The organism is Thermus brockianus, assembly GCF_001880325.1.
GTDB classification, from domain to species: Bacteria; Deinococcota; Deinococci; order Deinococcales; family Thermaceae; genus Thermus; species Thermus brockianus.
Genome location: NZ_CP016312.1, coordinates 921,697 through 977,760, shown reverse-complemented (window position 1 = coordinate 977,760; position 56,064 = coordinate 921,697). Strand labels below are relative to the sequence as shown.

Genomic DNA, 56,064 nt, shown 5'->3' with positions numbered 1-56,064 from the left:
CGAACTCGTCCAGGCCGGCCCTAAGGTGGGCCGAGAGGACCTCGAGGTCCAAGGATAGCCTCTCCAACAGGCCGGAAGCCATGCCCTCATGGTATCCTAAGCCCCGTGCGCTACCTGGTCCTCTCGGACATCCACGGGAACTGGCCCGCCCTGGAGGCCGTTTTGCAGGCGGCCCCCCCCTTTGACCGGGTGCTCTTCCTGGGGGATGCGGTGGGCTACTACCCCGATGGGGACCGGGTTTTGGACTGGCTTAGGGAGGTGGAGGCCCTCTGCATCCTGGGCAACCACGACGCCTGGCTCCTCGCCCTGGACCAACTCCCCCTAGAAGGGGTGGTGTTGGAGATTCTGGCCTGGCAGCGGGCGCGGCTTTCGGAGGCAAACCTGCGCTTCCTCGCTTCCTGGCCTTGGCAGCGGGAGGTGGAGGGGACGCTGCTCGTCCACGGTAGCCCCTGCGACCCCCTGGAATACCTGGACGAGCTGGAGCTCGCCCGGGAGGGCTTCCGCTGCACCGAGGCCCGCCTCGCCTTCCACGGCCACACCCACCTGGCGGGGGCCTTTTTGGAGCTTTCGGGGCCGCGCCCCTGGGTGCGTTACCAGGGTTTTGCCCAAGGGGGGGAGCTCCTCCTGCCCCCCACGGTGCGGGCCTTGGTCAACCCCGGCTCCGTGGGCCAGCCCCGCGACCGGGTACCGGGAGCGGCCTTCGCCCTTTGGGAGGGCAATCGGGTGGAGTTCTTCCGCGTGGCCTACCCCGTGGAGCGGGTGGCCGAGCGCCTTAGGGAGGAGGGGTTTCCTGAGTGGCTCTACACGCGCCTTACCCGGGGGAATAATCGGCCACGAGGCCATCCTGGACCTCCTGCCCCGCCTGAAGGCCCACACCCTCCTCTTTTCCGGGCCAGAAGGGGTGGGAAGGCGCACCGTGGCCCGCTGGTACGCTCTGGGCCTCAACCGGGGCTTTCCCCCGCCCCCCTTGGCGGAGCACCCCGATCTCTTGGAAATCGGCCCCAAGGAGCGGGGCCTGAGGGGGGAGAGGGAGGTGCGGCTGGAGGAGGTGGAGCCCCTTTTCGCCTGGTTCGCCACCCACCCCCGGGAGCGGGTGAAGGTGGCCATCCTGGACGCCGCCCACCTCCTCACGGAGGCGGCGGCCAACGCCCTCTTGAAGCTCCTGGAGGAGCCCCCTTCCTACGGGCGCCTCGTCCTCGTCGCCCCCAGCCGGGACACCCTCCTCCCCACCCTGGCGAGCCGGGCCCTGGAGGTGCCCTTTGGCCCCGTGCCCGAGGAGAAGCTCCGCCTCCTCACGGAAGACCCCGGGCTCTTGGCCTACGCCGCCGGCGCCCCGGGCCGGCTCTTAAGGGCCCTGGCCGAGCCCGAGGCCCACAGGGCCCGGATGCAAAGGGCCTGGGAGGCCCTTAGGGCGCCACCTTTGGCCCGGCTTGGGCTTTTGAAGGAGCTCCTTTCGGAAGAGGAGGGGTTTTTCGCCCTCTATGCCCTCCTAAGGGAGAACCCTAGGGCCCTTTTGGCCCTGGAGTCCGCCCGCGAGGCCTTAGAGGGCTACGTGAACCCGGACCTGGTCCTGGCCCGCTTGGCCTTAGACTTAGAAGCATGACCGTGGGCGTCCGCTTCCGCACCCCTCCCCTTCGCTACTTCTCTTTTCAGGGGGAGCCCCCGCCCCTGGAGGCCTACGTGGTGGTGCGCACGAACAGGGGCCTCGAGGTGGGCAAGGTGCGCACCCCCCCAAGGAAGGCCCGGGGAGAGGGGGAGGTGGTGCGCCTCGCCACCAAGGAGGACCTGGACAAGGCGGCGCGCCTTCGGGCCAGGGCGGAGGAGGTGGCCTTTTACCTCCGGGCCCGCCTCAAGGAGGAGGGGGTGGCGGCCAAGGTCCTGGGGTGCGACTTCACCCTGGATGGCCGCCACCTCCTCGTCCACTACGCCGCGGCGGAGCGGGTGAACCTGCGCCGTTTCACCCGGGAGCTCGCCGGGCGCTACGATGTCCGGGTGGAGTTCCTGGCGGAGGGCCCCAGGGAGGAGGCCCAGTACCTGGGCGCCCTCGGGGCCTGCGGCATGGAATCCTGCTGCTCCACCTGGCTTCAGGGCTTCGCCCAGGTTTCCATCAAGCTCGCCCGGGACCAGCAACTGCCCCTTTCCCCGGAGAAGATCTCGGGGCCTTGCGGGAGGCTCCTTTGCTGCTTGGCCTACGAGCACCCCGTGTACCAGGAACTCCTGGCCGAGCTCCCCAAGAAAAACGCCCGGGTCTGCACCAAGGCGGGGGTCTGCGGCAAGGTGCAGAAGGTGAACCCCTTGAAGGGAACGGTGGAGCTCCTTTTGGAGGAGGGGAAGAGCCTGGAGGTGGCCAAGGAGGACCTGGCATGAAGGTTTACCCGGTGGAAGGTCCCTTGCCCGCCTTCTACCACTACTACCCCGGTGTGCCCGCCGTGGTGGGGGTGCGGCTTGGGGGCAGGGTGAACTTCTGCCCCGCCGTGTGGAACACGGGCCTCTCCGCCGACCCGCCCCTCTTTGGGGTTTCCCTAAGCCCCAAGCGCTTCACCCATGGCCTCCTCCTCGAGGCCCGGCGCTTTTCCGCAAGCTTCCACCCCTACACCCAGGCCGCCTTGGTCCAGTGGCTCGGGAGCGTGTCTGGCCGGGAGGTGGATAAGGGCCAGGCCCCCCACTTCCTGGGCCAGACCGGGGTGCCCATCCTGGAAGGGGCCTACGCCGCCTACGAGCTTGCGCTTTTGGAAGTGCGTTCCTTTGGCGACCACGACCTCTTCGTGGGCAGGGTGGTGGCGGTCTGGGAGGAAGAGGCCCTTTTGGACGAAAGGGGGCGGCCCAAGCCCGGCCTCTCCCTCCTCTACTACGGCAAGGGGCTTTACGGCCACCCGGCGGAGGAGGCGTTTACCCCTTGACCCAGGCCCAGGCCTTTGCCTTAAGGGTGCGCCGCCTGGCCTTAAGCCGTCAGGCCACGGAGGCCCAGGTCTTCTTGGAAGAGGGTTTCCTCTACCTCCGGGCCGACGGCTTCGCCCGCTTCGCAGCGGGCGAGGGGGCGGAGGCGCTTTTGGGCTTCGCCCTGACGGGGAAGGGCGTGGAGCTTCGCTTCGCCGACGGAAGCGTCCTTTCCCTCACCTACCGGTTCGGGCGGCTTCGGAAGCGGGCCTATTTCTCGTAAGGCTTGCCCACCGCCCCTGGGGGCCGGCTTCTGCCGATGAAGCCCGCCAGCACCAGCACCGTGACCACGTAGGGGAAGGCCTGGACCAGGACGGCGGGGAGGATCTCCGTGCCCTGGAGCTGGATGGCCAGGGCGCTGGCAAAACCGAAGAGCAGGGTGGAGAAGAGGATGCCCACGGGGTGCCACTTGCCGAAGATCATGGCCGCCAGGGCAATGAACCCCATCCCCGCCGACATCCCCCGCACGAACTGGTTGAGGAAGCCGATGGCCAGGTAGGCGCCCGCAAGCCCCGCCAAAACGCCGGAGACCACCACCCCGATGTAGCGCATGCGGTACACGTTCACCCCCAGGGTGTCCGCCGCCTCGGGATGCTCCCCCACGGCCCTGAGCCGGAGGCCAAAGGGGGTCTTGAAGAGGACCCACCAGGCCAAAGGCACCAGGAGGAAGGCCAGGTAGACCAAGGGGGAAAGGGCGAAGCCCTCGGGGCCCAGGAGGGGGAGGCGGTTGGCCACCTCCTTGGAGCTCGTGGCGTTGCCGTAGAAGTAGGTGAGGACCAGGCTCGGGGCCCCCGCCGCCAGGAGGTTGATGGCGGTGCCGCTGATGATCTGGTCCGCCCGGTAGCGGATGGAAACCACCCCGTGCACCAGGGCCACGAGCCCCCCCACGGCCATGGCGGCCAGCACCCCCACCCAGGGGAGCCAGGGATGGGGCCCGGGGCCCAAGGCGGCCTCAAACCGCTCCACCACCACTGCCGCCGTGAGGGCCCCGAAGAGGATGATGCCCTCGAGGGCGATGTTCACCACCCCGCCCCGCTCGGAGAACATCCCCCCTAGGGCGGTGAAGAGAAGGGGGGTGGTCTGGCGCAGGGTGGAGAGGAGGAGGGCGGTGAGGAAGGCGGCGTCCAGGTTCACGCCTCCACCTCCTTCCTTCTTTCCTCCCGAAGCTCCACCTCCGCCGCCCTTAGGGGATCGGTGAAGTAGCGGGGCAGAAAGCCCCCGGCGGCGATGAAGAGGACGATGAGGGCCTGCAACACGGAAACCAGTTCCCGGCTGATGCCAAGCTGCAGGTTCACCTGAAGCCCCCCGGTGAGGAGAATGCCGAAAAGCCAGGCGGCAAGCCCGACCCCTAGGGGGGTGTTCTGGCCCATGAGGGCCACGGCGATGCCGTCAAACCCCACGGAGTAGGGAAGGGACTGCTTCAGGCGGTACTCGTCAATCCCCCCGCCCAGCACGTAGTGGGTGGCGGCAAGCCCCGCCAAGGCCCCCGCCAGGAACATGACGAGGACCATCTTCCTTCCCGCCACTACCCCCCCGTACTCCGCCGCCTTGGGGGCGAGGCCCAAGGCCCTTAGCTCATACCCTCCCACGGTGCGGAAGACGTAGAAGTGGAAGAAGAGGAGGGCCAAGAGGGCGAGGAGGAAGGCCCCGTTGAGCCGCACCGAGGTCAGGTCGGGGCCGAAGGCCACCTGGGGCCCCGGGAGAAGCCCCCCAAGGAGGTACCCCGCCACCCCCAAAAGGAGGGCGGAAAGCACCCGGTGGCCCAGGCTTTTCCGCACCAGGAGGTAACCCAAAAGGCCTAGGAGGAGGGCCAGGGGCAGGGCGAAGGAGAGCTCCCCTCCCGGGGCCACCAGCTCGGTCCAATGGGGGATGCGGGCCTCGGGGCGGATCTCGTGGCTTCTCGCCTCGTAGCCCGGGTACTTGAAGGGCAGGTAGAGGGTTTGGCCGAAGAACTTGTACTCGTTGGCGGAGATGAGGAAGAGGAAGAGGCTTGCGGCGATGTAGTTCAGCATGATGGTGTTGATGACCTCGTGGGCGCCGAAGCGGGCTTTGAGCCAGCCCGGCAAGGCGCCCCACAGCCCCCCGCCAGGGCGGCGGCCAGGATGGCCAGGGGCAGGACGAGCCACCTGGGCCCCGGCAGGTACACCCCCACCAGCATGGCGGCGATGGCCCCTAGGATGAGCTGCCCCGGGGCCCCGATGTTGAAAAGCCCTCCCCTAAAGCCCAAGGCCACGGCGAGGCCGGTAAAGATGAGGGGGGTGGCCAGGAGGAGGCTTTGCAGGAACCCGGAGGGGTTCACCAGGGGGCTATAGAGGAGCTGATAGGTGTAGGTGATGAGGTCCAGCTTGAGCATGAGGGCCTCCCTTAGGGAGGCCGCTTCCCCGGGGCTTTCCTTGAGCACCGCCACCATGGCCCCGCCCAAGAGGGAGGCGAGGAGCAAGGAGAAAAGGGGCACCACCAGCCCCCGCCTGCGCACCAGGAAGGCGAGCCCCCCCGGGGAGAAGGTGCGGGCGAGGAGGAGGAGGTAGAGGCTGTAGGCCAGGGTGGCGTAGCTCCCAAGGCCCAGGCTGTAGCGGCGAAGGGGCCTTTCCCCCAGGCGGTTTGCCTCGGCCACGCTCCCTTGGAAGAGGAGGTAGGTGAGGAGGAAAAGGCCTAGGCCCAAGGCGCCCATCCAGTAAAGGGCCGTGGGTTTGGCCTTGGTCCAGGGTAAGAGGAGGGTTAGGGCCAGCCAGGCCAAGGAGAGGTAGAAGACTGGGGAAAGCCAGGTGTCCCGGTAACCCTGGGGCAGGGTGCCTTGGGGGAGGTGATGGCCGAAGGGGTTTAGGAGGACGCCTTCGCCGCCGAAGAGGCGGTGGGGTACGGCCCAGGGGGCCAGGTACCAGAGGAGAAGGGTGAGGCCCCCTCCCAGGAGGACCAGGACCCCTAGGCGCTTCCGGTCCGTCAACACGCCCACGATTGTACCCCACCCGCCTGGGCGGAAGGTCCATGGGATGCTAGACTCCCCTCGTGGCGGCCTTGCCCGAGGAGAAAGCCCAGCAGGTGCGGCGGATGTTTTCGGAGATCGCCCCCCGCTATGACCTCCTAAACCGCATCCTCTCCTTTGGGGCGGATGTGCGCTGGCGGAGGCGGGCCGTGGCCTTGGCCTTGGAAAAGCGTCCCCGGCGCATCCTGGACCTGGCCACGGGTACGGGGGACCTGGCCCTCCTCTTGAAGGCCCAAGCCCCTGGGGCGGAGGTGGTGGGGGCGGACTTTGCCCCTCCCATGTTGGAGATTGCCCGGAAGAAGGCGCAAGGGCGGGGCCTCGAGGTCCCCTTCCTCGAGGCGGACGCCCTGGCGCTTCCCTTCCCCGAAGGCCTTTTTGACGCCGTCACCATCGCCTTCGGCTTCCGCAACTTCGCCGACTACAGGAAGGCCCTCGCCGAGCTTTACCGGGTCCTGGCCCCGGGGGGAAGGCTTGTCCTCTTGGAGTTCCCCCCGCCCCCCAAGGGGGCCTTTGGCCTCGTCTACCGCCTTTACTTCCAGAGGGTCCTTCCCTTCCTGGGGGGGCTCATCTCGGGGCACTTTGGGGCCTACCGCTACCTTCCGGAAAGCGTGGAGGCCTTCCCGCCCCCGGAGGCCCTAAAGGCGCTGATGGAGGAGGCGGGGTTTAGGGTGCGCTACGAGCGCCTCACCTTCGGGGTGGCGGCCATCCACGTGGGGGATAAGCCCTAAAGCCCCGCCGCCCGTCTTAGCTCCTCGTCGCTCGGGATTTCTCCCTCCTTGAGCCTGGCCACCAGGAAGCGGGCCATCCTCCCCAGGGCGTCCCGCACCTCCCGCCAGGCCTCCAGGGGTTTTCCCGTGGGGTCTGGAAAGGCCACGTGGCGCCTTATCGTCTGGACGGGGTAGGCGGGGCAGGCCTCCTGGGCCTGGTCGCACACGGTGAGGACCAGGCCGAAGTTCCAGGGGTCCGGCACCTCCCAAAGGGTCTTGGAACGGTGCCCGGAAAGGTCCAGCCCCACCTCCGCCATGACCCGTTTGGCCTCCTCCTTCACGAAGGCCTTCTCCGTGCCGGCGGAGTGGACCTCGAGGTCCACCCCTAGCTCCCGGGCGTGGTGGCGTAGCCATGCCTCCGCCATCTGGCTCCGGGCGGAGTTGTGGGTGCAAAGCACCAGGACCCGCATCCTTTCAAGGCTACCCCACCCGGGTCAGAAGTGGGTCAGGAAAGCCGCTCCTCCAACGCCTCCACCTTGTCCGCCAAGACCTTGAGGCCCTTGCGCCAGAAGGCAGGGCTTTCCAGGTCAAAGCCGAAGCGGCGGCCAAGCTCCTCGGCGAAGTGCATCCCCGACTCGGCGAGAAGCCTTTCGTAGCCCTCGGCGAAGCCAGGGTCCTCCTTGGCCGCCTCATAGACGGCGAGGCCAAAAAGGAGGCCGAAGGTGTAGGGGTAGTTGTAGAAGTCGGCCCCGTAGTAGTGCCCCTTCACCGCCCACATGTAGGGGTGGCGGGTGGCGAGGGCTTCCCCGTAGGCCTCCTCCTGGGCCTTGAGCATGAGTTCCTTGAATTCCCTTGGGGAAAGCTCCCGCTCCTTGCGCTTCTGGAAGACCCAGGACTCAAAGAGGAAGCGGCTATGGATGTCCACCACCACCTGGGCCGCCCCTTGCAGGTAGGCGTCCAGGATGAGGAGGCCCTCTTCGGGGGAAGCCTCCTTCAGGGCCGCCTCCACCACCAGGGTCTCGTTCATGATGCTGGCGGTTTCCGCCAGGGTCATGGGCACCTCCCGCAAGGCGGCGGGGGCTTGGGCCAGGGCGAAGTTGTGGTAGGCGTGGCCGAGCTCGTGGGCCAAGGTGGAGACCGACTCAAAGCTCTCCTCGTAGTTGGCGAGGATGAGGCTCTTGCCGCCCCCTCTGGGCATGCAGTAGGCCCCGCCCACCTTCCCCTTGCGGGGGAGGAGGTCCATCCAGCGCTCGGCGAAGGCGGCCTCCGCCACCTGGGCGGCGCCCGGGACGAAGGCGGCCAGCTTTTCCCGGATAAAGCGCCGGGCCTCCTCCAGGGTCCAGCGCCTCCCCTGGCCGATGGGGGCGAAGAGGTCCCACCAGTCCAGGCGCTCCTTGCCCAAGGCCTTGGCCTTCAGGTGGAAGTAGCGGCGGAAAAGGGGTAGGGCTTCCCGCACCGCCTCCTGCAGGGCCAAGAGGGTTTTGCGGCGGATGCGGTTGCGGAGGAGGGAGGGCTCGAGGTCGTCCTTGTACCCGCGGCGGCGGTGGAGCACAGAGGCCTCCCCTTTGACGCCGTTTAGGGCGTAGGCCAGGGGCACCTCGTGGGCTTCCCAGGCCTTAAGCTCCGCCTCGTAGGCCTTCTTGCGCACCGCCTCCTCGGGGTGGAAGTAGAGGTTGCGCACCTTGGTGATGGGAAGCTCCTCCCCGTCCACCCTTGCGGCGATCTGGCTCGTGAGGCTCTCGTGGAGCTTGCTCCAGGCCTGCCTCCCCGAGAGGCTGAGCTCGGCGGCCAGGACCTCTTCCCCCTCCGGCATCATGTGGAGGGCTTCCTCCTTGGCCTCCACGACCAAGATCCGGTAAGGCCCGGCCTCCTCAGGCTCCTGAAGGGCCAGGTAGCGGGTGAGCCGGGGCCTTAGGCGCTGGAAGTCCAAAAAGAGCATCTCCAGCTCGGAGAGCTTGGCCAAGGCGGCCTCATCCTGGGTGTTGGCGGTGAAGCGGGCGTAGAGGTAGGCCCAAAGGGGGGTGGCCTCCTCCTGGAGGGCGTCCAAAGCGGCCAGGACCTCGGCCAGGGGGGCTTCCCCTTCCAGGAGTCCCTTAAGGCGTCCGATGCGCCCCTTCACCCCTTCCCAGGCCCGCCGGAACTCGGGGCTTTCCAGGCCGGGGAAGAGGGGGGTTAGGTCCCAGGTGGTCTCGGTCATGCCCCTACTATACCTGACCCGTGGGTCAGCGCCCTGTGCATGGCCAAGGTCCTTCCCCTGGTTCACCGGGAAGGCCATGTGTTTCCTGGGCGTGGGCGGAAAGGCTGCAGGGGGGCTGTCCGGTTAGATGGCGCCTCAAGGATTGTTCGCGGCTTCAAAAAATAGGCCTCCGGATACGCCCTCCGGAGGCCCACGCACAGCCAACCTAGCGGAACGTCAGTACAGGCAAGTCTGTCTGTTGACTTTTTGCGCAGTCCACGTTCCTTCAAAGCGTTGGCCTTGATGGGAGGTGACGGTGTAAGCCCCCCTGGCACTCCCCTGGTTAAAGGTGCCTGTGACCCGCATGATTCCTCCCGGCAAATTCACGGTGGAGGAGAACTGGTTGCCGTTTAGCAACCCGGTCACCTCTACTTGGTACCCCCCTTCTAGATGCAGGAGGCCCCGGATAAGGTTCCCGTTTTGGGTAAACTGTATGCAAAACAGATCCGTTTCTGGCGTTGGCGCCACGGTAAAGGTCCCTTCCCACGTGCCCGCCACGTTTGGTGTGGAACCTCCGTTTGCCCCGCCTTCCATCTGTGCCCCACAGGCAGCCAAGAGGAGGGCAAAGCCGGACAGAAGAGCATACGCTACCCGTTTCATACCGATAGCTCCTTTCTTGGGGTTCAAAAAACCTCGGTTGCATTTTGCCATAAATCCTTTTGGGAAGCTTGAATGGTCCTATGGTATAGACTGAGGTCATGGAAGGCTTCCCGGTTGTCGTGCGGGTGGACGTCCGTTTCCGCGATCTGGACCCCTTGGGCCACGTGAACAACGCCGTTTTTCTCTCCTACATGGAGCTCGCCCGCATCCGCTATTTCCAGAGGATCTCCCCCGACTGGCTCCAGGAGGGGCACTTCGTGGTGGCCCGCATGGAGGTGGACTACCTGAAGCCCATCTTCCTGGAGGACGAGGTCCTGGTGGGGGTGCGGGCGGTGGGGATGGGCCGCTCTAGCCTGCGCATGGAGCACCTGATCACCACCAACGGGGTGCCCGCCGCCCAAGGGGTGGGGGTTTTGGTCTGGCTGGAGGGCGGGAGGCCAGCCCCCCTACCCGAGGAGGTGCGCCGGAGGATTGAGGCCCTCGAGGGCCGCCCCTTAGCCCCGTAGCACCGCCACCGTCACCCCGTGCCCTCCCTCGTGGGGGGGAGCGTCGGCGAAGCTTTCCACCCGCTTGTCCCGCCTTAGGGCCTCGCGGATGGCCTGGCGCAAGGCCCCCGTGCCCTTGCCGTGGAGGAGGCGCACCGTGGAAAGCCCCAGGGCCTTGGCCTCCTCCAGGGCCTGGTCCACCTCGAGGAGGGCCTCCTCCACGGTGAGGCCCCGCAAGTCCACCTCCTTGACCTCCCGCTTGGGCTTGGCGAGGAGGGGCTTGGGGGCTTCCCCTTCGGGCACTGCCTTAAGCTCCTTGGCCTTTAGGCTCATCTTGATGGGTCCCACCTGGACCAAGGCCTCCTCGCCCCGCACCTCCACCACCCGGCCCCGCTTGCCTAAGGCGGGCACCTCCACCAAAACCCCGGGGGCAAGCCCCGGTGGGGGCGGGGGAGCGGGGGGCTTCTTGGCGTAGCGGGCCCTGAGCTCCATGAGTTCCCGAAGGGCGTCCCGCTTGCTCTCGGTCCTCGCCTTTTCCCGGATGGCCTTGAGCTCCGCCTCCACCGCAAGAAGCCTTTCCCGCACCTCGGCCTCCAGGGCCTCCAGGCGCGCCTCCCGCTCCTTTTGGTAGTCGGCTTCCCGCCTTTCCAGCTCCCGCCGTAGGGCTTCGGCCCGGGCAAGCGTTTCCTCTAGGCGGCGTTTTTCCTCCTCCAGTCGCAGCCTTTCCTCTTCCAGCCTCTCAAGAAGGGCCTCCAGCCTTCCCCCCTCGGGGAGGATGGCCTCGGCCCGCCGGAGCACCGCCTCGGGCAGGGAAAGCCTCCGGGCGATGGCCAGGGCGTAGCTCCGCCCCGGCACCCCCAGGACGAGCTCGTAGGTGGGGCGGAGGGCCTCGAGGTCAAAGCGCATGGAGGCGTTCTGGATGCCCTCCCGCCCCTGGGCGAAGGCCTTGAGGGGGGAGAGGTGGGTGGTGACCATCCCCTTGACCCCCCGCTCCAGAAGGGCCTCGAGGATGGCCTGGGAAAGGGCCGCCCCCTCCTCGGGGTCGGTGCCGCTCCCCAGCTCGTCTATGAGGACGAGGCTTTGGGGCGTGGCCTCCTCCAGCATCTCCTTGAGCCGCTTGAGGTGCCCGGCGAAGGTGGAGAGGCTTTCCTGCAGGGACTGCTCGTCCCCAATATCGGCGAAAACCCGGTCCGGCCAGGCGAGGAGGGCCTTCTTGGCCCCCACGAAAAGCCCCGCCTGGGCCATGAGGACCGCCAGGCCCAGGGTTTTGAGGAGGGCGGTCTTCCCCCCCATGTTGGGCCCGGAGATGAGGATGAGGCGGGTCCTCTCGTCCAGGGCAAAGGAGTTTTTCACCGGGTTCGGGATGAGGGGGTGGAAGGCCTCCCCGAGCTCGTAGCGCTCGCCGAACCGGGGGCGGACGAGGCCCAGGTCCTTGGCCAGGGCGGCCTGGGCCTGGACGAGGTCCAAAAGGGCCAGGGCCTCCAGGGTTCCCGGCACCCCCTCATCCCCCGCCAGGCGCTCGGAAAGCTCCCGCAGGATGCGGTTTACCTCCTCTTCCTCCTTGAGCCTTAACGCCTGGAGGCGGTTATTCAGCTTTACCACGGAAAGGGGCTCTAGGAAGAGGGTGGCCCCGGACTCGGACTCGTCCAGGAGGATGCCGGGCACCTTCTGGGCGAAGCCCGCCTTCACCGGCACGCAGTACCGGTCCCGGCGCAGGGTGACGAAGCGGTCCTGGAAGGCCTCCCGGTGGCGGTCCATGAGGGCGTAGAGGCGGTCCAGGATCTCCTGGCGGAGGGGCCTGAGCTCCCGGCGGATCTGGAGGAGGTGGGGGCTCGCCTCGTCCTTCACGGCGCCTTCCTCGTCCAGGGCCCTTTTCACCCGTTCCAGGAAGGGGGTGTGGTCGCCGATGGCCGCCGCCACCTGGCTCAGGGCGTTCTCTAGGGGCAAGAGCTCCCTTTTTAGGGCCATGGCCCCTTCCAGGGCCTGGGCGGCCCGCAGGAGCTCGGGCCCCGAAAGCCTCCCCCCGGAAAGGGCCTTTTGGTAAGCCTCCCGGAGCGCCCCCGCCTCTGGGAGCGCATAGGGGTAACTTTGCGCCTCCTGGGTGAGCTGGTGGCGGCGTTCCGCCTCCTCCCGGGAAAGGGGGGCGAGGGCTAGGGCGCGCTCCCTTCCCAGGGGGGTTTTGGCCCTTTCCGCCAGGAGGGCCCGCACCCTGGGGAACTCCAGGACCTCGAGGACGTCCCGCACAAAGGAAAAGTATACCTAAAGAGGGTGGGCTAGCGCTTAAGGAGGCGGAAGAGGGTGTAGGCCACCTGCCCCCCAGGGCCGGCCAACACCTTGAGCCAGGCCCCTGCCCGGCCTAGGGGAAGGAGGGAAAGGAGGAAAAAAACGCCCTCCGCTACCCGCTTCCGCTCCTCGGGGGAAAGCCTTTGCCAGCGCTCCCACACCTCTATCCCCAGGGACGCCTTTCCAGGGCGCTTCCGGGGCCTTAGGCGGGGCTTGGGCATCTTCGCCATCCCCCTCATTGTAAGGGCTGGAAGAGGAGGTAGGAGGCCTCCACTTCCCCCTCCACCTCGTTTCCCGTGAGGAGGTCCACCCCCCGGGGCAGGGCAAGCCGGGCCCCTTCTGGGGAGAAAAAGGCCCAGACCTCCTCTCCCCCATACCGCCTCCGGAAGGCCAAGGTTCCCTTGGAGGCGGGAAGGGGCAGGAGGCTTCCCCGGCGCAGGGCGGGATGGCGCTTCTTGAGGGCGACGAGCCGTTTCAGGAAGGCGTGGATCTCCCGGTTCCAAAGCTTCTCGTCCCAAGGGAAGGGGGCGCGGCAGTAGGGGTCGCCCCGCCAGAGGCCGTAGGGGTTGGCTTGGGAAAGCCCCACCTCGTCCCCGTAGTAGATGGCGGGGCTTCCCGGGAAGGCGAAGAGGAGGGCGTAGGCCAGCTTAAAGCGCTCCACGTCTCCCCGAAGCCGCCAAAGGGCCCGGGGGATGTCGTGGGAGGAGACGAAGGTGTACATGGCGTGGCGCACCTGGAGGGGTAGGGCCTGGTAGTGGTCCAGGAGGGTTTCCAGGGTCTCCTCCGCTTCCAACGCCACCGCCCGGCCGTGCACGTCCCGCCCCGAAAGCCACTCCATCACCGGGTGGGCGAAGCCGGCGTAGTGCATGGCCCCGTCCAGGGTGTGGGCCCTGAGGGTGGGGGTGGCGTCGTAGGAAAGCTCCCCAAGGACCAAGGCGTCCTCCCTCTCCTCCTTGGCTGCCCGGGCCAAGGCCCTTAGCCAATGGGCGTTCTTGCGGTTGGTGCCCCCTTCCCCGATGGCGTGGGCCACGTCCAGCCGCCAGCCGTGGGCGAGGCGGAGCCAGTGGCGGATGGGGGCTTTGGGGCTATGGACAAAGCGCTCCTGGGTGAGGGGGGAGGCGTAGTCCAGTTTGGGCATGTGGCCGAGGCCAAAGAAGCTGGCGTAGGTGCCGTCGGGGTAGAAGGTGAACATGCCCCGCTCCGGGGCCTCGGGGTTTGCCCAGGCCTTTTGGAACCAGGGGTGGGTGGCCCCCACGTGGTTGTAGACCCCATCCAGCACCAGGCGCATCCCCCGGGCCTCTAAGGCTTGGTAGAGGGCCCGCAAGGCCTCTTCCCCACCCAGGTGGGGGTCCACCTCCAGGTAGTCCTCGGTATCGTAGCGGTGGCTGCTGGGGCTTCGGAAGATGGGGGTGAGGTAGAGGACCTCCACGCCGAGCGCCTCTAGGTAGGGGAGGGCCTCCAAGACCCCAAACAGGTCTCCCCCGTAGAACTCCAAGGCGCCCTCTTCCCCTGGGGGCTCGTGCCAGGCCTTCTTCCGGATGGGCTTCCCCCCGTAAAGCCAGGCCCCTTCCCTAGGGGCCAACTCCGGCCGGCCCTGGCGGAAACGGTCGGGGAAGATTTGGTAGAAAACCGCTCCCAGGGCCCAGCTGGGGGGCGGGGACCCCGCCAGGAGGTGGAAGAAGCGGTCGTATCGGGGGAGGTTTTTTTCCAGGCCGTGGCTTCCCAGGTACCCCTCGGGCAGGCGGAAACAGTAGCGAAAAGGGCTTGTGTGAACGAAGACCCTGGCTTTCAGGCCCCCTTCCCAAGGCGTCAGGGGCTTTTCGTGAAGCTCCCCGTCCTTCTCGTAAACGAGAAGCCCTTCCCTCGCCGGGGTTTCCAGGAAAAGCTCCACCTCTTCCCCCAGGTCCGGGAAGGGAGGGTGGACGTGTTCCAGGTCGTGATGGGTCATTCCTTCACCGCCCCCGCCGTGTAGCCGGATACGAAGTACTGCTGGAAGCCGTAGAAGAGGAAGAGGATGGGCAAGGAGCCCAAAACGCTCGCCGCGGCGAAGATGCCCCATTTGGTCTGGAACTGCCCCGTGGTGAAGCTCCTAAGCCCCACGCCCACGTTCCAGCTCTCCACCCCCGTGAGGACCAGGTTGGCCAGGACGAACTCCGAGTAGGTGCCCACGAACTGGAGGAGGAAGATGAAGACGAACATGGGGGCGGAAAGGGGGAGGAGGATCTTCGTGAAGACCTGCCACCGCGTGGCCCCGTCCACCATGGCCGCCTCCTCGAGGCTTGGGCTGATGCTCTCCAGGTACCCCTTGTACACCCAGGTGCCGAAGCTGATAATCCCCCCGGAATAGGCCAGGACGAGGCCGGTGAAGGTGTTCAGGAGGTCCAACCGGGAGAGCAGGTAGTAGATGGCCACCAGGGCCAAGAACCCCGGGAACATCTGCACGAAGATGAAGAAGAGGAGCAGGGGGTAGCGCCCGGGCAGGTGGCGGAAGCGGGCGAAGGCGTAGCCGGCGGTGGCGGTGAGGAGGATCGCCAAAAGCCCCGTGAGCCCGGAGATGAGGAAGGTGTTCCGCACCCAAAGGAGGAACTTGGTTTCCGTCCCCTGCCCGGTGAACTGCTTGGGGGAAAGGAAAAGGGCAAGGAGGAAGACGAAAAGGGCCAAGGCGAGGAGAAGCCGGCTTTGCCAGAAATCCATCCACTCCGCTTCCGGTAGGAGGCGGCGGAGGAGGCCAATGAGGGCTACCCCGAGAAGGGAAAGCCCCGCCAGGAGGAGAAGCCCCACCTGGTAGGGGTAAAGGACCACGCCCCGGACCAAGGCGGCGTAGTTTTCCCAGGAGGGCTCGGGCAGGTAGGGGATCACCTTGGCGTCCAGGAGGAGAAAGCCCGTGTTCGGCTTGCGGAAGCTAAAGAGGTTGTTGGTGGGGTCAAAGCTCGCCGCCACCACCTGGACCACGGGGTAGTAGACGAGGAGGATGAGGACCCAGAGGAAGAGGTGGGTAACCCCTTGCCAAAAGAGGGGCCAGGGGCTCCGCTTTCGCCCCTGCAGGCGGTTGGCGAGGGCGGTGTAGAGGAGGCTATAGAGGAGGACCAAAACCACGAGGCCCAAAAGCCCCAAAAGGGCGTAGGCAAAGCCGTAGGGCACGAAGACGCTGCCAAAGGCCACCTGCTTTCGGTAAGACCCTTCGTCAAAGAGGCGGTGGGCCGCAAACCAGTAGACCCCGTACAGGGCTAGGCCGGTGAGGAGAAACCCGAGAAGCCGCCGCATCTACCGCACCTCCCTCAAGGCCCCCGTGAGGCGGAAGTTCACCAGGCTGATGGCCACGGTGATGGCGAAGATGAGGAGGCTGATGGCCGCCCCCAGGCCGTAGGCCGACTGCCCTTCGGCGCTAAAGGCCGTTTTGTAGGCCCAGGAGATGAGGATGTCCGTGGCCTGGGCCGTGGCCAGCCTCCCTTCCTGGGCGGGGCCGCCGCCCGTGAGGAGGTAGATGATGTAGAAGTTGTTGAAGTTGAAGGCGAAGGAGGAGAGCAAAATGGGCACCATGGGTTTTTCCAAGAGGGGAAGGGTGATGCCCCAAAGGGCCTGCCAGGGGGTGGCCCCGTCCACCTTGGCCGCCTCGTAGAGCTCGTCGGGGATGGTGGAGAGGGCGCCCAAGGTGGCGGTCATCATGTAGGGGAAGCCCAGCCAAAGGTTTACCAGGAGGATGGCCACCTTGGCCCAGTCCGGGTCGTTGAGCCAGGGGATGGGGTAGACGCCCAGGACCCCCAGAAGCCGGTTGATGGCCCCGAAGTTGTAGTTCAAAAGGGCTACCCAGACCTGCACGGTGATGACGCCAGGCAGGGCCCAGGAAACGATGAGCACCGTACGGTAGAAGTTGCGGAGCTTGAGGGCCTTGTTGTTCAGGATGAGGCCCAGGATGAGGCCGAGAAGGGCGTTCAAAAGCACGGTGCTCCCGGCGAAAATCACGTTCCACACAAAAACGGGCAGGAGGGCTTGGCTTGCCTGGGAAAAGATGAAGGCGAAGTTCTTAAGGCCCACGAAACGGAAGGCGTTCACCTTGGCCACGAACTCCGCCCGGAAGGGAGGGGTGCGGTCCAGGACCAGGGTGTTCCCCTCCGCCTCCAGGATCCGCGCCCGCCCCCGGTGCCCCTCGGCGTAGACCTCCACGGATTCGCCCTGGCAGGGGTCGCAGCGCAGGGCCTCGGCCACGGGTTCTTCCAGGACGAGCCTCTTGCCTTCCTGCTCCAGCACCCGGGTTTCCGTGGAGCGGTCGGGGAAGCCGTTTTTCTGCCCCGAGTAGTCCGTGAAGGCCAGGTAGACGGTGAGGCCGATGGGGTAGAGGGTAAAGACCAAAAGGAAGGAGAGGGCGGGCAGGAAGTAATACCAGTCCGAAAGCCAGGGGAATAGCCGTCCCAAGGCCACGGCCCCGGGCAGGAGGACCAGGAGGGCGAGGACCAGGATGGTCCAGCCTGGGGGGGCCAGGTAGGCCTCGAGGGCGAAGTACCCTAGAATCCCGACTCCCGTGGCCAGGAGGAGAAGGCCCAAAAGGAGCCCCAGGGCCCAGAGGAAGCCTTTTAGACCCGGTGGGTGTTTCATGGCTAAAAGGTACCCCCCCCACAGGGGAGGATGGTCCCGTGGGGGGCGGGCATGGGTCCTTACCTACCGATGGCCTTCTTGATCTCGGCCACCATGTCCTCCACGATCTTCTTCACGTTGGAGTCGGGCCGCTGGATGGCCAGGCTGATGGCGTTCCCCCAGGGGCCCCAGACCTTGCCCATCTCGGGGATGTTGGGCATGGGGGTGCCCAGGGCGAAGACCCTGGAGAAGCCGGCCACCACCGGGTCTTTCTCCAGGGTCTTGGCGGCGCTCTTGGACACGGGGATGCGCCCGCCCGCCTGGTTGAAGGAAACCAGGTTCTTGCCGGTGATCAGGGTTTTGGCGAAGTTGACGGCGGCGGTCTTGTTCTTGGAGTAGGCGTTCACCACCACGCCCTGGACCCCAAGGAAGGGCCCCCAGGGGTTCTTGGCCCCGGGCGGCGTGGGGAAGGGGGCGATGCCGAAGTCAATCTTGGCCTTCTTGTAGTCCCCAAGCGCCCAAGGCCCGTTGATGATCATGGCCAAGGCCCCGTCCTTGAAGGCCCCATCGGCCACGCCGTAGTCCACCCCTTCGGGCACCAGGTTGTAGCGGAAGCGGAGGTCCTTGATGAATTGGAGGGCCTTCTCCCCTACCTCACCCCCCAGGAGGAGCCTAGACGGGTCCAGGTTGCCCTTGGCGTCCTTGCCGAAGGCGTTGTCCGCCCCAAAGGCCTTGAAGAAGCCAAAGTTGAAGTAGGGGTCCCCGATGTTGTAGAGGAAGCCGAAGGTGGAGCCGGTGGTGAGCCTTTGCGCCAGGCTCAGAAACTCTTCCCAGGTCTTGGGGGCTTCCTTCACGTACTTCTTGTTGTAGATGAGGGCCACGCTCTCGGCGAAGGCGGGCAGGCCCATGAGCCTGCCCCCAAAGGTGAAGGCTTCCACCGCCACAGGCTGCAGGTCAGCCAGGTAGGTTTGGGTCACGTACTTGCCCATGGGCTCCAGCACCCCCGCCTGGGCCATCTCCCCAAGCCAGTCATGGGGGATAGAGACCACCAGGTCCGCCGCTTGCCCTTGGGGGGCACCCAGGATGAACTTCTGCTTGATGTCCCCGAAGGGGACCTCCACCACCTCCACCTTGGTGCCGGAGGTCTTCTCAAAGGCCTGGGCTTGGGCCTTGAGCCATTCCAGCTCAGGGCCGCCAAAGTGGGTCCAGACCGTGATCTTTCCCTGGGCCAAGGCCAGGGAGAGCCCGAGGGCCAAAACCGCCAGGAGCTTTCTCATAAGCCCACCTCCGGGCGCGTGGTAGCGTTTCCGCTTAAAGGTTTTATCCGCGCCCTGCGCCCCAAGTATATCCCTTTGGGGGAAGGGCACAAGTCCCTAGTGCAGGGCCCTGAGCACCTCAAAGGCGATGAGGGCCAGGATGGCCACCTCCACCGCCTGGGTGCGCAGGTGGGCCACCTCCTCCGTCACCATGGCGTAGGTGGCCTCGAGGACCCTAAGCTTTTCCTCCACGCTCCTTTCCAGCTCGTGGGCCCCGTAGAGCTCCAAAGCGGCGCGGTAAATCTTGGCGTAGAAGAGGTCCTCCGTGATGCGGAGCGCCCCTTCCATGCGCGCCCGCACGTCGGCGATCTCCGCATGGCGGGCCATGAGGCGCCGGCTAAGGCGCTGGAGCTTCCCGTAGCCCCATAGCCCCCGGTGCTTGAGCACCTCGGGCACCGCTTCCAGCTCCTCGGTGAGCACCCGGTCGTAGTAGGAGAGTTCCAGAAGCTGGGCGTGAACGAACTCCACCAGGTCCGCCACGTCCCAGATGCCTTCCGAGTCCAGGATGAGCACCCGGTCAAAGCCCAAGAGGGCCAGGTCCTCCGTGGAGTAGCTGTAGCGGTAGCGCTCCATCTCCCGGCGCACCTCGGGGGCGAACTCCTCCTGGGTACCCATCCACAAAGGGGTGAGGTCCACGGGCGGTTCGTGGGCCTTGGCCCCCTCGAGGCCCAGGGCATGGTAGACGGCGAACTCCTCGGAAAGCCGCTTCTCCTCGGGGCGGAGGAGGGCCCCTTGCAGGTAGGGCTCAAGCGCCGCGAGCTCCGCCAGGAAAAAACCCTCCCAGAAGGGCAGCTCGGGGATGTTTAGCCCCTTATCCAAAAACACCTCCCAGGGCACCCTCTCCCCCAGGTGGATGCGGAAGGAAAGGGAAACCACCCCGAACTCGTAAAGCCGGGCCGTGAGGAGGCCGGAAAGCCCCTCCACGCTCCGCGCGCCCAGCTCCACCTCCGCCGGGGGGTTTTGGAAGCGCACCGCCCCTAGCCGGGCCCGGGAGAGGCGGAGCCGGGGGGTGGAGAGCCGGGAGAGGTCTATCTCGTCCGCCAGGTCAAAGAGGCGGTAGAGGGCGATGTGGGGGGAAAGAAGATTCATTCCAACTTGGAAACTTCCCGCGGGGGTGGCCCCTCCTTGTACGCTTCCAGCAGGGCTTTAAGCGCCTTGCCCCGGTGGGAGTAGCGGGCCTTTTCCTCCAGGTCCATCTCGGCGAAGGTCTTTCCCGCCTCGGGGACGTAGAAGAGGGGGTCGTAGCCAAAGCCCTTCTCCCCCCTAGGGGCTTCCAGGATGTACCCCTCCACGCTCCCCTCGTAGGCCTCGGCGTGCCCGTCGGGGTAGGCCAGGACCAGGACGGCCACGAAGCGGGCCTTGCGCTCCTCCCCCTTCAGGTGGCGCATCCTTTCCAGGAGGTAGACGTTCCGTTCCCGGTCGGTTGCCTTACCCCCGTAGCGGGCGGAGTAGACCCCCGGTTCCCCTCCCAGGGCGTAGACCTCGAGGCCCGAATCGTCCGCCAAGGCGGGAAGCCCCGTGGCCTTGGCCACGTGGGCGGCCTTGAGGAGGGCGTTGTCCAGGAAGGTGGCCCCCTCCTCCTTGGGCATGCGCAAGGGGAAGTCGGCCAGGGAAAGGAGGGTCCAGCCCAGGGGGGCGAGCCCCTCCTTAAGCTCCCGCACCTTGCCGGGGTTGGACGTGGCGAGGACGAGGCGCATCCTTTTCAGGATACTCCCTTTAGGGCCGCCACCACCTCCTCGGGGGTGTCCAAGAGGGTGAGGAGGCTATAGTCCTTGGGGTCTATGGCCCCCTGCTCCTTCAAGAAGGCCATCCAGGAAAGTAGACCCTGCCAGTGGGCCCGGTCCAGGGCGAAGACGGGGAAAGGGTGGACCTTTTCCGTCTGGATGAGGACCAAGACCTCGGAAAGCTCGTCCAAGGTGCCAAACCCCCGGGCAGGAAGACGAAGGCATGGGCGTAACGCACGAAAAGCACCTTGCGCACGAAGAAGTAGCGCAAGGAAAGGGCGTGGGTCTGGTAGGGGTTAGGCTTTTGCTCGTGGGGAAGCTCTATGTTAAGCCCCACGCTCACCCCGCCCGCCTCGTAGGCCCCCCGGTTCACCGCCTCCATCACCCCGGGCCCGCCTCCCGTGACCACCCCGTAGCCCGCCTCGGCCAGGGCCTTCCCCAGGCGGTACCCCAGGGCGTAGGCGGGGTGGCCCTCGCCAAAGCGGGCGGAGCCGAAGACGGAGACCAGGGGCACCTCAATCTCCGAAAGCGTTTCAAATCCCTCCACAAACTCCGCCAGGATGCGGAAAAGCCGCCAGGCATCCTCGTGGTGGAGCTGGTCTATAAGGGGCTTCTTGGGCATGCTTTATGCTAAAGCTCTTCCAGGCTTACCCGGTAGAGGGTTTCCACCCTTTCCCCAAGCCGCTCCGCCAAGGCCTTGTAGCTTTCCGGGTCCCCGGTGACGTAGTGGACCACCTTTCCCTGGCCTTCCGGGTTTAGAAGCCCCGCCTGCCTCAAGGCTTCCGCCACCTTCCTGGCCGTGGCCTCCGCGGAGTCAATGAGCTTTACCCCTGGGAGGACCTTCTCCAGGGTGCCCTTGAGGAAGGGGTAGTGGGTGCAGCCCAGGATCAGGGCCTCGAGGTCCTTGGGGGCTTCCTCCAGGTAGTGCCGGGCCACCAGGAGGGCCACGGGGTCGTCCCAAAGCCCCTCCTCCACCAAGGGGACGAAGAGGGGGCAGGCCTTGGCCCAGGCGAGGGGCACGTACCGCCCGTAGGCCCCGCTTTCCACCGTGGCCTGGGTGCCGATGAGGCCCACCTTGCGGTAGCCCCGGGCCACCTCCGCCGCCGGCTCCAGCACCCCGAAGACAGGGACGGAAAGGTCCTCGGCCAGGTCGGGAAGGGCGGCGGAACTCGCCGTGTTGCAGGCCACCACCAGGGCCTTCACCCCTTGCCGGAGGAGGAAGCCCGCAATCTCCCAGGCGAAGCGGCGCACCATGGGCAGGGGTTTGCCCCCGTAGGGCACGCGGGCGGTGTCGCCGAAGTACAGGAAATCCTCCCGGGGAAGGGCGTGCCGCAGGGCCTTGAGCACGGTAAGCCCGCCCACCCCCGAGTCAAAGACGCCGATGGGGGCCTTGGGGTCCTTCACGGCCCGCCATCATACCTGGACGGGAAAGGGGGGGTGCTATACTATCAGGGTTGCCCCGGAGGGGGCGGGTACAAAGGAGGTGCGCAAGTTGCGGCTGGTCACGTCCGAGTCGGTCACGGAAGGGCACCCGGATAAGCTGGCGGACCGGATCTCCGACGCCATCCTGGACGCCCTCATCGCCCAGGACAAGAAGGCCCGGGTGGCGGCGGAGACGTTGGTCACCACCGGGCTCGTTTTCGTGGCGGGGGAGATCACCACGGAAGGCTATGTGGACATCCCCAACCTGGTGCGCAAGACGGTGCGCGAGGTGGGGTACACCCGGGCCAAGTACGGCTTTGACGCGGACACCTGCGCCGTGCTCACCGCCATTGACGAGCAGTCCCCGGACATCGCCGGGGGGGTCAACCTCTCCTACGAGTGGCGGGTGCTGAAGTCCACCGACCCCTTGGACCGCACCGGGGCGGGGGACCAAGGGCTCATGTTCGGGTACGCCACCGACGAGACCCCCGAGCTCATGCCCCTCCCCATCACCCTGGCCCACCGCCTCACCATGCGGCTTGCGGAGGTGCGCAAAACCGGGCTCCTCCCCTACCTGCGCCCCGACGGCAAGGCCCAGGTCACCGTGGTCTACGAGGGGGACAAGCCCCTTTACGTGAAGACCGTGGTGGTTTCCGCCCAGCACTCCCCTGAGGTGGAGCAGGAGCAGCTTAGGGAAGACCTGATCCGCGAGGTGGTGCGCCAGGCGATTCCTCCCGAGTACCTGAAGGAGGGGGAGACGGAGTACCTCATCAACCCCTCGGGCCGTTTCATCCTGGGGGGTCCCCATGCGGACACGGGCCTCACCGGGCGCAAGATCATCGTGGACACCTACGGGGGGGCGGTGCCCCACGGGGGCGGGGCCTTTAGCGGCAAGGACCCCACCAAGGTGGACCGCTCCGCCAGCTACTACGCCCGCTACATGGCCAAGAACCTCGTGGCGGCGGGGCTTGCCCGCAGGGCCTTGGTGGAGCTCGCCTACGCCATCGGCAAGGCCAGGCCCGTTTCCCTGCGAGTGGAAACCTTTGGCACCGGCATCTTGCCCGACGAGAAGCTCACGGAGATCACCAAGAAGGTCTTTGACCCGAGGCCCTTGGCCATCATTGAAGAGCTGGACCTCCTTCGGCCCATCTACACCCCCACGAGCGCCTACGGCCACTTCGGCCGCGCTGGCTTCCCCTGGGAGGAAACGGACCGGGTAGAGGCTTTGCGGCGCGAGGCGGGCCTTTAGGCTTTCCCTTGCGGGCCCCCCGGGACCCTGCCCGGGGGGCTTAGCCGATTTCCACCCGGTTCTTCCCCTTCCGCTTGGCCCGGTAGAGGGCCTCGTCCGCCCGCTTGAGGAGGGAGAGAGGGGAGTCCGTAGGGGCGGCCTGGGCCACGCCGAAGCTGGCGGAAAGGCTAGGAACCGGGGGAACCTTGAGGTCCGCTATGCTTTGGCGGAGCCTTTCCGCCAGTGCCAGGGCCTGGGGGAGTTCGGTTTCCGGGAGGAGGACGGCGAACTCCTCGCCCCCTAAGCGCACCGCCCGGTCGCTTTGGCGGATGTGCCCTTCCAAGCACTCCGCCAAGGCCCGTAGCACCCGGTCCCCGGTCTCGTGGCCGAAGGTGTCGTTCACCGCCTTGAACCCGTCCAGGTCCAGGGTGATGAGGGCGAGGGGGCGGCCGTAGCGCTGTACCCGGAAAAGCTCCCTTTCCAGGATTAACTCCAGGTAGCGGCGGTTGCGCAAGCCCGTGAGGAAGTCGGTGTAGGCGTCCAGCTGGGCCTCGAGGTAGCCCTCCTTGATCCGGACCAGCATGTAGAGGAGGCCCACGTAGGCCAGGTTGGCCCCGAAGAACTGGGCCAGGGCGTTCAGGTGTTCCGGTTGGAGGTGGCCGCGGAAAGCCCCTAGGAGGGATAGGAGGAGGAGGGTGAGGAGGTAGAGAAGGGCCAGGCGCACCGCCTGCCGGGTTTGGAAGAAGAGGAAGCTGCTGAAGTAGACGAAGGGCACCCAGAAGGCGGCGGGGGAGAGGCCCATGGGGTTCGGGCGGAAGAGGAGCTGGTAGGCCAGGGTGGCGAGGAGGTACAGGGCGATGAGGGCGTGGGCGCTGGGCAGGACCCAGGAGGCGGAGCGGGGAAAGAACCAAAGGGAAGCGGCGAGGAGGGCGAAGCCCAGGGCCAAAACGGGCAGGAAGACCCGGTCCACGGGGTCCAGCCCTACCCTTTGGGAGGTAAAAAGGGCCACCAGGGCGAGGATGGCCCCTAGGGGCAGAAGCCCGAGGGCCATCCTCCTCCGGAGGGGGTTTAAGGGGTCCAAAAGCTCGAGGGTGGGTTGCAAGCTAACCCCAATATACCGCTCCCTGGGCAGGCCCATGCCCCCATCCTGCCAGGACCCTCCTTAACAGGGTCTTAACGTCCTAGTCCTCCAGGTAGGTGTACCCCTGGAGTTCCCGCATGTACCGTTCCAAGAAGGCCCCCTTCTCCGCCGGGGAGAGGCGGCTTTGCCGCACCAGGCGCTCCACTCCCTGGAAAAGTTCCCGGGAGGAAAACCCCATCTTCTCAATGACCTTTTCCGCTGTCTCCCCGGGGATAAAGCGCTCAATGGCGAAGCCTTCCTCGTCCACCACCACGTGGGCTTCGCCCACCTGGCCGAAGAGGTTGTGGTTGCTTCCCAGAACGTCCTGGTAAGCCCCCACCAGGAAAACCCCCAGGTAGTAGGGCTCCCCGGGGCGGATGGGGTGGACGGGGAGGCTTTGCCGCACGTCGTGGAGGTCAATGAAGCGGTCTATCTTGCCGTCGGAGTCGCAGGAGATGTCCACCAGGGTGGCCTGGCGGGTGGGGAGCTCGTGGAGGCGGGAAAGGGGCACGATGGGGAAGAGCTGGTGGATGGCCCAGGCGTCGGGGAGGCTTTGGAAGATGGAGAAGTTGCACACGAGCTTGTCGGCGAGGAGCTTTTCCAGGTCCTCAAACTCATCGGGGGCGTAGGGTAGCTCCCGCACGATGCTGTACACCCGCCGGGCGACGTGGTAGAAGATCTCCTCCGCCAAGGCCCGGTCCCTCAGGGAAACGAGGCCCAGATCGTAGAGGGTTTGCAGGGTTTCCTTGTCGGCGAAGGCGTCGTGGTAGACCTCGCGGAAGTTTTTGGCGCTCAGGCTTTGCAGGCTCTCCCAAAGCTCCTTGACCAAGGGGTGGGCCTCCTCGGGCGGGGGCTCGGGGCGCTTTTCCCCTGGAGGGGTGATGACGTCAATCACTTCCAGGACGAGGACCTGGTGGTAGGCGGTGACCGCCCGCCCCGATTCCGTGACCAGGGTGGGGTGGGGCTCGCCCTGGGCCTCCACCACCTCCTTGGTCACGTAGACCAGGTCCTCGGCGTACTCGGGGAGGGTGTAGTTGGCGGAGGCGTAAAAATTGGTCTTGGAGCCATCGTAGTCCACGGCCAGGCCCCCGCCCAGGTTTAGGTAGGCGAGGGGCGCCCCGAGCTTCCTGAGCTGCACGTAGGTCTGGGCTGCCTCCCGCACCGCCATCTTGATGCGGCGGATGTCCGTCACTTGGCTCCCGATGTGGGCGTGGACCATGACCAGGGCGTCCAGGAGGCCTTCCTCCTTCAGGATCTCCACCGCCCGGATGATCTCCGGGGTGGTGAGGCCGAACTTGGCGTTCTCTCCCCCGGAGGCCTCCCACTGCCCCGCCCCCTTGGCCTTTAGCTTGTAGCGGATGCCGATCTGGGGCTTGACCCCGAGCTCCTTGGAAAGCCGCACCACCCGGGGGAGTTCGGCGAACTTTTCCAGGGTGATGACCACGTTCCGCCCCAGCTTCCGCCCCATGAGGGCCAGGCGGATGAAGTCATCGTCCTTAAAGCCGTTGGTGGTGATGAGGGCTTCCCGGGAGAGGTCCTGGGCCAGGATGAGGGCGAGCTCCGCTTTGCTCCCCGCCTCGAGGCCGTAGTGGTAGGGCCTTCCCGCCTTGGCCACCGTTTCCAGCACCAGGCGGCGCTGGTTCACCTTCACCGGGTAAACCCCCCGGTAGCCCCCGGTGTAGCCGTACTTCTCCATGGCCCGGCGGAAGGCCTCGTTGAGCTCGCGGACGCGGGCCTCGAGGATCTGAGGAAAGCGGAGCACCAAGGGCAAGGGCCTCCCCTCGTCCCTTAGCGCCTCCACGATCTCCAAAAGCGAGGCGGCGGGGCCCTCGGGGCCCAAGGGGGTTACCTCCAGCTCCCCGTCCCGGCCCACGCGGAAAAACCCCGCCCCCCAGTAGGGCACCAGGTAGATCTCCTCGGCTTCTTTGGGGGAAAAGCGCCTGGCCGTCTTCAATCCGGGTCAACCTCCGCCCTTGAGTGTAGGACGGAAGGCCCGGGTTGTGAAGGGCTCACGTAAAGGTAACCCTCCCCTTCGGGCAAGGGACCTTCCGGGTCCACCAGGTAGAGGAAGGCTCCCCCGGGCTCGTTCACCACCACCCGCCCCCTTGCCCGAAGGAGGGGGCGTAAGGGTTCCGCCGCCTGGAAGGCGAGGGGCATGGGCCCAACCTCCTCCTCCACCTCCTCCAGGAGGTCCAGCCACTCCCGAAACGCCTCGGGGGTCACCTCCTCCGGCACCCAAAGCCGCACCGCCCCCCTTTGGTTCCCGAAGAGGCGGAAACGCCTGAGGAAGCGGCGCAAGACCCGCCTTTCCTCCCCCGAGGGGCGGAAGGTGAGGTGCTTGTGGCCGAAGACGCTGAAGCGGAAGCTCGGAGGGGCCAGGGCCCGGAGGCGGCCTATCGCCTTGGGGTCCCCCACCCGGTGCCACCAGGAAAGCTCCACCGTGGGGAAGGCCTGGCGGTAGGCCTTGAACCCCCCAGGATACCCCCTGTAGCCCTTGAGCCCTTTAAGGAGCACCTTCCTCCTGCCAGGCTTCCAGAAAGCCCAGGCCCACCCGGGCCATGAAGGGGGTGATGGTGTGGCCCGTGCCCTCCTCCACGTACCGGGCCAGGCGGCCTTCCCCGTAGTGGGGCCTAAGCGCCTCCAAGGTCTTCTCCATGCGGGCCAGGGGGACGATGAGGTCCTTGGTGCCGTGGAGGTGCAAAAGGGGAACGTTCCCGTAGGCCTCCCCCTTGAGGGCGGGGGGGGTTTGGTAGAGGGCTTCCACCTTGGGGTCCTGGATCTCCTGCCCCTGGGGGAGCTTCATGGGAAACCCGGAGCCGATAAAGGCCAGGGCCGCCCGGGGCCGGAAGCCTTCCGAAAGGAGGAGGTGGAGCACGAAGGCCCCCAGGCTTCCCCCAGCCAGGAAAAGGGGCAGGCCATACCGCCTCCTGGCCTCCTCCGCCACGGCCCAGGCCTCCTCCTTATAGCCCAAGGCCACCTGGTAGACCTCCTCCACGTAGCGGGGGCTTTTGGCGGAAGGGGGGCTTCCCCTTTCCCCGTGCCTGGGGGCGTCAAAGGCGAGGAGCAAAAACCCCCGCTCGGCGTAGCCGGGAAGGAGGGAAAGGATGTGCTCTTTGGACCCCTGCAGGCCGTGAAGGGCAAGGAGGAGGGCCTTGGGCGCCTCGGGGAGGTGGGCCAGGACGGGAAGGCCGGCCAGGGTGAGGGTTTCTTCCCGCATAGGGCTAGGTGAAGAGGCTGGACACCGACTCCCCCCGGTGGATGCGCCAGATGGCCTCGGCGAAGAGGGGGGCCACGGTGAGGGTCTTGAGCTTGGGGCCTTCCTTGGGCGGGCAGGTGTCCGTGGCCGCCACCTCCTTCACCGGGCTCTTGGCGATGCGCTCCAGGGCGGGGCCCACGTAGACCCCGTGGGTGGCGGCGGCGTAGACCTCCCTGGCCCCCGCTTGGAGGAGGGCCTCCACCGCCTCCACCAGGCTCCCGGCGGTGGAGATCTCGTCGTCCACGATGAGGGCGGTCTTCCCCGCCACCTCCCCCACCAGCATCCGTACCCGCACCTGGGTGTCGGAAACCCGCTCCTTGTCAATGAAGGCCAGGGGCAGGCCCAGCCTGCGGGCGAGGGAGCTTGCCCGCTTGATGTCCCCGGCGTCTGGGGCCACCACCACGGCGTTTTCCAGGTCCACCTGGGTGGCGAAGTGGTTGGCGATGACGGGCTCGGCGGAGAGGTGGTCCACGGGCACCTTGAAGAAACCGTGTACCTGGGGGGAGTGGAGGGTCATGGTGAGGACCCGGTCGGCCCCCGCCGTCTGCAGGAGGTCGGCGATGAGCCGGGCGGCGATGGAGATGCGGGGGGCGTCCTTCTTATCGCTCCGGGCGTAGGAGAAGTAGGGGATGACGGCGGTGACCCGGGCGGCGCTGGCCCCCTTGGCGGCGTCAATCATCATGAGGAGCTCCATCAGGTGGTCCTGCACCGGCGGGGTCAGGGACTGGACGATGAAGACGTCGCCTTCCCGGAGGCTTTCCTCGTAACGCACGAAGAGGTTATCGTTGGCGAAGCGAAGGGTGGTGCTCTTGCCCAGGGGAAGGCCCAGGGCCTCGGCGATGGCCTGGGCTAAGGGGCGGTTGGACTGGCCGGAAAAGATCAAAAGGGGGCGGTCCATGCCGTTCCCCAAGATACCATGCCCCCCTAAAGCGGGGTAAGCGCCGCCTGTTTGGGCGTGGTCACCTCGGGGCCCGTGGGGTGGAGGTAGACGTTCACCTCCGTGCGCACGCCGAAGGTTTCCAGGTAAAGCCCGGGCTCCACGGTGAAGGCAAGCCCCGGCACCAAGGGGCGGAAATCGTGGGTTTCCAGGTCGTCCAGGTGGGGGCCAGACCCGTGCACCTCCTCCCCCAGGTTGTGCCCGGTGCGGTGGCGGATGTAGCCCCCGTACCCCCCTTCCAGGAGGACCTGGTGGGCCACCCGGTCCACCTCAAAGCCCTTGGGGTAGCGCCCCTTTTGGTACGCCTCCGCCACGAAGCGAAGGGCGGCCTCCCGGGCCGCCACCACCTGGTGGAAGGCCTTGTGGGCCGCCTCCTTTGCCCTATACTCCGCCATCCAGGTGATGTCGGCGTAAACCCCGCCCGCCTCCTTGGCCCAGAGGTCCAGGAGGACCACGTCCCCTTCCCTCAGGGGCCTTTCCGTGGGGGCGTGGTGGGGGTTGGCGGCGTTTTCCCCGAAGGCCACCATGGGGGGGTGGTCAAAGACGAGCCCCCTTTCCTCCAGGACACGGACCAGGACCCCTTGCACCGCCTTTTCCGTGGCCTCCGGGTGTTCCCGGAGGAAGCTTAGGGCGAGCTCCTTGGCCACCACGAGCCCCGAGGCCGCCCGGCGGTGGCTTTGGAGCTTCTCTTCCCCCCAGGTCTGGAAGAGGAGGAGGAGGGGCCAGGAGGAGGCGGCCTCGAGGCCCAGGCCCCTTAGGAGGTCCAAGGTACCCCCGTCCACCCGGGAAAGGTAGGGGATGGCCCCGCCCGGCACGTACTCTAAGGCCACCCGCCGGGCCCCCTCCAGGGCTTCCCTTAGGCCCGTTAGGAAGCCTTCCCAGGTGTGGTAGGTGCGCCGCCTGCCGGGCAGTGGGGGGAGAAGGCTTTCCTCAATGGCGTGGCAGAGGAGGGTGGGCTCCCCCTCCCGGGGGATGAGGTAGGCCAGGCGGCGGGTGAGGTGGAGGCCGCTTAGGCCCAGGACCTCGAGGGCCACCGGGTTGCTCCGGCCAAAGGTGTAGAGGAGCCAGCCGTCTAGCCGCTCCTCCCGTAGGGCTTCCTGGATGCGGGCAAGCTCCATGCCCCTATCCTCACCCCTTGGGAGGGATTTGGGAAGTGTGGTATGCTCCGGCCATCTATGAAACGCCTTCTAAGGCTTTTGGCCTTGCTGTTGGCGGGTGCGGCGGGCCTCCTCGTCCTGGCGGGGGTCGCCGGGTTCGTCTACCTCCGCGCCTCCCTGCCCCAGACGGAGGGGCGCATCGCCCTTAAGGGTCTTACTGCCCCGGTGGAGGTGGTGCGGGACCGGCACGGGGTGGTGCGGATAAGGGCGGGTAGCCTATGGGACCTCCTCTTCGCCCAAGGCTTCGTCCATGCCCAGGAGCGGCTTTGGCAGATGGAGTTCCAAAGGCGGGTGGGCCAGGGGCGCTTGAGCGAGGTCCTGGGGGAGGCTACCCTGGCCCAGGACCGCTTCCTCCGCACCTGGGGGTTCTACCAGGCGGCGAAGAGCGCCTACGAGAGGCTTTACCCCGAGGAGAAGGAGGCGGTGGACGCCTACGTGGCCGGGGTGAACGCCTTCTTGGCCTCGGGGGCCCCCTTGCCCCCCGAGTTCGCCCTCCTCGGCTTCCGCCCCGAGCCCTGGCGGGGGCCTGACGTTTTGGTCTGGGCCAAGATGATGAGCTTTGACCTTTCCGGGAACTGGGAGGAGGAGCTTTTGCGCCACCGCCTCCTCGCCCGGGGGGTGAGCCCGGAAAGGCTTTTGGAGCTCCTTCCCCCTTACCCCGAGGACGCCCCCACCGTTCTTAGCGCCGAGGACCTGAGGCTTCCCCTAAGGCGGGAGGAGGCCCCAAGCGCCCTTCTCCCCATGGCCCCGCCCCGCTTCCTCGAGGCCAGCAACAACTGGGTGGTGGCGGGGAGCCGCACCGCCACGGGGAAGCCCTTCCTGGCGGACGACCCCCACCTGGGCCTCCAGGCCCCTTCCCTCTGGTTCCTCATGGCCCTGGAGGCCCCGGGCTACCGGGCCGTGGGCGCCTCCTTGCCCGGGGTCCCCGGCATCGTCATCGGCCGCAACGAGCGCATCGCCTGGGGGGTGACCAACGTGGGGGCGGACGTGCAGGACCTGTACCTCCTGGAAGAGGTGGGGACGGGCTACCGCTATAGGGGCCAGGTCCTCCCCTACCGGGTGCGGGAGGAGGTGATCCGCATCAAGGGGGGGAGGGAGGAAAGGCTTAAGGTGCGGGAAACCGTCTATGGCCCCGTGATCACCGATGCCCTCGCAGACCCTCCCAAAACCCCCATGGCCCTCCGATGGGTGAGCCTGGACCCGGAGGACCACATCCTCATGGCCTATTTGGGCATTAACCGGGCCAAGAACTGGGTGGAGTTCCAGGAGGCGCTAAAGCTCTACTCCGCCCCCAGCCAAAACTTCGTCTACGCCGATATAGACGGCAATATCGGTTACATCGCCCCGGGGAAGTTCCCCATCCGCAGGGAGGGGCACACGGGCATGGTCCCCGTGCCCGGGAACGGGGCGTGGGACTGGCAGGGCTACCGCCCGCCCGAGACGTGGCCCATGGTGCTGAACCCCAAGGAGGGCCTCCTCGTCACCGCCAACCACAAGGTGACGCCCAAGGGTTTCCCCTACGCCCTCACCTACGACTGGGCCGAGCCCTACCGGGCAGAGCGCATCCTGGAACTCCTAAGGGCCAAGGAGAAGCTCACCCTGGAGGACATGAAGGCCATCCAGCAGGACCAAAAAAGCCTCCTCTTTCGGGACTTTCGCCCGGTCCTTTCCCTCCTTAACCCCCTTTCCGAAAGGGCCCGTGCCTGGCGGGAGAGGCTTCTCGCTTGGGACGGCACCATGGCCCCCTCCTCCGAGGAGGCCTTGGTCTTCGCCCTCTGGTACACCGAGCTCACCCGCCTTCCGGAAAAGGAAGTGGGAGAGGCCCACTGGGACGAGCCCCGCTACCTCCTAAAGGCCCTTAAGGAGGGGGATAAGAACTGCGACCAGCCGGAGACCGAGTACCCGGAAACCTGCCTGGACTACGCCGCCCTTGCCCTGGAGAGGGCCTTGGACCGGAAGGAGGCCCTTAAGGCCAAGGCCTGGGGGGAGGTCCACCGGGCGGCCTTCCGCCACCCCGTCCTCACCCACACCCCCTTGCGACGCCTCTCCGACCGCCAGGTGGCCTTTGGCGGGGACCGGTACACGGCGAACGTGGGCCCCTTTGACCCCCAAAGCCTCACCATGGGACACGGGCCGAGCTACCGCCAGATCGTGGACCTTTCCAACCCCGAAGGCTCCCTCTTCGTCCACCCCATGGGCCAGTCGGGCCACCTCCTCTCCCCCCACTACGCCGACCTCCTTCCCCTTTGGGCGAGGGGGGACTACCTTCCCATGGCCTTCTCTGGGGAGGGGAGGACCCTCCTTCTGGAGCCGGGCCGCTAGCCCTTTTCCTCCCCGTTTTCCAGGCTCTGGAAGTGGGCCAGGGTTTCCCGCACCTTCTCGTGCACCCAGTAGGCCTTGCGGCCAAAGAGGAGCTCTATGGCCTCGTCCACCGCCTCCACGGCGTAGAGGTGGAACGTGCCCTTCTCCACAGCCCCCACCACCTCTTCCCGCAGGGTGAGGTGGGGGAGGTTGGCCTTGGGGAGGACCACCCCTTGGGTGCCCGTAGGCCCCAGGGCCTGGCAGATGCGGAAGAAACCCTCCACCTTCTCCGCCACCCGTCCCACCGCCAGGACCCGGCCCGTCTGGTCAATGGCCCCGGTCACCGCCAGGTCCTGCCTTAGGGGGAGGCCCGAGAGGGCGGAGAGCACGGCCAAAAGCTCGGCGAGCCCCGCCGAATCCCCTTCAATCCCGCCGTAGCTCTGCTCAAAGACCAGGCTCACCGTGGCGGAAAGGGCCCCCACCTGGGCGTAGGTGCCCCGGAGGTACCCGGCCAGGGTGAGGACCGCCTTGTGGAAGACCTGGCCGCCCAGGCCCACCTCCCGGTCAATGGAGAGGATGCCCTCCCGCCCGGGGCCGGCCTGGGCGGTGATGCGCACGGGGCGCCCCGTGGGCCAAGGGCCTTCCACCACCACGAGGCCGTTTACCTCCCCCACCCGCTCCCCCTGCACCTCCAGGGCCACCACGCCCTCCTTGAGGTCTTGCAGGTAGAGCTCCTCTTCTAGGCCAAACCGCTCCTCCCGGGCCCGCAGCGCCCTTTGCACCGCCTCCCGGTCCAGGGGCTTGCGGTAAGCCTCCGCCTCCTTGGCCAGGTCCAGGAGGCGGAAGAGGCGGGCGTCCAGCCGCCCCTGGTGCCCTGCCATGCGCCTGGCCTCGTCCGCCAGGGCGGCGAGCCCCTCGGGGGTGAGGGCCACCCCCTCCGCCTCCAAAAACCCCCCCAGGTAGGCCACGTTCTCCTCCGTGTAGGGGATCTCCGGGGCGAACTCCACCCGGAAGGGGAATAATTCCAGAAACTCCTCGTCCTCCTCCAGGAAGGCCATGACCTCCGGGGGGCCCACCAGGAAGACCTGGGCCTTGAGGGGGGCGGGTTTGAGCCTTGGGCCCCTCACCTCGGGCCGGGGGGCGAGGGGCTCCACCTCCCCCGTGGCCAGGGCCCTTTTCAGGAGGGGGTAGCTTCCGAGCTCCAGGACCCGGTGGGCCTCGAGGACCAAAACCCCCCCGGTGGCCCGGTGGAGGGCCCCGGGACGCAGGAGGCCCAGGTGGGTGGTGAGGGCGCCTTCCCGCACCTCGTACTCCAGGTGGCCGAAAAGCCGTTCTGGGGTGGGGTTGGGTTCGTGGACCACCCGCACCCCCCCTTCCACCAGGAGGCGGGGAAGGAGTTTTTCCGCCTCCAGCGCCTCCTCTAAAGCCGCGGCGCGCAGGAGATTTTCTAGAAGCCAATGCAAATAGTGCCCCGCTTGGGGGAAGCGGCCCTTTAGTTCCTCCGCCTTGGGCAGGAGGAACCGCTCGGCGAAGCCCCGCCTGAGGGCGGCCACCTGGGCCTGGGCCTTCTGCCGCAGGTCCACGTAGGCCAGGATGGTCTCTTCCAGCCTTGCGGAAAGCTCCGGGGGCAGGGGGCCTTGGCCGGAAAGGGTAAAGCCGCCCTCTTCCGCCTCGAGGGTGAACCCCTTTTCCTTGGCCTCCTCCGCCAGGGCCTGGAGGAGGGCCTCCGCCTCCTTCTCGTAGCGGGCTTCCACCAGGCTTTTGGCGTAGAGGAAGCCCTTTTCCCGGAAAAGGCTAGGGGTGAACTCGGCGAGGAGGGCCTCCACGCCCTCCACCAAGGCACGCCCCTCCCCCTCCGGAAGGAGAAGGGGAAAGGCCTCCTCCCCCAGGGGGAGGTAGACGAGCTCTTCCTTGGGAAAAGCTTTGCCTTCCAGGTAGGCGAGGAAGCGCTTGCGCTTACCCAGGCCGCTTGGCCCCACCAAATAGCCGTGCCCCCCTTGGTGGAAGGCGCTTTCCAGGGCCTTTAGGGCCCGCTCCTGGCCGAAGAAGGGAGGGGCGGGCCTGGGCTTCGTGGGCGGGGTGAACCAGGTGAGGTGGAGAACCCGCATCGGCCCCCACTATACCCGGGAACTGGGCCCTTCGGGCCTAAGGTAAACTAGGCCCAAAGGGGGACGGCATGGTCAAGGTGGAGGTTTTGGGGATGATTCTGGCGGGGGGGCAGGGGAGCCGCCTCTACCCCCTCACCGCCAAGCGGGCCAAGCCCGCCGTGCCCTTTGGGGCCAAATACCGCATCATTGACTTTGTTCTTAATAACTTTGTAAATTCCGGCATCTACGCCATCTACGTCCTCACCCAGTACAAGGCCCAGTCCCTCACCGAGCACATCCAGCGGTACTGGCGCTTTGGCGCCTTTCTGGAGGACCACTTCATCCTCCTCGTCCCGGCCCAGATGTACCGCTACGAGGAGCTTGGGCCCGTGTGGTACCGGGGTACGGCGGACGCCATTTACCAGAACCTGCACCTGGTGCAGAACCATGCCCCCCAGGCGGTGGCCATCTTCGGCGGGGACCATATCTTCAAGATGAACGTCCGCCACATGGTGGAGTACCACTACGAGAAGCGGGCGGACATCACCATCGCCGCCTACCCCGTGCCCGTGGCGGAGGCGGGCCGCTTTGGCGTCCTCCAGGTGGACGAGGAGTGGCGCATCACCGAGTTCCAGGAAAAGCCCAAGACGCCCAAGCCCCTGCCCACGAAGCCCCACCTGGCCCTGGCCTCCATGGGCAACTACATCTTCCGCACCGAGGCCCTCTTTGAGCTTCTGGAGGCGGATGCCCGGGACGAGGCCAGCTCCCACGACTTCGGCAAGGACGTCATCCCCCGCGCCCTCAAGGAGGGGTACCGGGTCTACGCCTACGATTTCCACCGGAACCCCATCCCCGGCCAAGAGGGGCCCAACCTCTACTGGCGGGACGTGGGGACCCTGGACGCCTACTTTGAGGCCAGCATGGACCTGGTCAAGGTCATCCCCGAGTTTGACCTCTTCAACCCCGAGTGGCCCCTCAGGACCGCCAACCTCTTCAGCCCCCCGGCCAAGTTCGTCCACGAAACGGGGGAGCGGGTGGGCCGGGCCCTCAATAGCCTCCTCGCCGGTGGGGTCATCGTGAGCGGGGGGACGGTGCGGGAGTCGGTCCTGTTCCGCCGGGTGCGGGTCAACTCCTACAGCCTGGTGGAGCGCTCCGTGCTCTTTGACGACGTGGAGGTGGGGCGGTACTGCCGCATCCGGAATGCCATCATTGACAAGAACGTGAAGATCCCCCCCCACACGGAGATCGGCTACGACCTCGAGGCCGACCGGGCCCGCGGGTTCACCGTGACCCCGGAAGGGGTGGTGGTGGTGCCCAAGGGGTACCGCTTCTAGCCATGGAAAAGCACCCCGGCAAGCTCTTTTACCGCCTCTCCCGCCTCTACCCGGGGGATGCCCTTCCCCTAAAGCGCAAACCCAAGGCCAAGGTCTACGCCAACCCCCTGGAAACCCAGGCCCTGCCCCCCTTGCGGCCCGAGGGGGGGCCGCCCCTCTTCCGCACCCTGGCCCACCTCAGGCCCGCCTTGCCCGAGGTGGGGGCCGCCATCACCCTAAAGGACCTCTCCCAGCTCCTCCTCCCCTTGGCGGAGCGGGAGGGGGCTAGGGGTGTCCCTTCCGCTGGCGAGGCCTACCCCTTGGAGGCCTACCTGGTGGCCCTCAAGGTGGAAGGGGTCTTCCCCGGGGTCTACCACTACTTTCCCAAGGAGCACCAGCTTTTTCAGCTTTCCTCCAAGGCGGAGGCCCAGGCCTGGGCCGAGGCCCTTTTTGGCCTTTCCCCGGAACGGGCGGCGGCCCTTTTGGTCTTGACCCTGGTACCGGAAAGGAGCGAGGCCCTCTTTGGCCTTCGGGGCTACCGGTACGCCCTTTTGGAGGCCGGCTACGCCGCAGGCCTGGTCCTCCTGGCCGCCGTGGGCCTGGGGCTTGCTGCATATCCGGCGGAAACCTTTTACGATGAGGCTGTGGCCCGGCTTCTGGGTTTGCCCGAGGGGGAGTACCCGGGGGTGGTTATTCTGCTTGGGCGGTAAGGGAAAGGCGTATTCGGGAAGGGGTTATGGTGCACATTCTCTTGGTGGAGGACGACCCCCAGGTGGGGGAGTTGGTGAAGCGGTTTTTGGAAAAGGAAGGGCTGGCGGTGGACTGGGCCCGCACGGGCAAGGAGGCTTTGGCCAGGGCCTTTGAAGGGGCTAAACCGGACCTGGTGGTCCTGGACCGGGGCCTGCCGGACATGGAGGGCCTCGAGGTCCTCAAGGCCCTGCGGGACCTGGACCCCCTTCTTCCCGTCCTCCTCCTTACGGGCCGCGCCGATGAGGATAGCCGGGTGGAGGGGCTCTTGGAGGGGGCGGACGACTATTTGGGCAAGCCCTTTTCCCTTAAGGAGCTTCTCGCCCGCATCAAGGCCCTGCTGCGCCGGGCGGGGAAGGAGGGGAGGCGGCGCTTTGGGCCCTTGGAGCTGGACCTGGAGGCCCGCAAGGCCTACCTGGAGGGGGAGCCCCTCAAGCTTTCCCCCACGGAGCTTAACCTCCTTTTCGCCCTAGCCCAGATGCCGGGCCGGGTGTACACCCGGGAAGAGCTTCTGGAAAGGGTCTGGGGCGGGGAGTTTGAGGGCTCGGAGCGGGTGGTGGACGCCTACGTGCGGCTTCTGCGCAAAAAGCTCAAGGACGACCCCCACGCCCCCCGCTTCATAGAGACGGTGGTGGGGGTGGGGTACCGCTTCCTGGGGGAGTAGTGGAGCGGGTCTTCGTCTACGGCACCCTCAAGCGGGGGGAGAGGAACCACGCCCTGGTGGCGGGAAGGGTGCAAAGGGTCGTCCCCGGGTACGCCGAGGGCTTCGCCCTCTACCACCTCCCTGCGGGCGGGGAAAGGCCCTACGCCTACCCCGCCATGGTCCGGGGGGAGGGGCGGGTGTACGGGGAGGTGCTTTTCCTTCCCGGGGAGGCCCTGCCCCTCCTGGATGCCCTCGAGGAGGAAGGGGAGGAGTACCGGAGAGAGCGCATCCTGGTCCACACGGAGGAGGGCCCCATGGAGGCCTGGGCCTACCTGTACCTGAGGGACCTGGGGGAGGCCCTTCCCCTCCCCAAGGGGGTGTGGCCCCCATGAGGGTCCTCCTCGTGGCCCCCGAGGCCTACCCCCTGGTGAAGGTGGGGGGGCTCGCCGACGTGGTGGGGGCGTTGCCCAAGGCCCTAAAGCCCCTGGGGGTGGAGGCCACCCTTCTCCTCCCCTGGCACCGGGGCCTCGCCGCCCAAGGGGTGGGGGAGGTGCGCTTCCCCTTCGCCGGCAAAGAGGTCCAGGCCCCGTTAGGGGAGCGGGTGGAAGGGGGGGTGCGCTTCCTCCTTTTAGGGGTGGAGGGGTTTGACCGGGAGCGGGTCTACGGCTACCCCGACGACGCCGAGCGCTACCTGCGCTTCGCCCGGGCGGCGGCGGAGGTGGCCCGGGGCTTTGACCTGGTCCACGCCCACGACTGGACGGCGGCCCTCCTCGCCCTCTATGCCCCCACGGTCTACACCATCCACAACCTGGCCCACCAGGGCCTCTTGGACCCGGGGCTTTTCTTCTTCCTCACGGGGCTCCCCTGGAGCCTATACCACATGGAGGCCCTGGAGTACTACGGGAAGGTGAACCTGATGAAGGGGGGGATCGTCTTCGCCCGCCTCGTGACCACGGTGAGCCCCTCCTACGCCGAGGAGATCCAGACCCCGGAGTTCGGCATGGGCCTGGACGGGGTCTTGCGTAGGCATGCCCCCAAGCTTCGGGGCATCCTGAACGGCCTGGACCCGGAGGTCTTTGACCCGGCCCAGGACCCCCACCTCCCCGCCCCCTACTCCCGGGAAGACCCTTCCGGCAAGGCCCTGGCCCGGGAGGCCTTCCGAAGGGCCACGGGGCTTCGCCCCCCCATCCTCGCCTACATCGGCCGCCTGGACCCCCAAAAGGGCCTGGACCTGGTCCTGGAGGCCTTGCCCCGGCTTGGGGAGTTGGGCTTTAGCCTGTACGTCCAAGGGGTGGGGGAGGAGGTCCTGGCGCAGGGCTTCCGGGAGGCGGAGGCGAAGCACCCGGGGTGGGTCCGCTTTGTCCCCGCTTACGATGAGGCCCTGGCCCGTTTGGCCTACGCTGGGGCGGAGGCGGTCTTGGTGCCGAGCCGCTTTGAGCCTTGCGGCCTGGTGCAGATGGTCGCCCAGCGCTACGGCACCCCCCCCGTGGCCCGGGCGGTGGGGGGGCTAAAGGACACCGTGGAGGACGGGAAAACGGGCGTCCTCTTCCAAAGCTACCACCCGGAGGGCCTCCTCTACGGGGTCTTGCGCCTCTTTCGCCTGGGGGCCGAGTCCTTGGGCCTTAGGGGCATGGATAAGGACTTTTCCTGGGAGGGGCCGGCCCGGGCTTACCTCGAGGCCTACCGCCGCGCCCTAGGCTAGGATGGGGGCGTGGTGACGGAGCTTAAGGCCAAAGCCTTGGCGGGGGATAGCGAGGCGGAAGCCCTTTTGCGCTTCCTCGCCCTCCTCAGGGCCAAGGACTACGCCGCCGCCAGGGCCTACGCCGAGGGCTTCCCCGAGGGGCTAAGGGAAAGGCTTCTCGCCGGGCTTGCCCTTCTGGAGGAGGCCCCGGAGCGCCTGGAAGACCCCCTTTTCCTGGCGGAGAAGGAGGTGCTTTTGGGCGTGCGGGCGGTGGGGGAGGGGAGGCGGGGGGAGGCGGAGGCCCATTTCCAAAAGGCCCTCGCCCTGGACCCCGAGCACCACCGGGCCCTCACCAACCTGGGGACGCTCTACCTGGAGCGGGGTGAGCTGGAGGCGGCCTTGGACCTCTACCAAAAGGCCCTGAGGCTCGCCCCGGAGGACCCCCTTCTCCACGAGAACCTGGCGGCCCTTTACAAGCGCAAGGGGGACCTGGACAGGATGGTAGCCCACATGAAGCGGGCCACGCGGCTCAAGATGGCCCCCCCGCCCGTCCTGGACCCCCTAACCGGCAAGCGGGTGCGCCGGAAGCGGGTGCCCCTTTGGGTGTGGGTCTTCCTCCTCGCCCTCCTCGCCTACCTTCTCCTCCATAAACCTTAGGGCCTGGTCCAGGGCCTGGAGGGAGCGCCCCTCGGAGAGGAGGCGCCGCCAACGCTTTCCCCCGGGCGTCCCCCGGAAGAGGCTTAGCATGTGCCGGAGCACGGCCCAAGGCGGCGTGCCCTTGTGGAGCTCCTCCTCCAGGTAGGCCCGCATCCGCCATGCCACCTGGAGGCGGCTTGGCCTGCGGTCCAGGCCGTACACCTTCCGGTCCGCTTCCCGGAGCACGAAGGGGTCCTCGTAGACCGCCCGGCCCAGCATGGCCCCGTCCACCTTGTCCAGGTGGGCCAGGGCCTCCTCCAGGGTGCGCAGGCCCCCGTTGAGGACGAAAGGGAGGTGGGGGAAGTCTTCTTTTAGGCGGTGGACCCACTCGTGGCGCAAGGGGGGGATGGCCCGGTTGGCCCGGGTGGAGAGGGAGAGGAGGGCGCTGCGGGCGTGGACGATGAAGGCCTTGGCCCCCGCTTCCGCTAGGCCTTCCACCAGGCGGGCGAGGCCAGGGTAGGTTTCCTGCCCGTCCAGGCCCAGCCGAAGCTTCACCGTGACCGGTACCCGCACCGCCTCGGCCATGGCCTGCACCAACTCCGCCACCCTTAAGGGCTCCCGGAGGAGGCAGGCCCCGTAGCCGGCCTGCTGGGCCTTTTCCGAGGGGCAACCCAGGTTGAGGTTGACCTCGTCGTAGCTGAAGGCCTCGCCGATGCGGGCCGCTTCCGCCAGGCGCTTGGGGTCGCTTCCCGCAAGCTGCAGGGCCACGGGGTGCTCCTCGGGCCGGAAGGCCAAAAGCCTTTCCCGCTTGCCCCAAAGCACCCCCTCGGCCACGGTCATTTCGGTGTAGAGCCTTACCCCAAGGCTCACTTGGCGCACCAGATAGCGGAAGTGGCGGTCCGTGCGGTCCACCATGGGGGCCACGGAAAGCCTCAGGTCAAGCACCCAGGACCTCCTCCGGGGGATGGGTTTGGGCTCGCGGAAGCTGATGTGTTCCCATTCCCCTTCCTCCACCACCACAAGCCCCGGGTTTGCCGCCTTGAGGCGGGCCACCACCCCCTGCACCAGGTCCTCGGGGGTGCTGGCGGCGGAGGTGAGGCCCAGGTTTTTCACCCCTTGGAGCCAGGCCTCTTGCAGCTCCTCGGGCCGTTCCAGACGGTACGCCCGGCCCGTGAGCTCCTGGGCCAGTTCCAAAAGCCGCATCCCGTTGGAGGAATGGGGGCTTGTCAGGACCAAGAAGGCCTCCACCTTGGGGGCGATGCGCTTCACCGCCTCCTGGCGGTTCTGGGTGGCGTAGCAGAGGTCTTTGCGGGCGGGCACCACCAGCTTGGGGAAGCGGCGCTTGAGGATGGCGATGGTGGCTAGGGTATCGTCCACGCTTAGGGTGGTCTGGGTGAGGACCACCACCCTTTCGGGGTCGGGCACCGTCACCGTGCGGGGGTCGGCCAGGCGGGGGTCCTTGCCCACGTGGGTGTGCACCGCCACCAGGATGGTCCGGTCCGGGGCCTCCCCGTAGGTGCCCTTGATCTCCTGGTGGTCGGCGGAGTCGCCCACGAGGAGGATCCAGTACCCCTCCTGGGCGTAGCGGCGGGCTTCGGTGTGCACCTTGGTGACCAGGGGGCAGGTGGCGTCCAGGATGTGGAAGCCCATCTCGGCGGCCTTCTTGCGCACGGCGGGGGGGTGGCCGTGGGCGGAGAAGACCAGGGTGCCCGCAAGCCGCCTTTCCCGCCTTAGGCCCTCCAGTTCCTCCAGGTCCTCCACGAAGTGGACCCCCTTGGCCCTAAGGCGCTCCACCACCACCCGGTTGTGGACGATCTCGTGGTAGACCACCAGTTCCCCTTGGTCTTTTAGGGCCTCCGCCCAGCGCTCCACCGCCTCTATGGCCATCACCACCCCGGCGCAGAAGCCTCGAGGTCGGGCCAGGTAGAGGCGCTCAAGCCCCCCGTCCATGCCCCCCATTCTAGGCGCTGGGGCCTTCCGCCTTTAGGAGCTGGGCCGCCATCTCCTTGGCAAAGGGGGTTTGCGCCCGGGCGAGGGCCTTCTTGGCGGTTTCCCTGCCCTTGCCCCCGGGGCGGAAGGCCTCCTGGGCCAGGGCTAGAAGGGCCAGGGCGCTTCCGGGGAAGGGAAGGCCCGCCTTTTCCAGGAGGCCCAGGCCTTCCCCATAGCGGTGGAGGGCGGCCCTGGCCTCCCCTTTGAGGAGGGCCTGGCTCCCCTCTTGGAAAGCCCGGGCTACCCGGAGGAGGCCTTCCCCGTCCACCAAGGGCTCACCCGCCTCCGCCGAGGCGAAGGCCGCTTCCACCAGTCTTTCCAGGGCCAAGGCCCTCTCCCCCTCGGGAAGGGAGGGGTAGCGCTCCCGAAAGAGGGGGGCGAACCAGGAGAGGCGCAAGGGGCGCGCCAGGCGGAAGGTTTCCCCCTGGACCGCAAGCTCCTCCCCCAGGGCCCGAAGGAGGGGCACCAGGACGGGAAAAAGGGCCCGCACCCTCTCCCGGCTCGCCTCGCCGTGGAGGGCTAGGAAGAAGCGGAACTCCTCTACTCCTTCCACGCCTCCACTTCCTTGTACTGCACCAGGGCGGCGAAGAGGGGAGAGGGTCCCTCGGCCACGGAGAACTTCACGTCCACCAGGACCACGTTTTCCGGCAACTCCTCCACAAAGCGGTTGAGCCTCTCCTGGAAAATATCCTGGTCGTTCCCCGTTATTACCTTAAAGCGCACCCCCTGCATGGCCCCATTATGCCCTGCGCTCCACCAGGGCGCTTAGGATGTCCTCAAGCCTCCCCCGCGCCTCCGGGTTGGGTAGGGCCTCGAGGTGGGGCCGGAGGCGGTCGTACCCCTCCTGCCAAAGCCGCCGGGCCTCCGCCTTGGCCCAGGCCACGGCCCCCGAGGCGAGGAGCCTTTCCCAAAGCCAGCGCACCTCGGCCTCGGGTTTTGCCTCCCGGGGCAGGCGGAGGAGGGCCCTCGCCCGCGCCCCTTCCTCAGGAGTGGCCCTTTCCAGGAAGCGGATGAGGATCAGGGTGCGCTTGCCCTCGTACAGGTCCCCGGCCCGCTCCTTGCCGTAGGCCTCGTCCCCCTCCAGGTTCAGCACGTCGTCCATGATCTGGAAGGCCACCCCCAGCTGGAGCCCGGCCGCCTCGTAGAGGGGAGGAGGGGTGTGCCCGGCCAGAAGGGCCCCCAGGCGCAGGGGGGCCACGGCGGTGTAGTAGGCGGCCTTGTGGGCCACCATGCGGTGGTAGTCCTCCGGGGTGAGGTCCAGCCGGCCGGAGAGGGTCCAGAGGAGGTCCAGGTGCTGGCCGTAGGCGGTGCGGCGCACCACCTGGTGGAACTCCCCCAGCACCCCCGGGCCCCAAAGCCCCGCCTCCAGGCCCTCCTGGAGGAGCCCCCACATCTCCCCGTGCAGGGCGTCCCCCGCGTTCAGGGCCAGGGGCATGGGGTGGAGGCGGTGCAGGGTGGGCCTTCCCCGGCGCTCCTCGGAGGCATCTTCAATATCGTCGTGGATGAGCACCCAGTTTTGGAAAAGCTCCAGGGCAGTCCCCGCGGCCAGGGCGGCCTCCCAGGAGGCCCCGTGGGCCAGCCCGGCGTAGACGGTGAGCAGGCCCCGGAGCATCTTCCCCCCCGCCGGGGGTAGTCCTGGAGGAGGGCCTGGTACAGGGGGTCGGGGTGGGCCAGGTGAGCGAGAAGGCGCTCCTGAAGGGCCTGGCGAACTTCCTGGGGTGCGGGCGTCATGCTATACACTTTAGGCCATGCGCGGCTACGCCCTGGGCCTTTTGGCCCTCAACCTCCTCACCCTCCTCTGGGGCACCACCTTCGTGGTGGTGAAGGGGGCGGTGGCGGAGATGCCCCCAAGCCTCCTGGTCTTCCTTCGCTTCCTCCTGGCTAGCCTCTTCTTCCTGCCCCTGGCCCTGCGCCTGCCCCGGGGGTCTGGGGGCCGGGGCTGGAGCTTTCCTTCTGGCTCCTCCTGGGCTATGCCTCCCAGGCGGTGGGCCTCCTCTACACCTCGGCAAGCCGCAGCGCCTTCATCACCGCCTTGAACGTGGTCCTGGTGCCCCTCCTCCTGGGCCTGGCGGGACGCCGGGTGGGCCCCGTGTGGCTGGCGGCCCTCTTGGCCTTCCTGGGCGTGGGGCTTCTCTCCTACGACCCCAGGCAACCCCCCCTGAACGTGGGGGACCTCTGGACGCTCCTCACCGCCTTGACCTATGCCCTTTACATCGTGCGCCTCGAGGTCCACGCCAAGGCTTACCCCTCCTTGCCCCTCACCGCTGTCCAGGTCCTGGGCACCGCCCTTTTGGCCTTCCCGTGGGCCTTGGGGGAAGGGGTGCGCCTGGAAGGGGTACCCTGGGGGGCGGTGCTTTACCTCGGGGTGGTGGCCACCGCCCTCACCACCTGGTTGCAAACCTGGGGGCAACGCCGGGTTCCGGCACCCCAGGCGGCCATCCTTTACACCCTAGAGCCCGTCTGGGCCACCCTTTTCGCCTTTTTGCTCCTGGGGGAGCGCTTGGGCCCCACGGGCTTCGTGGGGGCTTTTTCGGTCATCCTCGCCACCTTCTTGGCTATCCGCCGATCCCCAGCATGACCCGCTTGCGCAGGGTGGGGAGGGTGTTGCCGAAGGCGGGCTTGCGGTTGGTGGCGATGAGGATGGCGTCTATAAGGGCCTCCACCGGGTTTTCCGCGGCGAAGGCCCAGGAGATATCCATCTCCAGGTCGGTGAGGAGGCAGGGCCTAAGCTTCTTGTCCGAGGTGAGGCGGAGCCGGGAGCAGTGCGAGCAGAAGGGCTCGGTCACGGGGTTGATGAAGCCTAGGGTGCCCTGGGCCCCGGGGATCCTGTAGACCCGGGCGGGGGAGGAGGGGTCGTGGGGCACGGGTTCCAAGGCCCCGTAGACGGCTTCAATGCGGGAGCGGGTTTCCTGCCCGCTCACGAAGCGGCGGCGGTACTCCTCGGGGTCGGAGTTGTCCAGGTGCATGTACTCAATGAAGCGCACGTGCAAGGGGCGTTCCAGGGAAAGGGCGGCGAGGGGCACCACCTCCTCCTCGTTCATCCCGCGGATGACCACGGCGTTGAGCTTTACCGGGTGAAGGCCCAGTTCCAGGGCGGTTTCTATGGCCTCCAGGACGCGCTCCACCTTGCCCCCCCGGGTGATGCGGGCGAAGACCTCAGGGGTGATGGCGTCCAGGGAGATGTTTACCCGGTTGAGCCCCGCCGCCACCAGTTCCTTGGCCCGTTTGGGGAAGAGGAGGCCGTTGGTGGTGATGGCCACATCTTCAATGCCCTCCTTGGCCCGGGCCCGGGCGATCATCTCGGGAAGCTCCTTGCGCACCAAGGGTTCGCCCCCGGTAAAGCGCACGGCGGAAAGCCCAAGAAGGGAGGCCGCCTCCAGGAAGTGGTCCACCTCCTCCACGGTGAGGAGGCCGGGGGGTTCTTGGGCCTCGAGGCCTAGAGGGTGGCAGTACAGGCAGTGCAGGTTGCACCGGGGGGTGACGGAGATGCGCAGGTCCTTGAGAAGGCGGCCGTAGTTATCCAGTAGCTTCATTCTGCCCCCTTTGGGGGACTATACTACCCCAACCCCAAGCCCACAAGGTGCCTAAAAAGACAAACCCCCGGGCTAGATGACCCGGGGGTTAGGGTTGGAGCGGGAGACGGGACTTGAACCCGCGACCCCGACCTTGGCAAGGTCGTGCTCTACCGACTGAGCTACTCCCGCAAAGGGAAAATCCCCCGCACCGACCTACTCTCCCAGGACCCTGCGGTCCCAGTACCATCGGCGCTGGCGCGTTTCACTTCCGTGTTCGGAATGGGAACGGGTGGTTCCACGCCGCTATGGGCACGGGGGATTCTCGTGTTTTGCTTTTCAAAATCCCTGCGCCCGCCTTGGCGACGGGGGAGGAAAGCTGGGGTGGACTCATCAGGGCAAAGAGGGTCAAGACCTCGGACGATTGGGACCGGTCAGCTCAACGCCTCACGGCGCTTACACCTCCGGCCCATCCACCGGGTAGTCTTCCCGGGTCCTTACCGGCTTCACACCGTGGGAGGCCTCATCTTGGGGCGGGTTTCCCGCTTAGATGCTTTCAGCGGTTATCCCTCCCGCACATGGCTACCCAGCTTATGCCCCTGGAGGGACAGCTGGAAAACCAGAGGTGCGTCCCTTCCGGTCCTCTCGTACTAGGAAGAGCCCCCCTCAAGCCTCCTGCGCCCGTGGCGGATAGAGACCGAACTGTCTCACGACGTTCTGAACCCAGCTCGCGTGCCGCTTTAATGGGCGAACAGCCCAACCCTTGGGACCTTCTTCAGCCCCAGGATGCGACGAGCCGACATCGAGGTGCCAAACCTCCCCGCCGCTGTGGACGCTCGGGGGAGATCAGCCTGTTATCCCCGGGGTAACTTTTATCCGTTGATCGATGGCCCTTCCACACGGGACCACCGGTTCACTAGGCCCGGCTTTCGCCCCTGCTCGGCTTGCAGGCCTCACAGTCAGGCTCCCTTCTACCCTTGCGCTCTCCGGCGGATTTCCGTCCCGCCTGAGGGAACCTTTGGGCGCCTCCGTTACCCTTTAGGAGGCGACCGCCCCAGTCAAACTGCCCGCCAAGCGCTGTCCCCACTCCCGTGGGTTAGGCCCCCAGCCGCACCAGGGTGGTATTTCACCGGCGCCTCCACCGCCCCCGAAAGGGCGGCTTCACAGGCTCCCACCTATCCTACGCAGGCGCGACCAAGAGCCAACACCAGGCTGCAGTAAAGCTCCACGGGGTCTTTTCGTCCTGCCACGGGTAGGCCGCATCTTCACGGCCAGTTCAATTTCACCGGGTCCCTCGCCGAGACAGCGCTCCGGTCGTTACGCTTTTCGTGCAGGTCGGAACTTACCCGACAAGGAATTTCGCTACCTTAGGACCGTTATAGTTACGGCCGCCGTTCACCGGGGCTTCGGTTCAGGGCTTGCACCCCTCCCCTTGACCTTCCGGCACCGGGCAAGCGTCGCTCCCTATACCTCCTCTTACGAGTTCGCAGAGAGCTGTGTTTTTGGTAAACAGTCGCCAGAGCCTATTCACTGCGGCTCCCCTCGCGGGGAGCACCCCTTCTCCCGAAGTTACGGGGCTAACTTGCAGAGTTCCTTGGCGAGGGTTCTCCCGCGCGCCTTAGTGCTCTCGCACCCGCCCACCTGTGTCGGTTTGCGGTACGGGTTCCCGTGGGTTGTGCTTAGAGGCTTTTCTCGGCTCCCTGGCTTCGGAGGGTTGTCACCCTCACGGGCTTCCCCACCACGCAGAGCTCTTGGGAGGCGGATTTGCCTACCTCCCACCCTGCGCTTCTGGCCGGGCTCGTCCATGGCTCCGGTCCCCCTAGCCTAGAGCGTCCCCCCATCGCACCCACGGGAAGGGCCGGAATATTAACCGGCTGCCCTTCGGCTACGCCTCTCGGCCTCACCTTAGGTCCCGCCTAACCCTACGCTGACGACCATTGCGTAGGAACCCTTGGGCTTACGGCGACAGGGATTCTCACCCTGTTTATCGTTACTCATGCCGGCATTCGCACTTCCCTTACCTCCAGCCGCCCTCGCGGGTCGGCCTTCATCGGCATCGGGAACGCTCCCCTACCGCCTAGGGCATACACCCTAGACCCGCAGCTTCGGCGCTGGGCTTAAGCCCCGATCATTTTCGGCGCAGCGTCACTCGACCAGTGAGCTATTACGCACTCTTTAAAGGATGGCTGCTTCTAAGCCAACCTCCTGGCTGTCTTCGCGACGCCACATCCTTTCCCACTTAGCCCAGACTTCGGGACCTTAGCTGGCGGTCTCGGTTGTTCCCGCGCTTGGACACGGACGTTATCGCTCGTGCCCTCACTCCCAGGCTCCACCTGGGACCCTTCGGAGTTTGACAGGGTTTGGTAGGCTGGTAGGCCCCCTAGCCCTATCAGTGCTCTACAGGCCCCAGTCAGCACCTGAGGCTGACCCTAAAGTCATTTCGGGGAGAACCAGCTATCTCCGGGTTCGGTTAGCTTTTCACTCCTAACCCCAGCTCATCCGAGGGGTTTGCATCCCCCACCGGTTCGGGCCTCCACTGGGTTTCACCCCAGCTTCACCCTGGCCAGGGCTAGCTCACCCGGTTTCGGGTCCACGGCCGCGGACTAAACGCCCTGTTCGGACTCGGTTTCCCTACGCCTCCGCCTCAACGGCTTAAGCTCGCCCACGACCGTGAGTCGCCGGCTCATGCTTCAATAGGCACGCCGCAACCCTCAACGGGCCGCGACTGCTTGTAAGCCCACGGTTTCAGGCTCTATTTCACTCCCCTCCCGGGGTTCTTTTCACCTTTCCCTCACGGTACTGGTCCACTATCGGTCACCCGGAGTACTTAGCCTTAGGCGGTGGTCCGCCCAGATTCCCCCATGGCTCCACGAACCACAGGGTACTCGGGTACCCTCACCTATCCCCTCACCTTTCGCCTACAGGGCTTTCACCTTCTCTGGCGCTGCTTCCCAACAGCTTCGGCTAGGCTAGGGATTCGGTATCCGAGGGCCCCACTACCCCGCCCGGACAAGCCAGACGGTTTAGGCTAGTCCCCTTTCGCTCGCCGCTACTCAGGGAGTCGCTTTCGCTTTCCTCTCCTCTGGGTACTGAGATGTTTCAGTTCCCCAGGTTCCCCCCGCCAAACGGCGGTGACCCGTGTTCCCACGGGCCGGGTTCCCCCATTCGGACATCCAGGGATCCACGCCCGCTACCGGCTCCCCCTGGCTTATCGCAGGTAGCCACGTCCTTCATCGGCTCGGGTGCCAAGGCATCCACCGTGGGCCCTTAGCATCTTGACCCTCAAAGGCCACGCTCCCGCATGGCCTCACATCCTCAACCATCCACCCCAGCTTTCAAGATCCCCCGCCGCCTACCAGGCAGCGCAAAGAAAAGACTACCAGGACCCCTAGAACGTGTCAAGTACCCCCAGGGCTTCCTCGGGCCAAGGGCTTTGGTGCTCCTTGCACCCCGTTAGCACGCCGGACACCCAGGCGCGGTGAGGACTGCAAGGGTCATGGCCCGCATAACCTTGACGCATACCGCATATCGGCGTAGCTTGAGAATAAGCCCGGGCCCCAAAGCCCGGCGGTTTTGTTTTGGGAGGGCGCCATGCGCTTTGAAAAGATCGCCCCCTACACCTACCGCATCCCCCGGCAGGGGAAGATGCGGGTGGACGCTATCTTCTTCGCTTCCGAGGAGATCCTAAGGGACCTGGAAACGGAGAACTACGCTTCCTTGCAGCAGCTGATGAACGTGGCCACCCTGCCCGGCATCGTGGAGCCGGCCCTGGCCATGCCGGATATCCACTGGGGCTACGGCTTTCCCATCGGGGGGGTGGCGGCCTTTGACCCCGAGGTGGGCGGGGTGGTGAGCCCGGGGGGGTGGGGTTTGACATCAACTGCTTGCCCCCGGGAACCCGTGTCCTAGCCCACGACCGCTACACGCGGCCCATTGAGGAGCTCGCCCAAGAGCGAGATCCCCTCTTGGTGGCCTGGCGCTTAGGGGAGCGCCCCGAGGCGGCGCGCGCCCTTTTCCTCCTTTCCCGGGAAGGGGAGGAGTTGGTGCGCCTCCGCACCGAAGGGGGTTTTGTCCTCGAGGCCACCCCCGACCACCCGGTCTATACCCCTGCAGGAATGCGCCCCCTGGGCGAACTGCGGCCGGGCGACCAAGTGGCGGTTCACCCTTTCCGGGGGCTCCCTTACGAACCGCCTCCTCCCCTGACCCTTGTGGGGGAGGAGGCGGCGGAGGCTTGGGCTAAGGAGCTGGGCTTTCCCCGGGCCCCCTTGGAGCTCCGGGCGCGGGGGCTTCTCCCTCTTAGGGCAGACCATCCCCACCTGCCAGCCCTTTTGCGCTTGATGGGGTACTCCCTGGGGGATGGGACCCTGTACCGCTCTGGGGGAAAGGCCTACCTCGTGCTCTACGGGGCAAGGGAAGGCCTCCTGGAGGCCAAGGCCGATCTGGAGCGTCTAGGCTTCCGGGCGGGGGGCCCTTATCTGCGCTGGCGCCGCCACAGCTTCCGGGGCCGGGCCTTTTCCGCGGAGGAGGCTAGCCTGAAGATATCCTCCCGCGCCCTCTTTCTCCTTCTCCGCGCCCTCGGGCTTCCCGAGGGGGCCAGGGCCAAGCAGGGATTTAGGCTCCCGCCTTGGCTTTTTGCCCTTCCCCCTTGGCTTAAGGCCAACTTTCTAGCGGGGCTTTTCGGGGCGGAACTCTCTGCGCCCAGGGCCGTGAGTGGCCACGGCTACAACCTCCTGCCCCCAGTCCTTTCCCAGTCCAAGCGCAGAAGCGCCTTGGAAGAGGGACGTGCTTTTATGCAGGACCTCGCCCGGTTGCTGGCCTCCGTGGGATTAGAGGTGCAGGACCTGCGGGAAGAGGCGGATTGGGAGGAGCCGGAGGACCCTTCCCACCGCTTCAAGCTCATCCTCCGATCCACCCCGGAAAACCTGGCCCGGCTTTACGAGGAAATAGGCTACGCCTACGCCCCCACCAAGGCCCGGCTGGCCCTTCTGGCCGCCTTTTACCTTCGGAAGAAGGAGGCGCACCTGGCCGAGCGGGAGGCCCTGGCCAAGAAGGCTTGGGCGCTCCGGAAGGCGGGCTATTCGGTGAAGGCCATCGCCCAGGGGCTTGGGGTCTCACGCCGCTTTGTGGAGCGCACCCTTTACGAGGAGCGCCGTTCCTTCCGTCCCCAAGGCTTTCCCACCTTTCCCGAGTTCGTGGCGGCTTGCGAGGGCATGCTCTTTGACCGGGTGGTGGCCGTGGAACGGGTGCCCTATGGGGGTAGGGTTTACGACCTTTCCATGGCCCATCCAGACCACAACTTTGTGGCAGAAGGGTTCGTGGTTTCCAACTGCGGGGTCCGCCTTTTGACCTCCCACCTCACCTTGGAAGACCTCCTCCCCCGCCAGCGGGAGCTCGCCGACGCCCTCTACCGCCTGGTGCCCTCCGGGGTGGGGAGCGAAAGGCGGGACGTGCGCTTTAGCAAGCGGGAGCTCAAGGAGATCCTTAAGGAGGGGGCGGGGTGGCTGGTAAAGCGGGGCTTCGGTTACCCGGAGGACGTGCGCTTCATTGAGTCCGAAGGCCGCCTCCCTTGGGCCAACCCCGACAAGGTCTCGGAAAGGGCCTTTGAGCGGGGAACCCCCCAGATCGGCACCTTGGGAAGCGGCAACCACTTCTTGGAGGTGCAGTACGTGGACGAGGTGTACGACCTCGAGGCCGCCGAGGCCTACGGGCTTTTTAGGGGCCAGATCACCGTCCTCATCCACACGGGAAGCCGGGGCCTAGGCCACCAGGTCTGCCAGGACTACGTGGAGCGCTTCCTCAAGGTAGCCCCTCGGTACGGGATTGAGCTCGTGGACAAGCAGCTCGCCGCTGCCCCCATACGAAGCCCCGAGGGGGAAGACTACCTCCAGGCCATGGCCGCTGCTGCCAACTTCGCCTTCGCCAACCGCCAGCTCATCGCCCACTTCGTGCGGGAGGCCTTTGAGGCGGTGGGCTACGCCCCTCGGGACCACGGCCTCCGGGTCCTCTACGACCTCGCCCACAACAACGCCAAGTTTGAGGAGCACAGGGGGCGCCGGGTCCTGGTCCACCGCAAGGGGGCCACCCGGGCCTTTGGGCCTGGCCACCTGGAGATCCCCCCGGAGTACCGGAAGGTGGGCCAGCCCGTCCTGGTGCCGGGGGATATGGGCCGCTACTCCTACGTTCTGGCGGGTACGGCTAGGGCCATGGAGGTTTCCTTCGGCTCCAGTTGCCACGGGGCGGGGCGGAAAATGAGCCGGCACCAGGCGAAGCGGGTGGCCAGGGAGCGGAACCTGGTCAAGGAGCTTGCGGAAAGGGGCATCCTGGTCAGGGCTGCCACCCGGGCCACGGTGGACGAGGAGATGCCCGAGGCCTACAAGGACGTGTCCCTGGTGGTGGAGGCGGTGGAGGGGGCGGGGATTGGCAAGAAGGTGGCCCGCCTCCGGCCCCTCATCGTGGTGAAGGGCTAAGGCCTTTCTCACGAGGCTTTGCTTTCATGGGGGGATGAGGCTTCTTGCCCTTCTCCTCCTCCTCGGCCTCGCCCTAGGGCAGGGCTTCCCCGCAGGGGTCTTTGGCCTCGCCTTCCGGGAGGAAGGGGGGGCCTGGGTGTACGAGGGAGAGGGCGTCCGGCTCGTGTACGTGCCCGGGGTGGGGTGGGCGGAGCCTTTGGGGGACTGGCCGGCCCCGGAAAGGGAGCGGCTCCCCTTGGGGGTACTGAGGGATTTGGGCTACTTCCAGGTACCTGAGGCCTCGGCCCGCTTTGGGAGCCAGGGGCGGGCCTTCCGCCTTGTCCTGGACCTTCCCGGCCCTGCCGCCATGCCCCCTCAGGAGGGCATGGCGCGGGAGGGCCTGCGCCTCCGGTTACCCTACCTGGCGCCGAAGGCCCTCGAGGCCCCCTGGCCCAAGGGGGTTTCGGCCTCGGTGCGGCTTCTTCCCCAGGGTACCGAGCTAACGCTTTCCGCCCCCGGGAAGCTCCTCCGCTACCGGCTATTTCCTTTGAATGACCCTCCCCGCCTCGTCCTGGACCTCTACCCCCTGGCCCCGGAGGTGGAGGAGGTTCTGGCCCCAGGGGTGCGCTACCGCGAGGTCTGGGCTTTCGCCCCGGAGCCCCTAAGGCTCTACCTGGTGGAGGCGGAAAGGGGGAGGCTTCTGCCCGTGGGCACCCCGGGGAAGCGGGCTTTGCCCAAGGACCTGGCCCCAGGGGCCTTGGCCGTCCTCAACGGGGGCTACTTTGACCCCAAGACCGGCACCCCCATCGGGCTTTGGGTCCAGGACGGGGTCACGGTCTCCTACCCCTTCGGCCGCGCCGCCCTGTTTTGGGATGGATTTACCTTCTTCCTGGGCCTGCCCCGCTTTGAAGCGGTGGTGGCGGGGCCCAGGGGGGAAAGGGTGCGGGTGGGGGTGAACGCCTCCCGGGCCCGCTACACCGCCCACACCGTGCCGGGCCCCGTGGGGCGGGAGGGGGAGGAGGTGGCCCTGGTGCGGGGGGACCGGGTGGAGGCCCTCTTCCCCGCCCCGGCGGAGCTTCCCGCCGGGGCCTGGGCCCTCGCTTTCCCCAAGGGGGCCCCGCCCTTCCCCTTGGCGGTGGGGGAACGCCTAAGCCTCTACGGGCGGCTAGACCCCCCTTCCGCTACGCCCTGGAAGGGGGGCCCCTGCTCCTCTGGGAGGGCCAGTACGCCTTTGACCCGGCCAAGGAGAACTTCAAGGATCCAAGGCCCCTCCAGGCCGTGGCCCCCAGGCGGCGGTGGCCTGGACGAGGGAGGGGCGGCTATGGCTCCTCGTTTCCGAGCCCACCACCCCCGGGGTCCTGGCCCGGGCCCTCCTCGCCCGGGGGGCCTGGAACGCCCTCCGGATGGACGGGGGCGGCTCGGCCCAGCTTTGGGTGAAGGGGGTGTTGCGAAGCCCTTACCAAGGGAGCCCCAGGCCCGTGGTGAACGCCCTGGCCCTTTTTGCGCCATAATCCCCTTGTGGGCCCCAGTTTCCACCGCGCCTACGCCAGCCGCCTCGCCTGGCGCTACCGCCTCCTTTTGGCCCTGGCCCTCGCCCTCTTGGGCCTTTCCCACCCCCTTTTCGCCCTCCTTTCCCCCTTGGGCCTCCTCCTTCCCACCCGCCTGTGGGAGGGGAGGGCTCTTTGGGAGATCAGCCGGGTGAGCCTCGCCTACCCCACCGCCCTCGCCTACGGGGAGGAGCGGCTTTGGGCGGAGGCAAGGAAGGCCCCCCTTAGGCTTCCGCCCTTTCCCCTTGGCCTTCTCTTCCTCTACCTCTTGGCCCTGGTGCTAGCCCTCCTCCTCGCCGCCTGGCGGGCGGAAGGGGCGGGGGGCGGGTGGGCCCTCCCACGCCTGGAGCGGCCCGCCACGCCCCAAGGGGCTTCGGGGAGGGAAGAGGGTGCCTCGCAAGCTAGGGGGGAGGAGACGGGGAGGGATGGGGCTTCGGAGAGGGGCTCTTCCCCGGGCCAGGGTGGGGGCTCCTTCCGGAGGGAAGGGGAGGCCCCCGCTTCCCAGGGCGGCACTTCGGGAGAGGTGGGCCCTTCGCAAGGGGAGGGCGCCAGCGGGGCTTCCCCGGGCCCTAGGGGAGGGGTGGGTTCGGGCACGGGGGACGTCCAACAGGGTCCCCCCGTCCTTCCCCCGACGCCCCAAGGGGAGGAAGCGGGTCTCCTTCCCCCGGGGGAGGGGGAAGGCGAGGGCTTGCCTTCCCCTTGGCCCGCGGGTAGGCCCCCCGAGAGGGTGCGCCGGGGGGTGGAGGTCTACCTGGAGAAGACCCCCCTTGCCCCGGAAGCCCGGGAGCTCCTCAGGCGCTATTTCGCCGCGCCTTGAGGAGGGCCAAGGCCTCCTCTAGGGAGACCGGGCCCACCTCGAGGCGCCCCGCCACCGGGAAGGCCCCCTGGCTTCCCCCGTGGCCGAAACGGGCCCCCACCTTGAGGGCCACGTCCTGGAGAAGGGCCCGCATCTTGGCGTGCTTCTCCTCGCCGTGTTCCCTGGCGTGGGGGTTTTCCCGGACCTCCAGGAGGCGCAGGCTCCCGTCCTCCCCCACCTCGTAGATGGCGTACCGGGGAGCGTGGCCGAAGGGGCCTGGGTAGACCCGGCCCTCCTCCTTGTCCAAAGCGATGGCGACGCGCATGGTCCTAGAATACACCCCCAGGGTAAAGGCTACCCTTCCCGCCGCCACTCCCCGCTTTTGCCCCCCGCCTTGTGGAGGAGGCGCACCTCCTTGATGACAAGCCCCTTGGAGGCCGCCTTGAGCATATCGTAAACCGTGAGGGCGGCCACGGCACAGGCGGTGAGGGCCTCCATCTCCACCCCGGTTTCCGCCTTGGTGCGCACCGTGGCCTCAATGCGCACCCGCTTGGCCTCCCTTTCCAGGTCCACCCTCACCTCCACCCCGGTGAGGGGAAGGGGGTGGCAGAGGGGAATGAGGTCCGCCGTCTTCTTGGCCGCCTGGATGCCGGCGAGTTGGGCCACCACCAAGGGGTCCCCCTTGCCCACCCCGCCCTTTTCCAGGGCCAGAAGGGTTTCCTCCGTAAGCTCCACGAAGGCCTCGGCGGTGGCGGTGCGGAAGGTCGCTGGCTTTTCCGTCACGTCCACCATCTGGGGCCTGCCATCCTTGAAATGGGTGAGGTCCATGGCCTTAGTGTAGTACCCTGAGGGCAAATGCCCGAAGGGGACGTCTTGGTGGTGGGGGCGGGAATCTTGGGGCTTTCCGCCGCCTACTTCCTGGCCCAGAGGGGCTTCCCGGTCTTGGTCCTGGAGCGGGAGGCCCCCCTCGCCTGCACCAGCGACAAGTCCACGGAGTGCTACCGGGTCTTCTGGCCAGGGGAGGAAGCCTTGGCCTCCTTGGTCGGGCGAAGCCTCGAGCTCCTCGGCCCCTTTGGGGAAGCGGCCCGGCCTAGGCCGAGGGGCTACCTCTACGTGGGCGAGGCGGAAAGCCTCTTCGCCCTGGCCCAGGCTGCCCCCCACGCCGGGCCCTTGCGGGTTCACCCCAAAGCCGCCACCTACCCGTCGGGGGCGGAAGAGGGGATGGACCTCGTCCTCCCCGGGGCCTTGGGCGAGGTTTTCCCCTATCTGGCCCACCTGAAGGGCAAGGCCGGGCTCCACGTGCGCAAGGCGGGCTGGCTTTCCGCCCACGGCCTGGGGATGGCCCTCCTGGAGGCCCTGAGGAAGGCGGGGGGTAGGCTGGTAGCGGGGGCGTTTTTGGGCCTGGAGCGGGAAGGGGGTAGGCCCCGCTACGCCCGGGTGCGGCGGGGGGAGGAGGAGGCGCTTTGGCCTTTCGCCGCCTTGGTCCTCGCCCCGGGGCCTGGGCTTCCCGCCCTCCTTGCCGCCTTGGACCCCACCCTCCCCGTGGCGGCCGAGCCCCACTTCAAGGCCTGGTTCCCCGACCCCTTGGGCCTCTTCCCCGGGAGACCCCCCTTCTCATCTGGAACGAAGGCCAGGAGATTTTCACCCCGGAGGAACAGGCCCTCCTGCGGGACGAGGCGGCCTTTGCCCCCCTCCTTGGCCCTTTGCCTCCCGGAGCCCACGGTAGGCCCGAGGGGGAAGGCTTCCTCGCCCTTTACAACCCATGGCCTCAGACGGAATTCCCCTGGGCTTGCGGCCCTACCCCGCCTCCGTGGGCGGGGGAGGTGGCCCTTAGGGGGCTTTTCCCCATGCTTCCTGGCCTTCGGGCCTACCTGGGGGTGCGGCCCCGGGTGGACGGGGGGTACTACGTGCGCACCCCAGAGAACCTGCCCCTACTGGGTCCGGTGGCCGAAGGGGTTTACCTCCTCGGGGCCTTTTCCGGTTATGGGGTTATGGCCGCCTTGGGGGCGGGGGAGGCCCTGGCCCGGATGGTGGCGGGGGAGGACCTCCCTTCCTGGGCCTGGGGCTTCCTGCCTAGCCGCTACAAAGACCCTGGCCGCCGCCCCCAAGGGGCGGCGGCCCGGGCGCAGCTTTAAAGGGCGAACTCCTTTAGGAGGCCTTCTAGGTCCAGGCTTTCCCGCTGCCCCAAGGCGGGGTAGACCTCGGGGTAGCGGGGGAGGTAGGCCTTAAGCCGTTCTTCAAAGGTGGGCACCTCCGCCTTCCAGAAGACCCCGATGGGGATCCTTTCCCCCCACTCCGCCGCTTTCTCTTGGAACTGGGCCATCTTCCGGTCCAGCTCCTCGGGAGGAAGCCCTTCCGGGACAAAGGGGTCGTAGCCCTCCTCCTGGAGCTTGTAAAGCCTTGGGGCGAACCACTCCTTGGTGTGCAGGTCGTTGTAGGTGGGGCAGGGCTGGAGGACGTGGAGGAAGGCGAGGCCCTTGTGGTTTATGCCTTCCTTGATGAGCTCTTTCAGGCCCTTGACGTCGTAGGCGTAGCCCCGGGCAATCCAGGTGTACCCGGAGGCGAAGGCCAGGAGAAGGGGATTGATGCGCCCTTGGGGGTTGGGCTTGGGCAGGCTTTTGGTCTTCTCCCCCAGGCCCAAGGTGGGTCCCGCCTGGCCCTTGGTGAGGCCGTAGACCTCGTTGTCGTGGAGGATGTAGAGCATGTCCACGTTCCTGCGGCCGGCGGCCACGAAGTGCCCGGCCCCGATGCCAAGCCCGTCCCCGTCCCCGCCCACGGCCACCACGGTGAGGTGGGGGTTGGCCAGCTTGGCCCCTTGGGCCACGGGGAGGACGCGGCCGTGAAGGGTGTGGACCCCGTAGACGTTCAAGTAGTGGGGGGTCTTGGCCGAGCAGCCGATGCCGGAGAAGACCACGGTTTGGCTCGGGTCCTTCCGAAGCTCAAAGAGGGCCATCTGGAGGGCCGAGAGGATGCCAAAGTCCCCGCAACCCGGGCACCAGTCGGGCTGCTTTTCCGCCTTGTAGTCCTGAAGCTTAAGCTCCACCATGCTAGACTCCCTTCCGCAACACCAAGCGCGCGGGGGCTTCCCCGGAAAGCACCGCCTTAAGGGCCTCCACCGCCTCGTCCAGGGTGATGGGGCGGCCGTTGTACTTCACCACCCGGTGGTGGACCTTCTTCAGGGTTTCCTGCTGCACCAGGTCGGCGAGTTGTCCGGAGTAGTTGTGCTCCACGGTGACGAGCCGCTTCCCCTCCAGGAGGGGGCCGATCTCGGGGAAGGGCCAGAGGAGCCTAAGGTGGAGGTAGCCTACCCCGGGAAGGTGGTCTAAGGCCTCCAGAAGGGTCCCCTTCACCGTGCCGAAGCCCAGGACCAGAACGTCCCCGTCCCGATAGAGGGTGTACTGGT

The 56,064-nt window shown here is 67.1% G+C and carries 44 protein-coding genes, 1 tRNA gene, 2 rRNA genes and 10 pseudogenes (2 of these 57 cut by a window edge); 22 read left to right on the top strand and 35 right to left on the bottom strand.

Features of this window, described 5'->3' with window-relative positions; all coding sequences use genetic code 11:
* On the bottom strand, positions 1-82 hold the 5' end (the start) of the coding sequence (locus A0O31_RS05125; RefSeq protein WP_071676945.1) for a hypothetical protein. Its footprint begins 542 nt before the window's first position; the window shows 82 of its 624 coding nt (coding positions 1-82); the start codon lies at positions 80-82; its stop codon lies beyond the left edge, outside the window.
* 23 nt (positions 83-105) lie between these two features.
* Between A0O31_RS05125 and A0O31_RS05120 the strand changes: the two are divergent.
* From A0O31_RS05120 to A0O31_RS05100, 5 genes and pseudogenes are all read left to right on the top strand, one after another.
* Positions 106-822 (top strand): annotated as a pseudogene (locus tag A0O31_RS05120) (metallophosphoesterase family protein); the annotation flags it as partial.
* The gene (locus A0O31_RS05115) at positions 791-1,603 is read left to right on the top strand and encodes a DNA polymerase III subunit delta' (RefSeq protein WP_071677925.1); all 813 of its coding nucleotides are present in this window, start codon (positions 791-793) and stop codon (positions 1,601-1,603) included. The pseudogene A0O31_RS05120 and the gene A0O31_RS05115, both read left to right, overlap by 32 nt.
* Positions 1,600-2,367, top strand: a complete 768-nt coding sequence (locus A0O31_RS05110; RefSeq protein ID WP_071676944.1) for a PSP1 domain-containing protein — start codon at positions 1,600-1,602, stop codon at positions 2,365-2,367. Before A0O31_RS05115 ends, A0O31_RS05110 begins: the two co-directional genes overlap by 4 nt.
* Positions 2,364-2,900, top strand: a complete 537-nt coding sequence (locus A0O31_RS05105) for a flavin reductase family protein (protein ID WP_071676943.1) — start codon at positions 2,364-2,366, stop codon at positions 2,898-2,900. The genes A0O31_RS05110 and A0O31_RS05105 overlap by 4 nt, the downstream gene beginning before the upstream one ends.
* Positions 2,897-3,160: a hypothetical protein gene (locus A0O31_RS05100; protein ID WP_071676942.1), complete on the top strand. Its 264-nt coding sequence runs from the start codon at positions 2,897-2,899 to the stop codon at positions 3,158-3,160. Before A0O31_RS05105 ends, A0O31_RS05100 begins: the two co-directional genes overlap by 4 nt.
* Here A0O31_RS05100 and A0O31_RS05095 read toward each other — a convergent pair.
* Together A0O31_RS05095 and A0O31_RS05090 are read right to left on the bottom strand one after the other, a co-directional pair.
* Positions 3,148-4,071 carry an ABC transporter permease gene (locus A0O31_RS05095; protein ID WP_071676941.1) on the bottom strand — a complete coding sequence of 308 codons (924 nt, stop codon included), beginning with the start codon at positions 4,069-4,071 and terminating at the stop codon, positions 3,148-3,150. The genes A0O31_RS05100 and A0O31_RS05095 overlap by 13 nt on opposite strands.
* Positions 4,068-5,884 (bottom strand): annotated as a pseudogene (locus A0O31_RS05090) (ABC transporter permease). Before A0O31_RS05090 ends, A0O31_RS05095 begins: the two are co-directional and overlap by 4 nt.
* Positions 5,885-5,943: 59 nt before the next feature.
* Here A0O31_RS05090 and ubiE point away from each other — a divergent pair.
* Positions 5,944-6,648: a bifunctional demethylmenaquinone methyltransferase/2-methoxy-6-polyprenyl-1,4-benzoquinol methylase UbiE gene (gene ubiE / locus A0O31_RS05085; protein ID WP_071676940.1), complete on the top strand. Its 705-nt coding sequence runs from the start codon at positions 5,944-5,946 to the stop codon at positions 6,646-6,648.
* Here the strand turns inward: ubiE and A0O31_RS05080 are convergent.
* A complete protein-coding gene (locus A0O31_RS05080; RefSeq protein ID WP_071676939.1) occupies positions 6,645-7,097 on the bottom strand; it encodes an arsenate reductase ArsC in 453 nt (150 codons plus the stop codon). The genes ubiE and A0O31_RS05080 overlap by 4 nt on opposite strands.
* Before the next feature lie 35 nt (positions 7,098-7,132).
* Positions 7,133-8,824, bottom strand: a complete 1,692-nt coding sequence (locus A0O31_RS05075; protein ID WP_071676938.1) for a M3 family oligoendopeptidase — start codon at positions 8,822-8,824, stop codon at positions 7,133-7,135.
* A gap of 737 nt (positions 8,825-9,561) precedes the next feature.
* Here A0O31_RS05075 and A0O31_RS05070 point away from each other — a divergent pair.
* Positions 9,562-9,969: an acyl-CoA thioesterase gene (locus tag A0O31_RS05070; RefSeq protein WP_071676937.1), complete on the top strand. Its 408-nt coding sequence runs from the start codon at positions 9,562-9,564 to the stop codon at positions 9,967-9,969.
* Here the strand turns inward: A0O31_RS05070 and A0O31_RS05065 are convergent.
* The 10 genes and pseudogenes from A0O31_RS05065 to murI form a co-directional block, all read right to left on the bottom strand.
* Entirely contained in the window at positions 9,958-12,192 is a 2,235-nt protein-coding gene (locus A0O31_RS05065; RefSeq protein ID WP_071676936.1) for an endonuclease MutS2, read from the bottom strand. The two genes, A0O31_RS05070 and A0O31_RS05065, sit on opposite strands and share 12 nt — an antisense overlap.
* A gap of 29 nt (positions 12,193-12,221) precedes the next feature.
* On the bottom strand, positions 12,222-12,461 hold the full coding sequence (locus A0O31_RS05060) for a hypothetical protein (protein ID WP_071676935.1): 240 nt from the start codon (positions 12,459-12,461) through the stop codon (positions 12,222-12,224).
* A 5-nt stretch (positions 12,462-12,466) separates the two neighbouring features.
* A complete protein-coding gene (locus tag A0O31_RS05055; protein ID WP_071676934.1) occupies positions 12,467-14,179 on the bottom strand; it encodes a glycoside hydrolase family 13 protein in 1,713 nt (570 codons plus the stop codon).
* Complete coding sequence (locus A0O31_RS05050) at positions 14,176-15,495, bottom strand: sugar ABC transporter permease (protein WP_071676933.1); 1,320 nt, start codon at positions 15,493-15,495, stop codon at positions 14,176-14,178. The genes A0O31_RS05055 and A0O31_RS05050 overlap by 4 nt, the downstream gene beginning before the upstream one ends.
* On the bottom strand, positions 15,496-16,824 hold the full coding sequence (locus tag A0O31_RS05045) for an ABC transporter permease subunit (RefSeq protein WP_071676932.1): 1,329 nt from the start codon (positions 16,822-16,824) through the stop codon (positions 15,496-15,498).
* A 59-nt stretch (positions 16,825-16,883) separates the two neighbouring features.
* Positions 16,884-18,080 carry a sugar ABC transporter substrate-binding protein gene (locus A0O31_RS05040; RefSeq protein WP_071676931.1) on the bottom strand — a complete coding sequence of 399 codons (1,197 nt, stop codon included), beginning with the start codon at positions 18,078-18,080 and terminating at the stop codon, positions 16,884-16,886.
* Between the two features lie 96 nt (positions 18,081-18,176).
* Entirely contained in the window at positions 18,177-19,208 is a 1,032-nt protein-coding gene (locus A0O31_RS05035) for a hypothetical protein (RefSeq protein ID WP_071676930.1), read from the bottom strand.
* Positions 19,205-19,816, bottom strand: a complete 612-nt coding sequence (locus A0O31_RS05030; RefSeq protein WP_071676929.1) for an XTP/dITP diphosphatase — start codon at positions 19,814-19,816, stop codon at positions 19,205-19,207. Before A0O31_RS05030 ends, A0O31_RS05035 begins: the two co-directional genes overlap by 4 nt.
* 5 nt (positions 19,817-19,821) lie before the next feature.
* Positions 19,822-20,465, bottom strand: a pseudogene (locus A0O31_RS05025) (LOG family protein).
* Between the two features lie 8 nt (positions 20,466-20,473).
* Complete coding sequence (gene murI / locus A0O31_RS05020; protein WP_071676928.1) at positions 20,474-21,247, bottom strand: glutamate racemase; 774 nt, start codon at positions 21,245-21,247, stop codon at positions 20,474-20,476.
* 88 nt (positions 21,248-21,335) lie between these two features.
* Between murI and metK the strand changes: the two genes are divergently transcribed.
* Positions 21,336-22,514 carry a methionine adenosyltransferase gene (metK, locus tag A0O31_RS05015; protein WP_071677924.1) on the top strand — a complete coding sequence of 393 codons (1,179 nt, stop codon included), beginning with the start codon at positions 21,336-21,338 and terminating at the stop codon, positions 22,512-22,514.
* Between the two features lie 40 nt (positions 22,515-22,554).
* Here metK and A0O31_RS05010 read toward each other — a convergent pair whose 3' ends face one another.
* From A0O31_RS05010 to A0O31_RS04985, 6 genes are all read right to left on the bottom strand, one after another.
* Positions 22,555-23,595: a GGDEF domain-containing protein gene (locus tag A0O31_RS05010; RefSeq protein ID WP_071677923.1), complete on the bottom strand. Its 1,041-nt coding sequence runs from the start codon at positions 23,593-23,595 to the stop codon at positions 22,555-22,557.
* Between the two features lie 79 nt (positions 23,596-23,674).
* On the bottom strand, positions 23,675-25,567 hold the full coding sequence (gene speA / locus A0O31_RS05005; RefSeq protein ID WP_071676927.1) for a biosynthetic arginine decarboxylase: 1,893 nt from the start codon (positions 25,565-25,567) through the stop codon (positions 23,675-23,677).
* Complete coding sequence (locus A0O31_RS05000; protein ID WP_071676926.1) at positions 25,564-26,127, bottom strand: DUF72 domain-containing protein; 564 nt, start codon at positions 26,125-26,127, stop codon at positions 25,564-25,566. Before A0O31_RS05000 ends, speA begins: the two co-directional genes overlap by 4 nt.
* Entirely contained in the window at positions 26,117-26,830 is a 714-nt protein-coding gene (locus tag A0O31_RS04995; RefSeq protein WP_071676925.1) for an alpha/beta hydrolase, read from the bottom strand. The genes A0O31_RS05000 and A0O31_RS04995 overlap by 11 nt, the downstream gene beginning before the upstream one ends.
* 4 nt (positions 26,831-26,834) lie before the next feature.
* Complete coding sequence (locus A0O31_RS04990) at positions 26,835-27,767, bottom strand: ribose-phosphate diphosphokinase (protein ID WP_071676924.1); 933 nt, start codon at positions 27,765-27,767, stop codon at positions 26,835-26,837.
* 26 nt (positions 27,768-27,793) lie between these two features.
* Positions 27,794-28,924, bottom strand: coding sequence for a M24 family metallopeptidase (locus A0O31_RS04985; protein WP_071676923.1), 1,131 nt, complete (start codon positions 28,922-28,924; stop codon positions 27,794-27,796).
* Between the two features lie 57 nt (positions 28,925-28,981).
* Here A0O31_RS04985 and A0O31_RS04980 point away from each other — a divergent pair, with 57 nt between their 5' ends.
* Complete coding sequence (locus A0O31_RS04980) at positions 28,982-31,285, top strand: penicillin acylase family protein (protein WP_071676922.1); 2,304 nt, start codon at positions 28,982-28,984, stop codon at positions 31,283-31,285.
* Here the strand turns inward: A0O31_RS04980 and A0O31_RS04975 are convergent.
* Complete coding sequence (locus A0O31_RS04975) at positions 31,282-33,372, bottom strand: AAA family ATPase (protein ID WP_071676921.1); 2,091 nt, start codon at positions 33,370-33,372, stop codon at positions 31,282-31,284. The two genes, A0O31_RS04980 and A0O31_RS04975, sit on opposite strands and share 4 nt — an antisense overlap.
* 68 nt (positions 33,373-33,440) lie before the next feature.
* Here A0O31_RS04975 and glgC point away from each other — a divergent pair, with 68 nt between their 5' ends.
* From glgC to A0O31_RS04945, 6 genes are read left to right on the top strand one after another with little or no spacing between them, the layout of a single operon-like run.
* Positions 33,441-34,685 carry a glucose-1-phosphate adenylyltransferase gene (glgC, locus tag A0O31_RS04970; RefSeq protein WP_071676920.1) on the top strand — a complete coding sequence of 415 codons (1,245 nt, stop codon included), beginning with the start codon at positions 33,441-33,443 and terminating at the stop codon, positions 34,683-34,685.
* A gap of 2 nt (positions 34,686-34,687) precedes the next feature.
* The gene (locus tag A0O31_RS04965) at positions 34,688-35,374 is read left to right on the top strand and encodes a SagB/ThcOx family dehydrogenase (RefSeq protein ID WP_071676919.1); all 687 of its coding nucleotides are present in this window, start codon (positions 34,688-34,690) and stop codon (positions 35,372-35,374) included.
* A gap of 26 nt (positions 35,375-35,400) precedes the next feature.
* Entirely contained in the window at positions 35,401-36,075 is a 675-nt protein-coding gene (locus A0O31_RS04960; RefSeq protein WP_071676918.1) for a response regulator transcription factor, read from the top strand.
* Positions 36,075-36,446 (top strand): gamma-glutamylcyclotransferase family protein, encoded by a 372-nt coding sequence (locus A0O31_RS04955; protein ID WP_071676917.1) that lies wholly within the window; start codon positions 36,075-36,077, stop codon positions 36,444-36,446. The genes A0O31_RS04960 and A0O31_RS04955 overlap by 1 nt, the downstream gene beginning before the upstream one ends.
* Positions 36,443-37,756 (top strand): glycogen synthase, encoded by a 1,314-nt coding sequence (locus A0O31_RS04950; protein ID WP_071677922.1) that lies wholly within the window; start codon positions 36,443-36,445, stop codon positions 37,754-37,756. Before A0O31_RS04955 ends, A0O31_RS04950 begins: the two co-directional genes overlap by 4 nt.
* Positions 37,757-37,765: 9 nt before the next feature.
* Positions 37,766-38,392, top strand: a complete 627-nt coding sequence (locus A0O31_RS04945) for a tetratricopeptide repeat protein (RefSeq protein ID WP_071676916.1) — start codon at positions 37,766-37,768, stop codon at positions 38,390-38,392.
* On the opposite strand, the gene dusA is transcribed toward A0O31_RS04945, so the two are convergent.
* From dusA to A0O31_RS04920, 5 genes and pseudogenes are all read right to left on the bottom strand, one after another.
* Complete coding sequence (gene dusA / locus A0O31_RS04940) at positions 38,297-39,316, bottom strand: tRNA dihydrouridine(20/20a) synthase DusA (protein ID WP_071676915.1); 1,020 nt, start codon at positions 39,314-39,316, stop codon at positions 38,297-38,299. The genes A0O31_RS04945 and dusA overlap by 96 nt on opposite strands.
* Positions 39,309-40,330 (bottom strand): annotated as a pseudogene (gene ispH / locus A0O31_RS04935) (4-hydroxy-3-methylbut-2-enyl diphosphate reductase). Before ispH ends, dusA begins: the two are co-directional and overlap by 8 nt.
* Before the next feature lies 1 nt (position 40,331).
* Positions 40,332-40,913 carry a hypothetical protein gene (locus A0O31_RS04930; protein WP_071676914.1) on the bottom strand — a complete coding sequence of 194 codons (582 nt, stop codon included), beginning with the start codon at positions 40,911-40,913 and terminating at the stop codon, positions 40,332-40,334.
* Positions 40,901-41,092: a hypothetical protein gene (locus A0O31_RS04925; RefSeq protein WP_071676913.1), complete on the bottom strand. Its 192-nt coding sequence runs from the start codon at positions 41,090-41,092 to the stop codon at positions 40,901-40,903. The genes A0O31_RS04930 and A0O31_RS04925 overlap by 13 nt, the downstream gene beginning before the upstream one ends.
* A 7-nt stretch (positions 41,093-41,099) precedes the next feature.
* A pseudogene (locus tag A0O31_RS04920) lies at positions 41,100-42,091 on the bottom strand (polyprenyl synthetase family protein).
* Positions 42,092-42,108: 17 nt separating this feature from the next.
* Between A0O31_RS04920 and A0O31_RS04915 the strand changes: the two are divergent.
* Positions 42,109-42,938: pseudogene (locus tag A0O31_RS04915) on the top strand (DMT family transporter).
* Here the strand turns inward: A0O31_RS04915 and moaA are convergent.
* The 4 genes from moaA to A0O31_RS04895 all read right to left on the bottom strand — a co-directional run bounded on the left by moaA (position 42,916) and on the right by A0O31_RS04895 (position 47,153).
* Complete coding sequence (gene moaA / locus A0O31_RS04910; protein ID WP_071676912.1) at positions 42,916-43,893, bottom strand: GTP 3',8-cyclase MoaA; 978 nt, start codon at positions 43,891-43,893, stop codon at positions 42,916-42,918. The pseudogene A0O31_RS04915 and the gene moaA sit on opposite strands and share 23 nt — an antisense overlap.
* A gap of 95 nt (positions 43,894-43,988) precedes the next feature.
* Positions 43,989-44,064, bottom strand: a tRNA-Gly gene (locus A0O31_RS04905).
* Positions 44,065-44,075: 11 nt separating this feature from the next.
* Positions 44,076-44,192 (bottom strand): 5S ribosomal RNA (gene rrf, locus A0O31_RS04900).
* Positions 44,193-44,276: 84 nt separating this feature from the next.
* Positions 44,277-47,153: ribosomal RNA gene (locus A0O31_RS04895) — 23S ribosomal RNA — on the bottom strand.
* 310 nt (positions 47,154-47,463) lie between these two features.
* Between A0O31_RS04895 and A0O31_RS13040 the strand changes: the two are divergent.
* From A0O31_RS13040 to A0O31_RS04875, 4 genes and pseudogenes are all read left to right on the top strand, one after another.
* Positions 47,464-49,139 (top strand): annotated as a pseudogene (locus A0O31_RS13040) (RtcB family protein); the annotation flags it as partial.
* A 39-nt stretch (positions 49,140-49,178) separates the two neighbouring features.
* Positions 49,179-50,339, top strand: a pseudogene (gene rtcB / locus A0O31_RS13035) (RNA ligase RtcB); the annotation flags it as partial.
* A 34-nt stretch (positions 50,340-50,373) separates the two neighbouring features.
* Positions 50,374-51,829 (top strand): annotated as a pseudogene (locus tag A0O31_RS04880) (phosphodiester glycosidase family protein).
* 7 nt (positions 51,830-51,836) lie between these two features.
* Positions 51,837-52,682 (top strand): hypothetical protein, encoded by an 846-nt coding sequence (locus A0O31_RS04875; RefSeq protein WP_071676909.1) that lies wholly within the window; start codon positions 51,837-51,839, stop codon positions 52,680-52,682.
* Here the strand turns inward: A0O31_RS04875 and A0O31_RS04870 are convergent.
* Together A0O31_RS04870 and moaC are read right to left on the bottom strand one after the other, a co-directional pair.
* Complete coding sequence (locus A0O31_RS04870) at positions 52,657-52,986, bottom strand: NifB/NifX family molybdenum-iron cluster-binding protein (protein ID WP_071677921.1); 330 nt, start codon at positions 52,984-52,986, stop codon at positions 52,657-52,659. The two genes, A0O31_RS04875 and A0O31_RS04870, sit on opposite strands and share 26 nt — an antisense overlap.
* A gap of 29 nt (positions 52,987-53,015) precedes the next feature.
* Entirely contained in the window at positions 53,016-53,489 is a 474-nt protein-coding gene (gene moaC, locus A0O31_RS04865; protein WP_071676908.1) for a cyclic pyranopterin monophosphate synthase MoaC, read from the bottom strand.
* Between the two features lie 27 nt (positions 53,490-53,516).
* Here moaC and A0O31_RS13560 point away from each other — a divergent pair.
* Both A0O31_RS13560 and A0O31_RS13555 read left to right on the top strand, forming a co-directional pair.
* Positions 53,517-54,146: pseudogene (locus A0O31_RS13560) on the top strand (NAD(P)/FAD-dependent oxidoreductase); the annotation flags it as partial.
* Positions 54,125-54,796 (top strand): FAD-dependent oxidoreductase, encoded by a 672-nt coding sequence (locus A0O31_RS13555; protein WP_338061440.1) that lies wholly within the window; start codon positions 54,125-54,127, stop codon positions 54,794-54,796. The pseudogene A0O31_RS13560 and the gene A0O31_RS13555, both read left to right, overlap by 22 nt.
* Here the strand turns inward: A0O31_RS13555 and A0O31_RS04855 are convergent.
* Together A0O31_RS04855 and A0O31_RS04850 are read right to left on the bottom strand one after the other, a co-directional pair.
* Positions 54,793-55,707, bottom strand: a complete 915-nt coding sequence (locus tag A0O31_RS04855; protein WP_071676907.1) for a 2-oxoacid:ferredoxin oxidoreductase subunit beta — start codon at positions 55,705-55,707, stop codon at positions 54,793-54,795. The genes A0O31_RS13555 and A0O31_RS04855 overlap by 4 nt on opposite strands.
* A gap of 1 nt (position 55,708) precedes the next feature.
* Positions 55,709-56,064: the 3' portion of a 2-oxoacid:acceptor oxidoreductase subunit alpha gene (locus A0O31_RS04850; RefSeq protein WP_071676906.1), read on the bottom strand. 1,495 nt of this gene lie beyond the right edge of the window; the window shows 356 of its 1,851 coding nt (coding positions 1,496-1,851); its start codon lies beyond the right edge, outside the window; its stop codon occupies positions 55,709-55,711.

Bases quoted from the DNA above. Each gene is read 5' to 3' on its own strand.
- A0O31_RS05110 (WP_071676944.1), top strand. From the start codon at position 1,600: ATGACCGTGGGCGTCCGCTTCCGCACCCCTCCCCTTCGCTACTTCTCT.
- A0O31_RS05105 (WP_071676943.1), top strand. From the start codon at position 2,364: ATGAAGGTTTACCCGGTGGAAGGTCCCTTGCCCGCCTTCTACCACTAC.
- A0O31_RS05080 (WP_071676939.1), bottom strand. From the start codon at position 7,097: ATGCGGGTCCTGGTGCTTTGCACCCACAACTCCGCCCGGAGCCAGATG.
- A0O31_RS05075 (WP_071676938.1), bottom strand. From the start codon at position 8,824: ATGACCGAGACCACCTGGGACCTAACCCCCCTCTTCCCCGGCCTGGAA.
- A0O31_RS05070 (WP_071676937.1), top strand. From the start codon at position 9,562: ATGGAAGGCTTCCCGGTTGTCGTGCGGGTGGACGTCCGTTTCCGCGAT.
- A0O31_RS05060 (WP_071676935.1), bottom strand. From the start codon at position 12,461: ATGGCGAAGATGCCCAAGCCCCGCCTAAGGCCCCGGAAGCGCCCTGGA.
- A0O31_RS05055 (WP_071676934.1), bottom strand. From the start codon at position 14,179: ATGACCCATCACGACCTGGAACACGTCCACCCTCCCTTCCCGGACCTG.
- A0O31_RS05050 (WP_071676933.1), bottom strand. From the start codon at position 15,495: ATGCGGCGGCTTCTCGGGTTTCTCCTCACCGGCCTAGCCCTGTACGGG.
- A0O31_RS05045 (WP_071676932.1), bottom strand. From the start codon at position 16,824: ATGAAACACCCACCGGGTCTAAAAGGCTTCCTCTGGGCCCTGGGGCTC.
- A0O31_RS05040 (WP_071676931.1), bottom strand. From the start codon at position 18,080: ATGAGAAAGCTCCTGGCGGTTTTGGCCCTCGGGCTCTCCCTGGCCTTG.
- A0O31_RS05035 (WP_071676930.1), bottom strand. From the start codon at position 19,208: ATGAATCTTCTTTCCCCCCACATCGCCCTCTACCGCCTCTTTGACCTG.
- A0O31_RS05030 (WP_071676929.1), bottom strand. From the start codon at position 19,816: ATGCGCCTCGTCCTCGCCACGTCCAACCCCGGCAAGGTGCGGGAGCTT.
- A0O31_RS04995 (WP_071676925.1), bottom strand. From the start codon at position 26,830: ATGCGGGAAGAAACCCTCACCCTGGCCGGCCTTCCCGTCCTGGCCCAC.
- A0O31_RS04990 (WP_071676924.1), bottom strand. From the start codon at position 27,767: ATGGACCGCCCCCTTTTGATCTTTTCCGGCCAGTCCAACCGCCCCTTA.
- A0O31_RS04985 (WP_071676923.1), bottom strand. From the start codon at position 28,924: ATGGAGCTTGCCCGCATCCAGGAAGCCCTACGGGAGGAGCGGCTAGAC.
- A0O31_RS04980 (WP_071676922.1), top strand. From the start codon at position 28,982: ATGAAACGCCTTCTAAGGCTTTTGGCCTTGCTGTTGGCGGGTGCGGCG.
- A0O31_RS04975 (WP_071676921.1), bottom strand. From the start codon at position 33,372: ATGCGGGTTCTCCACCTCACCTGGTTCACCCCGCCCACGAAGCCCAGG.
- glgC (WP_071676920.1), top strand. From the start codon at position 33,441: ATGGTCAAGGTGGAGGTTTTGGGGATGATTCTGGCGGGGGGGCAGGGG.
- A0O31_RS04965 (WP_071676919.1), top strand. From the start codon at position 34,688: ATGGAAAAGCACCCCGGCAAGCTCTTTTACCGCCTCTCCCGCCTCTAC.
- A0O31_RS04960 (WP_071676918.1), top strand. From the start codon at position 35,401: ATGGTGCACATTCTCTTGGTGGAGGACGACCCCCAGGTGGGGGAGTTG.
- A0O31_RS04950 (WP_071677922.1), top strand. From the start codon at position 36,443: ATGAGGGTCCTCCTCGTGGCCCCCGAGGCCTACCCCCTGGTGAAGGTG.
- A0O31_RS04925 (WP_071676913.1), bottom strand. From the start codon at position 41,092: ATGCAGGGGGTGCGCTTTAAGGTAATAACGGGGAACGACCAGGATATT.
- moaA (WP_071676912.1), bottom strand. From the start codon at position 43,893: ATGAAGCTACTGGATAACTACGGCCGCCTTCTCAAGGACCTGCGCATC.
- A0O31_RS04870 (WP_071677921.1), bottom strand. From the start codon at position 52,986: ATGCGCGTCGCCATCGCTTTGGACAAGGAGGAGGGCCGGGTCTACCCA.
- moaC (WP_071676908.1), bottom strand. From the start codon at position 53,489: ATGGACCTCACCCATTTCAAGGATGGCAGGCCCCAGATGGTGGACGTG.
- A0O31_RS04855 (WP_071676907.1), bottom strand. From the start codon at position 55,707: ATGGTGGAGCTTAAGCTTCAGGACTACAAGGCGGAAAAGCAGCCCGAC.